Below are 56,724 nucleotides of genomic sequence, written 5' to 3' on the forward strand. Positions count from 1 at the left end.
CTCTCGTCGCCGACGATGATGTCCCCAGGATGGACGACAACGCCACCGCACTGGATGGGGTGGTTGATCTCGCCGGGGCCCCGATGGAGGGGACCGATCGGCGTCGCCCCCCGGGCATAGACCGGGTACCCCAGGGTCAGGACGCCTGCGAGATCGCGGATGTACCCGTCGACGACGAATCCGGCGAGGCCGCGGTGCCTCGCCTTGGTGCAAACCAGGTCGCCCAGGACCGCGTTCATAGAGGAGCCGCCCGCGTCCACGACGACGACGTCGTTCGGGGCCGCAATGTCGAGCGATTTGTGAACCATGAGGTTGTCGCCGGGGAAGACCTTGACCGTACAGGCCGGGCCCAGAATACGCTGGCGCTCCGGGGTGAGGCATCGGATCGCCGGCGACATCGTATAGAGGCGGTTGAGTCCGTCGGATATGACCGCCGTCTGGAACTCGCCGATGGCCGCGACCAATTCGGCGGTCGGTCGGGCGATGGTTTTCCGGATTCGAAAGCCTGGCCCCGGGTGCATTTCGGCAGTCATCGGCTTGCTGGCCATGGGAAGCCTCCGTGGGGGAGGCCCCTGGGATTCGGCTCCCACCTGCGGGCCCTGATCCGCTGAACGCGTGCCGGACCGCGTGGAAGGCTGCGGAGCCGGCGACGCGCGATTTTTGAGGTACCCCCACTACTATTATGCGCCGATTTCGGCTCCGGCTCAACCCGAACCGCGTCTCAGATCCCCAGCCCTCGCGCCGCGAGGGTGGCGGCCTGCGAGCGAAATGCCTTCAGATCCTTGTGGCCGCCCGCGTGGATCGAGTTCGTGAGGAGCACGAAGTAGGCGTCGTTCGTGGGATCGATCCACATCGAGACCCCTGTGAAGCCAGAGTGTCCGAAGGAATCGCTCGAGAAGAGCGAACCCCGCGGCGCCGAGTAGGGGCTCTCGATGTCGAACCCGAACCCGCGGCGCACGCCGAGGGCCGGCCCGCATTGATTGGTGGTCATGAGGCGCACGGTTTCGGAGGCCAGAATTCGGCGGCCGCCGTGCGTCCCGCCGCGGAGGAGCATCTCGCAGAAGCGCGCTACCTCCTCCCCGGTCCCGAACACTCCCGCGTTCCCCGCGACCCCGCCCAAGGCCCGCGATCTCGCCCGCGGATCGTGCACCCGCCCGCGAAGCCACACACCGCGCTCACGCGTCGTGGGCGCCACGCGAAGGCGGTCCTTGGCGCGCGTGCCGAAGCGTGTGTCGCGGAAACGGAGGGGGGTGAAGATTCTCTCCTGCGCCGCCCGGTCGAGCCCTTTCCCGGTCGCCCGCTCGACCACGCCTTGCAAAAGCATGTACCCCACGTCGCTATAGGTGAAACGCTCTCCCGGCCGCGCTTCGAGCGGCTCGCGCGCGATCGCGGCATAGAGCCGGGGCTTTCCTCCTCGGTAGTCTTCGAGCGGATTCATCGCGGGAAAGCCCGCGGTGTGCGTGAGAAGCATCGAGAGCCGGGCCGACCCCGCCTCCGTGCCGCGCGCTTCCTCGAGGTGCCTCTCGAGCGGGTCCTCGAGATGGAGGTCATGCGCCGATGCGCGTTCCACCGCGAGCGCCGCCGTGACCAGCGGTTTGGTCAAGGAAGCGAGATCGAAAATCGTATCTTCGGTCATCGGCTCGATGCGCGGTTGGAGCGCACGCCGTCCGAGCGCCGCTCGGTGGACGGCGCCGCCGCTCCGCCCGGCGACGAAGACGGCGCCGGGCACCAGGCCCGCGTCGATCTGCGACCCGAGAAAGGAATGAAGCGGCGCGAAAAGGGAAGCGGCCTCCGACGCGGCGGCCGCGCGTGTGCGTCCCATGGCCCGGCAGGATAGCGGATTTCACTCGCCAGAGGGCCGGCCTCTCTCTACCCTCTCCCGGGCATGATTCCGCTTCGCGATCGAAATCCTTCCGGGGCCTTCCCGGTGGTCACGCTGACGCTGATCCTCGTCAACACCTTCGTTTTTCTCTATGAAGTGCAGCTCGGGCCCGCCCTCGGAAATTTTCTCAACCGCTACGCGCTGGTGCCTGCCGAGGTGACCGGGAGCCTGCAGTACGGCGCCGTGAGCCTCTCCGACACGGTGGCTCCATTCTTCACCTCCATGTTCCTCCATGGCGGGTGGCTTCACCTGATCATGAACATGTGGTTCCTCTGGATCTTCGGCGACAACGTCGAAGACGCGCTCGGGGCGTTCCGCTATATCCTCTTCTATCTGATATGCGGGCTCGGTGCCGCCTTCACGCACTTTCTGCTGCAGCCCGCCTCTCCCATGCCCGTCCTCGGCGCGAGCGGCGCGATCGCGGGCGTTCTGGGCGCGTACGCGGTGCTCTTTCCCGGGGCACGGGTGATCACGCTGATCCCGGTATTCTTTTTCTTACAGGTGGTCGAGCTTCCCGCGCTGGTGGTCTTGGGATTGTGGTTCGTGCTCCAGATCATGAGCGGATTTTTCGAGGTCATGGCGCCGATGCGGGGAGGCACGGCGTGGTGGGCTCACATCGGCGGTTTTGTCACGGGCCTCTTCCTCATACTCCTGTTCAGACCCAGGAAGGTATCCATCTAGCTTCATACCTTTCGGGGCTTGCGCCTTGACTCCCGGGGGGGCTCTGCCACAATAAACGCGATGCATCTCCCCAATCCCATTTCCAAATAGTAAGGAGCGTGGGTGGGTAACTCGTCTCGCCTCATCGTGATGTCGCTCGTGGTCATCGCCGCCGTGGGGTACTTGATCCTCACCGGCGTGAAGCAGACCGGAATGCGGTACATGACCGTGACGGAGCTTGCGAGGCTCGACCGCGCTCCCCAGGCGGAGGGCTTCCGGCTGGACGGGACGGTGGCCCCGGGAAGCGTCGTCTACGACCAGCGAGCACCCAAGCTTCGGTTTCAGATGACCGACGGCAAGGAAAACATCTCCGTGGTTTACCCGGGTCTCATGCCGGATGCCTTCGCCGACGGACGCGAGGTCGTCGTCGAGGGAGCCTACCGGCACTCCGAGCGCGCGCTCTACGCCTCGAAGCTCGTCACGAAATGTCCTTCCAAGTACGAGGCCGGGGGACTCGGGAAGGACAAATCGTGAAGCGGGGGGGCCGCCCGTGAGCGAGCTCGGACGCCTGGCGCTTCTCCTCGGCTTCATCTGCTCCGTCTTCGCGGTCGGAAGCATCGCCTGGGGACTCCGCACGGGGTACTCGGGTCCGCTCCGCAGCGGCAGGCGCGCGGTGTGGACCGTGTGCGGGCTCGCGCTCCTCGCGGTCATTCTCCTCGAGCGGGCCCTTCTCGCGCGCGACATGAGCTACCGCTACGTCGCGGAGCACACGAGCAAGGATCTCCCGCTCCACTACGCGTTCACATCGCTCTGGGCGGGGCAGGAGGGCTCCCTGCTCCTCTGGCTCTTGATCCTGAGCGCCTACGGCTCGGCATTTCTTTTCGCCTACCGGAAACGCCTCGATCCGTTCTACGACGCGGTGGCCATGGTCATCGCCGCCGTGATGATCTTCTTCACCGGGCTCCTGACCTTCGTTTCCTCGCCCTTCCGGATCCTCGCCACGCCTCCCCCCGACGGAATGGGCCTGAACCCGCTGCTTCAAGACCCGGGGATGATGATTCACCCGCCGGTCCTCTATACCGGGTACGTCGGCTTCGTCGTGCCTTTCGCCTTCGCGATGGCGGTTCTGCTTCTGAACCGCTCGGGCACGCGCTGGATCGAGGAAGTGCGCCGGTGGACGCTTTTCTGTTGGGGATTTCTGGGCGTGGGAATTCTCCTCGGCGCCCGCTGGGCCTACATCGAGCTGGGGTGGGGCGGCTATTGGGGCTGGGATCCGGTCGAGAACGCCTCGCTCATGCCGTGGCTCGTGGGGACCGGGTTCCTTCATTCGGTCATGATCGAGCAGCGCCGTGGGATGCTCAAGACGTGGAACATCGCGCTCATCGCGCTGACCTTCGAGCTCTCCATTTTCGGGACCTTTCTCACCCGCTCGGGGGTGCTCACTTCCGTGCACTCCTTCGCGGAATCGGACATAGGCCCGTGGTTCCTCTCGTTCATCCTGATCAGCGGAACCGCGGCCACCGCGCTCATTCTCTACCGTAAGGCCCTTCTCGAGAGTGAAAATCGGATGGAAGCGATGATCTCGCGCGAGGGCTCCTTCCTCTTCAACAACGTGCTCTTCGTCGCGTTGACCTTCGCGACGTTTCTCGGAACCACGTTTCCCGTGGTGAGCGAGGCGGTCACCGGAACGAAGATCTCGGTCTCGGCTCCCTTCTTCAATCGCGTGAACGTCCCGATCGCGCTTGCGCTCCTGCTTCTGACGGGCGCCGGCCCGGTGCTTTCCTGGAAGCGGGCGACCGCCTCCGTGCTGAAGCGCAATTTCATCCTTCCCATGTTCATGGGCACCGTCGCGGCGGTGGTCGCGCTCCCGTTCGGGGCCGACGGGGTCTACACCCTGGTCTGCATCTTCGGGGCGGCGTTCGTGGTCACGACGATCGTGATGGAGTTCGCGCGCGGCATCCAGGCTCGGAGGAGCGGGGAGACGGCGGCCCTTCCCGCCCAGGTCGTGCACCTCGTGAAGAAGAACAAGCGGCGGTACGGCGGATACATCGTCCACACGGGAATCGTGGTCCTCTTCGTGGGCGTACTCGGCTCCTCGGTGTTTCAGAAGGAGGCCCACGCGCCGTTGAAGACGGGGGATGCGCTCCGCATCGGCCCTTACACGCTCACGCTTCGCGGCGTCACCGAGCGCCAGAAGCAAAACGCGACCCTCACGACCGCGATCCTCGGCGTGGAGCGCGGGAGCAAGTTCGTCGGAACGGAGCACGCGTCCAAGGCGCTTTACTCCAAATCGCAGCAGCCGATGACCGAAGTCGCGCTGCATTCGACGCCGGCCGAGGACCTCTACATGATCCTCGGAGGCGTGAACGAGGACGGCTCCGCGTCGATCCAGGCCTACATCAATCCGCTCGTGAGCCTCGTGTGGGGAGGCGGGCTCATCATGGTGCTGGGAACGCTGATCGCGCTGAGCGACCGCATGAGGATCCGCCGGGAAGAGAGGGCCGGCCTTTGACGCGCATCCCTCCCGGGACCGCGCTCGCGATCCTGCTCCTCGTCGGGGCCGCGCCGCCCTCCGATGCCAAGCCACGCGATGCCGCCCACGCGATCACGAGCCAGCTCATCTGCCCGTGCAGCTGCGGAGAAGTCTTGAGCGGGTGCACCTGCGAGACCGGCAAGACGATGCAGGGCTACGTGGAGAACGCGATCAAGCAGGGGAAGGGCAAGGACCAGATCGTGGGCGCGCTGGTGGCCCGGTACGGAGAGGTGATCCGCGGCGCCCCCAAGCCGGAAGGATTCAACCTCGTCGTCTGGATCGCCCCCTTCGCCGCGACGTTGGCCGGCTTCGCGATCGCCTTCCTGGTTCTACGCCGCTGGGTGAAGCGCCGCGCGGCGCTCCCTTCGTCGCTGGGCACGCTCGCCGCGGATCGCGGCGGGCTCTCCCCCGGCCGCACGCTCGAGGCGGATCTCGACGGGCTTCGCGCGCGCGCCGAGGCGGAGCTCCGCCGGATGAGGGAATGATCGGAACCTGGGTCGTCCTGGGCGCCCAGATCCTCCTGGTCGGGATCGTCGCCTGGTTCGTGATTTCGCCGATCGTGCGGAGGCGCGGGGAGCGCGCGTGGTCCGAATCCCGGGAGGAAGCCCTGCGCCGTTCGATCGCCGAGCGCAAGGGGCGCCTGTACACCAGTATCGTGGAGCTCGATTTCGACCGCGATTCGGGAAAGATCTCGTCCGAAGATCACGGGCGCATGCGGAACGAGGCGATGGACGAGGTCCTGGTGCTCCTCCAAGAAGAGGAAGCGCTCGAGAAAGGGCCGAGGCCGAGGCCCGCCGTCATCGAAGGGGGGGACTCCGTGGAGCGGGCGATCGAGGAGTACAAGCGCTCCCGCCGCAGAGACCCCGGGGCCCGACAGACGTAATGCGTCCGTTCTCGATTCCCACCGCCGTCCTCACAGCGCTCACGATCACCCTCGCGCTCTCCTCGGCGTCGGCCGCGTCCGCCCTGACCATCCGGGGAACGGTGGTCAAAGGCGAAGAACGGCGGCCGGTGACGGGGCAGACCGTCCAGCTCCACGTGCTGCGTGGGAATGAGGAAGAGAAGGGGTCGACGGCCGTGACCGGCCCCGCCGGCGAATACCAGTTCTCGGGTCTCAGGGCGGACCCGGCGCTCTCCTATTACGTTTCTACCGAGTACGAGAACGCGTTCTACACGGAAGGCCCTCTTCCCCAAGACCAGGGTCCGACGGTCACCCAGGGCTTCGTCGTCTACGACGTGGGCCGCGACATCTCGGCCGTCCAGGTGAAGAACCACCACATCATCATCGAGCACCAGCCGGACGCCCTCCATGTCACCGAGATCTTGATCTTCGAGAACAAGGGGCGGACCGCCTTCCTCGGCACGGGGCCCGATCATGCCGAAAACGCCGGCGCCCGGATCGGACTCCCCGCTTCGGTCAAAGGGTTCGAGCAGGGGATGGGCGGGGATCCCCAGACGACCCACGTGCGGGGGCGGGAGCTCTCGAGCGAGAGACCGATTCCGCCGGGCGTGCGTCCGTTCAGCTTCTCCTACCGGATCCCGCTCTCGGGCCGCGTTGATCTGAGCCACCGGCTCTATTTCCCGACCGCTTCCTTCGTCGTGCTCCTCGACGATCCAAAGCTCAAGCTCGAGTCCAAGGCGCTCGAGCACGGGGGCACGCGCGATCAGGGTGGAAAACAATACGTGGTCTACAGCGGCGCCTCGTTCGGCGTGGGCCAGGAGGTCCGGATCCGGATCGGCGGCGCCGGGTTCTGGTCGAATCCCAAGGTCTATCCGTGGCTCATCGCGCCGTTCGCGATCCTGGGCGCGCTCTGGGTCGCGGCCCGGAGCGGGAAGCGCGCGCGGGAGGCGGCCCGGGCCGGGGAGCCGCGCCAAGCAGCCGCGCCGATTGAGCGCAGGGCCGTGCCGACGGCATCGGCGCCGGCGCGTCCCGCGCTCCCGATGACCCAGCCCCCGGGCGGCGCCTCGACCGACGCCGATTTCCGCAAGGCGTACCTCTTCCTGGTCGCCGCGCTCGATGAGGGTCTCGAGCGGGGCGAGTTCTCCCGCGAGACCCACGCGTTGATACGCCAAAACCTCAAGCGGCGCCTCCAGGCCCTGCTCGCGGAGGAATCGGCGAGCGGGGTTCGCTGACGCGCCCGCCGTGACGCTCGGCGCGCGCGACATCGAGAAGCGGTTCACGCACCGGCCGGTGCTTCGCCGGGCTTCGCTCGAGCTCCACCCCGGCGAAATCGTGCTGCTCCGCGGAGTGAACGGCTCGGGCAAGACCACGTTCGCCCGGATCCTCGCCACCACCCTGGCGCCCGATGCCGGCGACGTAACCCTGGACGGCGAGCCCGTCCGGCGGAGGCTCCGCGCCGCGCGCCGCGCGATCGGATTCCTGAGCCACCGTCCCCTTCTTTACGCCGGCTTGACCCCGCTCGAAAACCTCGAGTTCTTCGGCAGGCTTGCCGGCGTGACCGACGCGCGCCTCCGAGCGGAGCGGCTCCTGGAGCGGTTCGGGCTTGCGTCCTTTGCGCGAACCCCCATGGAGCGTTTCTCGCGCGGAATGCTCCAGCGGGTCGCGCTCATCCGGGCGCTGCTTCCCGCGCCCGAGGTTCTCATCCTGGACGAGCCCTACGCAGGTCTCGACGACGAAGGCTCGTCGACCCTGAACGCGCTCCTCGGGGAGGCACGGGGGCGGGGCACGGCGTCGCTCGTCATCTCGCACGACCGCGATCGCATCGCGCCCCTCGCCACGCGCGAGCGCGAGCTCAGGGACGGAAGGATCGAGGCCTCCCCGTGACGGCGCTCCGCGTTCTCGAGAAGGACTTGAAGCTCCACGCCCGCGACGCGCGTTTCCTCGCCACGCTCGCTCTCTTCAGCTTATCGCTCGTCTTGATCCTGAGCGTGGCGTTCGGCCCGTTCTTCCGCGACCCCGCGCGCGAGGCGAGCGCCACGCTCTGGGCGGCGCTCTTTTTCGCCGGCGTCCTGGGGCTCACCCGGACCCTCGACCTCGAGTCCGAGTCGGGCGGCGGGGAAGCGCTCAGGCTCACGGGCGCCGACCCCTTCGCGATCTACGCGGGAAAGACGATCGCGAACTTCCTGCTCCTGGCCGTTCTGTTCTTTCTCCTCTTGCCCTGCGCCGCGGTTTTCTTCGACGTGGGGAATCTGGAGGTCTTCCCAACGGTCGTCGGCGTTGCCGCGCTGACCCTCATCGGCTATGCTGCCTGGGGCACCTTGTTTGCCGCTCTCGCGCGGGGGCTCAGGGCGCGCGAGCTTCTGCTCTCGATCCTTCTCTTTCCCACCTTGATTCCGCTCTGGATCGGCGCCGTCAAGCTGACCCGTTCGCTCTGGGCGGACGGCACGATCGAACCGGTCCGGGATTGGGTGAAGATCATGGTCGTGATCGACGTGCTGGGGGTCGCGCTCGCCGCGTGGCTCTACGAGGTGATTCAGGAGGCGGAAGAGTGAATTCCACGATACCCGGTTGGTGGTCGAAGGGGCGTGTGATCCTCTGGGTCTTGGCGATCGCCTTGGTCGCGGGCTCTCTCTATGCGGCCTTTGCCCGGGCCCCGGTCGAGGCGCAGATGGGCGTCGTGCAGAAGATCGTCTACATCCACGTCCCGAGCGCGATCGTGACGCTTCTCGCGTTCGGGCTCACGTTCGCGGCGAGCATCGCGTTTCTCGCGACCAGGGTCTGGGTCTGGGACGCGGTCGCCGCCTCCTCCTGCGAGGTCGGGATGGTGTTCGCCACGATCGTGCTCGTGAGCGGGCCCTTGTGGGCGCGGTCGGCGTGGAACACCTGGTGGACGTGGGAGCCGAGGCTCACGACGTTTCTCATCCTCTGGCTCCTCTACGGCGGGTACCACGTGGTGCGCGCTTCGATCGCCGGCCGCGCGAAGCGCACGGTCTCGGCGGTGCTCGGGATCATCCTATTCGTCAATCTGCCGATCGTCTGGAAATCCGTCGAGTGGTGGCGCGGGTCGCTCCATCCGCGGGGGGTGACGATGACGGGCGAGATGCGCCAGGTCCTCACCCTGTCGATGCTTGCGTGGATCGTGTTCTTCGTCGCCGCGTTCCAGGAAAGGCTGCGCCTCGAGGCCCTGAGGGAAGCCGCCGAATCGGGCGTGGCGGCGGAGCTCCCGCGATGACGTACGCCGTGGCGGCGTATCTGGCGGCGGCGGTGATTTGGGCCGTATACTTGATGTTGCTTCGCGCCCGGGCAGGTCGGATCGCGCAGCGGGGAAGCGGAATGAAACGATGAGGGACCATTTTCAGGAATTCGAGATCTCCCCCGAGATCGTGAACGAGATGATCGAATCAGGGGAGGAGGTGGTCCTGGTCGATGTGCGCGAGGACTGGGAGTGGGAGAAGGCCCACATCGAGGGCGCGATTCACATTCCGCTCTCGGAATTGAGGGACCGGGTCCAGGAACTGGATCCCGAACAATGGACCGTCGTTTACTGCCACATCGGCGACCGAAGCGTCGACGGTTGCCTCGTCCTCTGGGATTTGGGCTTCCGGAAGGTTCGGAGCCTGTCGGGCGGAATCGATCTCTGGTCTGACGTCATCGATCCCGAGGTGCCCAAGTACTGATCCCTCCCGATTTGCCCCGCCACCCGCTCACAGATCCAAGTAGTTCGGGCCGCCCCCGCCCTCGGGCGGCACCCACGTGATGATCTCGTAGGGGTCGGCGATGTCGCAGGTCTTGCAGTGGACGCAGTTCGACGGGTTGAGCTTCAGCTTCACCCCTCCGCCCGGGCCGTCCGGGACCATCTCGTAGACATTGGCCGGGCAGAAGTGCTGGCAGGGATTGCCGTATTCCTCCTTGCAGCGCGTTGCGCAGAGGTCCGTGTCCGCGACGAGAAGGTGGCTCGGCTGGTCCTCGTCGTGCTTCGTCCCCGAGTGGAAAACGTCGTTCACCTTGGTGAACGTGCGCCCGTTGTCGTATCTCCTCTGCGTCTCTTCCAGCGACCGGGGCTTGACACCCGCGTCAGCGAGCTTCTTCATCCTGGCGTGGCCGGGTTTCCACGTCGGCCGGTTCCCAAAACCCAGCCCCCCCGTCACGAGCTGCAGACCGGCGTCCGCCATTCCCATCCACAGACCGCGCTCGAATCCCTGATGGAAATTGCGGACCTTGTAGAGCTCCGACCAGACCCAGGACTCGCGCACCCGGCGATCGTAGCCGGCCATCGCCTCCGCTCCGAAATCCTGCTTTAGAAGAGCGTCGAACGCAGTCTCCGCCGCAAGCATCCCCGACTTCATCGCCGTGTGGACTCCTTTGAGCCGCTCCGAGTTCAGGAGCGAGGCGTTGTCGCCGCAAAGGAGCCCGCCGGGCCAGGAGAGACGTGGCACCGAGTAGTAGCCCCCCTCGGGTATGGCTTTCGCGCCGTACGAATGGAGCGTCCCCCCCTCGAGCAGCTTCGCGACGAAGGGATGCAGCTTGAACGCCTGCATCAGGCCGTGCGGATCGGTCGTGGGGTCCCAGTAGTCGAGCCCCACGACGAATCCCACGGACCAGCGGTCCTGATCCATCCCGTAGATGAACCCGCCGCCGAAGGTCTTAGAGTCGAGCGGGTGGCCCATCGTGTGAATGACGCGCCCCTTCGGCACGCGGCCCTTGGGCATGCGCCAGACTTCCTTGATCCCGGTCGCGTAGATCTGGGGCGCGCGGCCTTCCTGGAGCTTGAGCTGCGGGGTGAGCCGCTTGGTCAGGGAGCCTCTCACGCCCTCGCAGAGGACGGTGACCTTCGCGCGGATGTCTGCGCCCGGCTCGAAATTGGGCTTCCGGTTACCGTGGCGGTCGATCCCCTTGTCGCCGGTGCGCACCCCGACCATCCGCTCCCCTTCGAAGAGCCCCTCGACGGCGGCCATCCCCGGGAGCACGTAGGCCCCCGTGTCTTCGACGAGCCCTCCCATCCACTTCTCGAAATTGCCCAGCGAGATGACGTAGTTCCCGTGGTTTCGAAGCGGCGGAGGGAGAAGGGGGAACCGGAGTTGCCCGGATCTCGTGAAGAAGAAGAGATCGTCGCTCGTGACCTCGCTCTCGATCGGGGCGCCCTTCTCCTTGAAATCGGGGATCAGCTCGCGCATCGCCCGCGGGTCCAGGATGCAGCCCGAGATCCCGTGCGCGCCGATCGCGGAGGCCTTCTCGAGCACCGCGATCGAGATCTCGCCGAGCGCCTTGGCCTGGTCCTGCGCCGTGGCCTGTTTGTGCTGCTCGAGGAGCTGGGTCAGGCGCAGCGCGCCCGCGAGCCCCGCCGGGCCGCCGCCCACGAAGAGGACGTCGACTTCGAGGACGTCCCGCTGATCGCTCACTTGCGGCGCGCCCCGTCCCGGCCCGCCGCGGCCACGGCGGGAGCCGGCGTGCTCGAGGAGTGTTTCAGCTCTTCCAGATACCGCTCGGCGTCGAGGGCGGCCATGCAGCCGGTCCCCGCGGCGGTGACCGCCTGGCGATAGACCGAATCCTGCACATCCCCGGCCGCGAACACGCCCGGCACGCTCGTCCGCGTTCCGCCGAACGTGCGGATGTATCCGTTCGGCTCGAGCTCGAGCTGTCCTTGGAAGAGCGCGGTGTTCGGCTGGTGTCCGATCCCAATGAAGAGCCCTTCCGCCGGGACGACCGTGGTGTATCCCGTTTTCAGGTTCTGGATCTTCACTCCCGTGACCTTGCCGAGGCCGGAATCCAACACCTCCTGGACAATCGAATCCCACAGGAAGGATATTTTCGGGTTCGCCATGGCTCGGTCCTGCATGATCTTCGAGGCGCGCAGCTCGTCGCGGCGGTGAATCACGGTCACGTGGCTCGCGAACTTGGTGAGAAAGTTCGCCTCTTCCATCGCGGTGTCGCCGCCGCCCACGACCAGGACGCGCTGGTTCTTGAAGAAGTACCCGTCGCACGTGGCGCACGCCGAGACGCCGTGCCCCATGAGCTTCGCCTCGCTCGAGATTCCGAGGAGCTTGGCGACGGCGCCGGTCGCGATGATCAGGGTGCGCGACGTGTACTTTTTTCCGTGCGCGACAACCTCGAAAGGAGCCTTCTTGAGGTTCACCGATTCTACTTCGGCCGTGATCAGCTCCGTGCCGAAGCGAGCCGCCTGGGCGCGCATGCGCTTCATGAGGTCGGGCCCCATGATCGCATCCTCGAACCCGGGATAATTCTCCACGTCGGTCGTGATCGTGAGCTGGCCGCCGGGCTGGGCGCCTTCGAAGAGCAGCGGCGAGAGGTTGGCGCGCGCGGCGTAGATCGCCGCGGTCAAGCCCGCGGCGCCGGAGCCCAGAATGACGACCTGACGAGTCTCGGCCATGGAACCTATGTTCCCCTTCCGGGTTAGGAGTGCTGGTGTCGCGTCCGGCGGGCGCCGGAATCGCCGCAGGGAGCGCCGCATCCAAGTGCAGGCCTCCGAACTATAGAAAATGGACGCGCCACGTTCAACGTACTACTTGGACGCCGCGAGATGCCGGAGGGATCGTGTGATAGAGTCCCCGGCTCACGGGGCGGGCCACGCTCTCCCCGTGCAACCCTGTTTCCGGAGGACACCACGACCATGAAACGGTTACGCTCGCTCCCCTCGGCATTCCTGCTCCTCGCGGCGCTCGTCCTGGCCGCGCCCACCCAAGCGGCTCCACAAACCTATGAGATCGACCCCGTGCACTCGCGCGTGGAGTTCACGATCCGACACATGTTCAGCAAGGTGACGGGCAACTTCGGCAAATTCCAAGGGACGATCCACTACGACCCGGCCGCTCCCCTGGCGTCCTCCGTGAATGCGGAGATCGACGCGAGCAGCATCGATACCAACAACGATCGCCGGGACGGGCACCTCAAGAGCCCCGACTTCTTCGATGCCGCGAAGTATCCCACCCTCACGTTCGCGAGCACCAAAGTCTCGCCTGTAGCGGATGGCAAGCTCAAGGTCGAAGGCACTCTCACCATGCATGGCATCGCGAAACCCGTCGTCCTGGACGCTGCCTTCCTCGGCTCCGGCCCCGGGCTCGACGGCGTGACGCGCGCCGGGTTCGAGGCAACGACGAAGGTGGACCGGAAGGACTACGGGATCGTCTGGAACAAGGCGCTCGACCAGGGGGGCACGCTCCTCGGGGACGAAGTGCAGATCAATCTCGAGATCGAAGCGGTGGCGCCCCAGCCGGACAGCGGGAGCCAGGACCAGAAGACCGAAGTAAAGACGGAGAAGAAGGAGGCGGGCTCGAAGAGCGCGAGGTAGGCCTAAGCCTGGAGCGGGCGCGATAGCCACCGCCGCATCCATGCCGTGACGGCCTCGACCATGTCGAGGAGCTGCGGCGGGGTGCGGCGGATTCTATCTCCGGCCTGGAAGGAGTGCCCCGCGCCTTCGAGGATCAAGAGCTCGGTCATCACGGAGGACGCGTGGGAGGCGATCTCGACGGCGTTCTCGGGGGGGACGACGGCGTCCCGGTCCCCCTGCACGACCAGAAGCGGAGCCCCGAGCGATTCGATGGCGCGCGCCGCGTCGTAGCGATCGCGGTTCCGCGTGAAGTCCTCCCACAGGTCCGGGCCGAGCCGAAGGTGGGTACGCGTGCGGAAATCGTAGATCGGCGCGTCCTCGCCGCGCTCCCACGCCGCGGTCTGCTCCGGTTTCCAAACGCCGATCCTGAACGGCGCGGCCAGGGTCGCCACGCAACCGATTCTCCGGTTGGACGCCGCGTGAAGAAGCGCGAGCGTTCCGCCGCGGCTGTGCCCGATGAGCCCGGCGCGCGCCGCCCCGGGCGCGAGCGCCCATGCCACGACCCGGGCGAGATCCGCGAGCTCCTTGGCGTAGGTATTCCGGCGGAAGCGTTCCGGCTCGGTGAACGCGCCGTCGCGACCCGCGATCCCGGATCCGGAGACGCTGAAGGTCACCGCCGGGAAGCCTGCCTCGGCCATTCTGCCCGCGAGCATCGGGAAAAATCCCCAATCCTTGTAGCCGCGGAATCCGTGGAGGAGGACGATCGGCGGGCGGGGCAGAGTCGCGGATGGCGGATTGTCGGGATGGGCGGCCGGAGGCGCATAGAGATCGAGCCTGAGCGGGCCGCCGTCCGCTCCCTCGATCTCAACCGGCTCTGGCGATGAGATCTCGGGCAAGATCCGGGAGAACCGGAAGATCTCCCTCCACGAACCGGTGATTTCGAAGCTGAGCGGGCGCGATCCAGCGCAGCTCATCGCACTGGATGGGGGTGGGCGTGCCGTAGAGCAGATCGCAGAAATGGAAATACAGGCTGACCCTGCGATCCGGATAGACATGGGTCAGGGCCCGCCACAGAGGTCCCACCTCGATCTCGATCCCGACCTCCTCGAGCATCTCCCTTTTCAAGCAGTCCGGGATGCTCTCCCCTCGTTGGCGCTTCCCGCCGGGAAATTCCCAGCGCCCGCCCTGGTGATCTCCGCTCTGCCTCCGGGCGATCAGCACTTCCGACCCGTTCCAGAGGATTCCGGCCGCGACCTCGTATATGCGCACCGGGCTCAGTTCGCCTTCGTCGGAAGGGAAGCGAGCTTCAGCTCGCGATTCAAGAAGTCGATCGTCCGTCGCCACGCGTCCTTGGCGGCTCCAGCGCGGTATCCCCCCCAGGGATTGTTCACGTTCGCGAAGGCGTGTCCCGCACCGGGGTAGATCTTGAAATCGACCTTCTTCCCGGCCTTCCGCAGGGCGGCTTCGAACTGGCGCACTTGCTCGGGAGTGGGGCCCTGGTCCTCCGCGCCGAAATTACCCAGGACGGCGGCCTGGAGCCCGCGGATCGCCCTCTCGTCGGTGATCGGAGCGCCGTAATACATCACGCACGCCCTGATCCCGGGATCCGCCGCGGCGAGGCGGATCGCGTGCTTCCCACCCATGCACCACCCGATCACGCCGACCGCATGCGCCCGGACGTCCTCACGGCTGCGCAGGAAATCGGCGGCGGCCTGAAGCGTCGTCATCGCGTCCTCATCGGTGAGACCGCTCATGAGCTCGTGTGCCGTGGCTTCGTCGTACGCAACCTTTCCGTGGTAAAGATCGGGGGCGAAGGCCACGTAGCCGTGCGCGGCCAGGCTGTCCGCCTGTTGCTTTACCCAATCGTTGAGCCCCCACCATTCCTGGATCACGATGATGCCCGCATGGGTGCCGGCGCCCTTCGGCAGCGCCAGGTAGCCCGAGAGCCTGGTCTTCCCTTGCGTCGTCTGGATCATGCTTCCCTTGATCACGCCGTGCGGGGGTGCGGCGGCTGGGGCCGCTTTGGGCGCGACCGCCCACAGGCACAGGAGCGCCGCCAGCATTCGCGGCCCGTAGGCCCCGAGGGTTCGCTTCATGCCGTCCTCTCTCCTTCCATGCTGGAGGTGGATGCGGCGGCCGTGCCCTCCGCGAGCGCCGCACGAATTTCAACGAGCACGTCCCGAGACGTCTCCCGCTTCGCCGCATCGCGCAGCGTGGCCCGAGCCGAGCGGCCCCCGATCCTACCCAAAGCCCAGGCCGCATGGCCACGCACCACGGGATCGGGATCCCGCGCCAGCGCGCGCGAGAGCGGCTCGACCGAGCGCCGGTCTCCCAGGTTGCCAAGCGCCACCGCGACGTTGCGCACGAACCCGGATCGCTTGGCTCTCAGAATGGCCGTGCCCTGAAATCGGGCGCGAAACGCGTCGTCGTCGAGGAATAGCAGAGGAATCAGGTGCGGCGTCTGCTGATCCGGGCGTTCGGCGAAGTCGGGGTTCTGGGTCTCCACCGCGAACCGATTCCAAGGACAGACTTCCTGGCAATCATCGCATCCGAAGATCCTCGACCCGATGAGCGGCCTCATGTCCGCCGGAATCGCCCCGCGGTGCTCGATCGTGAGGTAGCTGATGCACCGCCGCGCGTCGAGCTGATAGGGGCCTACGATCGCGCCGGTGGGGCATGCCGTGATGCATCGCGCGCATGTGCCGCAGTAGTTGCGCGCCGGCACGTCCGGCTCGAGGGCGAGATCGGTCAGGATCTCGCCCAGGAAAAACCAGGAGCCGGCGCCCTTCCGGATGAGATTCGTGTTCTTGCCGATCCAACCGATTCCGGCCTCTTCCGCCCATGCCCGGTCGAGCATCGGCCCGGTATCCACGTACGCGAGCCAGCGCGCATCCGGGCACATCGCGCCGATGGCGTGCGCCAGGTGCCGGAGCCGCCGGCGAATCCGTTTGTGGTAGTCGCGGCCCCACGCGTACCGCGCGATACGCCCCCGAGGCGGCGCGCCGGGACCCGTGGTGGGCCAGTCCCCCCGGTAGTACGGCAGCGACACCGAGATTACGGTCCTCGCTCCCTGGAGAACGGCGCGGGGGTCGGAGCGGCGCTCCGGGTTCCGCGCGATCCAGCCCATCGTGCCGTGCCGGCCCGCTCGAAGCCACGCTCGAAGCCTTTGTGCGTGGCGCGACTCGCCGGCCCGGGCGAAGCCGATCGCGTCGAAGCCGAGGGCCCGCGCCTCGTCCCGGATGCGCCCCTTCAGTCCATCCGCCGAATCCGCAGCCGGCCGCGCGGCGCCCGGATCGATCCTGGGGCTGAATTCACCCGCGGCTCCCGCTGTGCTAGCATTCCCATGTGACGGCTTCATCGGATGGTATGCCTCTTTTCCCGTTGCCCGACGTTGTCTTTTTTCCGAAGACACTCTTGCCGCTCCATATCTACGAGCCGCGCTACCGCGCCCTCGCCTCGGAAGCGCTCGAGCACGATCAGGTGATCTGCACGGCGCTTCTCCGGCCGGGCTGGGAGGCCGACTACTACGGCTCGCCGGAAGTGTACTCCGTCGGCTGCATCGGGAGAATCGTCCAGCACCAGAAGCTGTCGGACGGCCGTTACAACATCACGCTCCAGGGCGAGGCGAAGGTTCGTATCCAGGAGCACGTTCGGATGGAGCCCTATCGCCTCGTTCGCGTCGCGCCCATTCAGGACGACGACGGCTGGATGCGGGAGGAGCGGGTAGCCCAAGAAGCCGCGGACTTGGTGCGGCTCTTTCGCCAGGTCCACGAAGGCCAGGGCCCCTCACTCCTCCTGGCCGATACGTTCGGGCAGAACATGAGCCCCGAATCGATTCTGAACACCGTGGCGATGCACCTCAACGTCGAGCCTGACCTGAAAGAAAGGCTTCTCGAGATGGACAGCCTCGACGCCCGGTACCGTTCCGTGCTCGAGATCCTCCGCAACGCGACGACGACCCAGGAGCGGATCGAGCGTGTGCGCCATCTCTACCCGCGCGACAAGCGGATCAACTGACGTGGACATCGGCCGGCTGATCGCGCGCCTGAGAGACGCGCATCCCGACGCGACCTGCGCGCTCCGGCACCAAGATCCCTTCCAGCTCCTCGTCGCGACGATTCTCTCGGCGCAGTGCACCGACGAGCGGGTGAACCAGGTGACCCCCGTGCTCTTCTCGCGGTTCCCGAACGCAGAGTCCATGAAGGACGCCGACCCCAAGGATCTCGAAGAAATCATCCGATCCACCGGTTTCTACCACAACAAGGCGAAGGCCATTCGCGGAGCCGCGGAGCGGATCGTGGCGGCCTACCAGGGGCGGGTGCCCCCGCGCATGGACGACCTCCTCACGCTCCCGGGGGTGGCCCGGAAGACCGCCAACGTCGTCCTGGGCGTGGGCTACGGCGTGGCGGATGGGATCGTGGTCGACACGCACGTCGATCGCGTGTCGCACCGCTTGGGCCTCACGCGCGCGGCGACGCCGGTCCAGGTCGAGCGGGGTCTCATGAAGATCCTGCCGCGGTCGGAGTGGATCCACTTCGCGCATCTGCTCATCTTTCACGGCCGGCGGGTTTGCACCGCCCGGAGCCCCAGATGCGGCGTGTGTTCCGTGCAAGACCTCTGCCCGAGCGCCCCGCTCTTCTTGAGCGGAAAGGCCCCCGCGAGGGAAATCGCCGGGCGTGCTCGGACCGCCGGCGCGGGGCCTGCGCGCCGTCCATCGCCGAAACGCAAGGCGGCGAGGCCTGCCGCCCGGAGGGCAAAGCGGAGGTGACGGCTCATGCGCTACCCGGCACCCGCGCGCCGGACTTCAATCTTCCGCTCGTCGGCGCCGGCTACCGGGGGCTCGCGGATTTGATCCACCCGGGCGGCGGCGTGCTCGTTTTCTTCAAAGAGGACTGCCCCGCGAGCGAGCTCGTGGTTCCGCGCCTCGGTCCGCTCGCGGGTGCGCTCGAGCGAGAGGAGAGGTTCTTCCTCGCGGTCGCGCAGGATTCGGAAGAGACGGCGCGGGCGTTTCGTGATCGGCACCATCTTCGGTTTCAGATCGCGTGGGAAGAGGCGCCCTACGCGGCCTCGAGAGCCTACGGGATCGAGACCGTGCCCGCCCTCTTCATCGTGGATGGCACGGGCGTGATCGCCGAACGCGTGGAAGGATTCATCAAGTCGGAGTACCTGGCGCTCGGCGCCGGGATCGAGCAAGCGCTTGCCTTGGGGGCCGCTCCGCCGGTGTTGGAACGCCCCGAGGAGCTGCCCGCACTGAGACCCGGCTGAATGTCTCGCACGGCCGCCGGGGACGGCTAGGGGGAACCATGAAACCTGCGCTGGGCGTCACGATCACGTGGCTGGGACACGGGACGGTGCTCTATCGGTCCGAGAAAGGGAAGACGGTGCTCGCCGACGCATGGGTGGACGGCAATCCCGCCTGCCCACAGGCCGCCAAGGCGCTTCCTCCGATCGACCTCCTCGTGATCACGCACGGTCATGGCGATCACATGGGAGATTGCCTCGCGATCGCCAAGAAGCACGCCCCGGATATCGTCTGCATCCACGAGATCGCGCAGTATCTGGAGGCGAAGGGGGTGCGGAAGGTTCACGGGATGAATAAGGGCGGGACGCAGGCTCTGCACGGCCTTCGGGTGACCATGGTCCACGCGGTGCACTCGAGCACGATCTCCGAGGGCGACCGCCTCCTGCCCGCCGGGGAAGCGTGCGGGTACGTCATCGAGTTCGAGAACGGCACGCGCGTGTATCATGCGGGGGATACCGCCGCCTTCTCCGACATGAGGCTGATCGGAGAGCTTTACAAACCGACGATCGCCGCGTTGCCGATCGGGGATCTCTATACCATGTCGCCCCTCGAGGCGGCGGCCGCGGCGAAGATGCTCGGCGTGAAGGCCGTGGTGCCGATCCACCACTCGACCTTCCCGGCTCTGACCGGGACGCCCGTCGCGCTGCGCTCGAATCTCAAGGGCTCGGGGATCGACGTCCTAGAGCTGAAACCGGGCGAGTCCGCCTAGCCCTTCAGTCGAAGTAGACCCGCTCCAGGAGCCCTTCGGCCGTGAGGCGGAAGGGCTTTCGTTCGCGAAAGAGCTCGCGCGACGGCGCGCGGACTCCACGCACCGGATGAATCGCGCCCATCCGGATCCAGGGCCGGATCGAGCGAAGCAGCTCGGCGGGCCCGGGATGCGGGTGCGGCGCCAGCGTGAGGTCCAGGACCTCTCCCGAGCCTGCCCGGGTGAGCGTGCACCCGCAGGGAACGCGGATGATGATCCCGCTGAAAGCTCCCAGCGACCGGTGACGGATCGGAAACTCGTGGACGTGGAGGAGCTGCTCCCGCGAGCCCTCGCGCGATCGAAGGGGCGTGGAGTGCCGCGCGAGCTTGGCGGACGCGGGGAGATGGAGCGCGGCTCGGATCGCGGCGAGACCCCCGGGGCGCTCGGGATCGAGCGCGCGAAGCGGGCTCAACCGCCCCGCCCCTTGCTTGCGCCCTCTCTTCCGTCCGGCCTTCTCCCCGGGGAGCGCCGGTAGCTCGATCCCATGTCTCGCGAATCCCGCCTCGATCCCCGCGGTGGCCAGGCCCCCCTCCTCGATCTGGTCGGTCCCTCTCATGAGCGCGCCGATATCGCCGTAGCGCGCCGATCCCGGGGGAAGCTTCTCGATCGCCCGCGCCAGGAGTCTGCCCAGAAGGCGCCGCGCGTGCTCGACGGCTTCATCTCCCTCCATCTTCTTCAAAGCGCTCGCCAGAACCCAGACCAGGGCATCGTAGAAGGCGCCGGTGAACACCCGCGAAAACGAATGCGGCTCGGCCGCGAGCTCCGTGTCGCCGGCGCCCGGGGGGAGCGTATCGGGCAGGGCGTAACGGAAACCGTTCCGCGCATCGCGCAGCCGGGTAGGGTCGCTCACGGCGCCCGGACCGAAGTTGTCGTAGATCGCGCGCCCCAGCGCCTCGGCGAGGCGCGACACCTGGTTGCTCCGATCCCACGCGCCGGCCGCCTCCTCGAGGAGGGCGCGGCGCACGGCGGGATCGGTGAGCGTGACCAGGAGGGCCGAGCAGTCGGCGAACGCCTCGTGGAAGGACGCGGTCTCAAGATCGGCCGTCGACCAGAACCCCGGCTGGTAGACGTCCAGCACCGCGTGCCCGGCCTCGTGCGCCACGATGTCCAGGCTCTCCGCCGCGTAGACCGTGCGGCCGGTCTTCTGGTCAATGTCGTAGAAGAACTGGAGGCTCTTTCGGTCGTAGAAGGCGTTCAGGTCCTTACCGGCGCGCAGCCTCACGCGGAGCGGGCGCCCGTCGTGCCATTGCGTGAAGTCGCGATCGAAGAGGTCCTCCCACACGCGGATCGTCCGGGCAAGCGCGACCTCTCCCTGCCAGTACTGAAACGCGAGGGTTCCCGGAGCGTACGGCGCGGGCGCGTAGCGTGGGCCGTCGATCGTAAAGGAGGGCTCGCTTGCGGAGGGGCTCACGGGCGTTGCCGGCTGGAGACCCACGGGCGCGTCGGGGTCGTTGGGATAGAAGCGGATCTCGGACGTGGAGCGGGCCTTCTTGCGCCTCGTGGGGGTCACGCCCGGCGGCTCCTCATGAGGGCGAGCGCGCGATCGACCGCGAGCGTGTTCACGACGTCTCCTTGGGTGAGCCACGCTTTCCGCGCGACGCCGACGCCGTAACGGAGATCGGCGTATCCGCTCGCGTGGTGCGCGTCGGGATTGATCGCGAAGCGGGCTCCCCGTGCCTTCGCTTTCAGGACCTCGCGCCAGTCCAGATCGAGACGGTGTGGGTTCGAGTTGATCTCCACGAAGACTCCCTCCGCGGCGGCGACCTTGAAGACCTCCTCGAGCGCGATCGGGTACCCGTCCCGTTCCAGGAGGAGGCGGCCCGTCGGGTGCGCCAGGATGGAGACGTAGCGATTCCGGAGCGCGCGCGTCACCCGTTTCGTCATCTCGGCCTCGCTCATGTTGAGATTGGTGTGCACGGACGCCACCACGTAGTCGAGCTTCTGGAGCACGCGGTCGGGGTAGTCGAGGCTTCCGTCCGGCAGGATATCCACTTCGGCGCCTTTCAGGATCCTCAGTTTCTTGGATTTGGCATTCCAGGCGTCGACCTCCTCCCACTGGCGCGCAAGGTCCGCTTCGCTCATGCCCCTCGCGTAGCGCGCCGAGAGGCTGTGGTCCGCGAGGCCGAGGTAGGAGGCGCCCCACGCGACGGCGGCTTCGGCCATCTCGACGAGGGTGGAGCGGCCGTCGCTGTACGTGGTGTGACAGTGCAGGATGCCCCGGATGTCGCGCGTCGTGATGAGCTTCGGGAGCGTCTTCGTCTCGGCGGCCTCGATCTCGCCTCGGTTCTCCCGCAGCTCGGGCTCGATGTAGGCGAGGCCGAGCACCCGAAACAGGTCCCCCTCGTTCGAGACCGGCGCGTGGCGTTTTCCCGAAAGCTCGTACTCGTTCAGGCTCATGCCGCGATCGAGGGCGCGGCTCCGGACCCGGACGTTGTGCGCGACGCTGCCCGTGAAGTAATGGAGCGCGAACGGGAACTGCTTGGGCAGAACGAGCCTCAGATCCACCGCAAGTCCCGAGGGGAGGCGGATCGACGTCTTCGTCTCGCCGCTCGCGATGATCGCCGCGGACTCGACCAGCCTGAGGAAGGCCTTGGTCACCTTGTCCGGCTTCTCGGTCGCGACGAGGAGATCCACATCCTTCACCGTCTCGAGCCACCTCCTCAAGCTTCCCCCGACCTCCGCCTCGAGGACGTCCGCGTGATCCCGGAGCTTTGCGATCAGCTCCTCGGCGATCGGCCGCACCTGGCTCGCGAGGGAGCGGTCCGCGCCCTTCTCCAAGAGAGCGATCCCCTCGAGGATTCGCCTCTCCGACTGCTCCCCGAATCCTTTGAGCGCGCGAATCAGTCCCTTCTCCCCCGCCGCCTTCAGCTCCGCGATCGAGGTGATTTCGAGCTTCTCGCCGAGAACGCGCACGCGCTTGGCGCCCAGCCCCGGCACGCGGACCATGTCCAGGTAGCCGGGAGGGATGGAGTCGACGAGCGCCTCATAGAAGGCCATATGCCCGGTCTTCCACAGCTCGCTGACCCGCTGCGCCGTGCTTTCTCCGATGCCGGGGACTTCGGTCAGGGTGCCCGCCTCGATGATCTCGCCCAGATCCTCGGTCAGCCCGTCGATCGCATGCGCCGCGTTCTGGTAGGCGCGGACCTTGAACGGGTTTTCGCCCTTGAGCTCGAGCAGCGTCGCGATTTCCTCGAGGATGCGCGAGACGTCTCGCTTGTCCACAAGGGCTCCGCTCATAGCCTCAGGCTGACGGTGACTCCGTCCCGGATCGGCAGGAGGGTCGTGAAGAAATCGGGGGCGTGAAACAGCGCGCGGGTCAGCTCGAGAATGCCGCGCGTGCGCCGGTCGGGGCGGGCGCGCATGACCCTGCCGCTCCAGAGCATGTTGTCGGAAATCAAGAGGCCTCCCCGCCGGAGCTTCTTTCGGGCGAGGGGGAGGACGCGGGGGTACTGGTCCTTGTCGATGTCGTTCAGGATCACGTCGAAACGGCCGCGCTCCGACGACAGGAGCTCGAGCCCGTCGCCTACGAGCGGCCTGACCCGGGCGGCGAGCCGCGCGGATTTCAGGTACTTCATGGCGAGGCGCGAATTGGCGGGATTGCCCTCCGTCATGACGACGAGTCCCCTGGGCCCCACCGCCTGGGCGAACCATACCGCTGAATAGCCGTACCCCGAGCCAAGCTCGAAGACCCGCCGCGCGTCGATCATGCGCGCGAGCTGAAACAGCACCGGCCCGACGAGGGGGCCGATGATCGGGAACCCGTTGCGCTCCGCGTAGGCTTCCATCGAGCGCAAGATCGGGTGCCTCCGCGTCTGGATCGAGCGGAGATACCGGTTGATCTTCGGATGGGTGATGGGAAAGGGAACGCTCACCTGGGGTCCTCCTCGAGGGAAGAAACGCCCGGTCGGCCTAGGGAAGCTCGGCCAAAGGTCTCCGGCCCGAGAAACCCTCATCGACCGGGTGCCAATGCATGACCCGCGCCTCGCCGCGCCGCCAGCAAAGGCAAACGACACGGTCCCGGGACATCGTATAGAAGTCGATGAGCCCGAGATCCAAATCGCGGAGAATACAGCCTCGAGACGCCACGCGGAGGAGCGCTTCGCGAAATTGGTCCAGCAGCCGGGCGGACTGGGCTTCCTTCTCCCGGAGGTGGCGTACGTCCTGATTCCTGCTCGTCGCGCCGGAGCCCTCGATGGCGCTCAATACCTGAACCTCGTTCCTCAGGGATGCGATCTCGCGTCCCGTCGCGGAGAGTGAATCCAGCGCTTCTTCCAGGAACGGGATGAGCGCGTTCGCCTCATCCACCGAGAAGATTTTGTTTCGGATCCGTTCCATCGGGTCCCCCGGGATCGAGGGTCGCTTTCGTCCAGCGTGCCACGACGCGCCTTCAAACTTATCAGACCCTCCCGAGCCCTTGCAACCGGCTGGGGAATCTGCAAGGCTGAGGGCGTGTCCAGGGACCCCTCGATGTCCCGTCGCGATTTTCTGCGCCGAGGCGCCTACCTCACGTCCGCGATCGCGGCCGGGCTTCCCGAAGCTGTGTCGCTCCTCCATCCCAAGACGGCCGATGCGGCGATCATGGGGATCGGCCAGGAGCTGCGCGATGTCCTGAACGAGGAGACCGTGAATCGAATCCTCCAGGAGGCGCTCGCGCGAGGGGGGGACTTCGCGGACGTTTTCGCCGAGCAGCGCTTTCGGACCGCGATCGTGCTGGACGCGGGGAAGATCGATTCGGTCACGTACGGGTATCCCCGCGGCGCAGGGGTGCGCGTCGCGCGACGCAACCAGACCGGATACGCCTTCTCGGATGAGATTTCGTATTCCTCGCTGCTAGACGCCGCGCGCGTCGCATCCACGGTCGTGGAAACCCAGAGCCGCACCAATCCGATCGACGTGACCCGGCGGAATCTTCAGCCGCCCTTCACCCTTCAAAATCCCGAGCCGCTCATGCTCGAGACCGCCAAATTCGACGTGCTGCGGCGGATGGATGCTGCGGCGCGCGGGGTGGACCCGCGCATCGTGTCGGTGCGGATCGAGTACGTGGACGAGGTGCGCGACGTCTTGATCGGCACGTCGGATGGCGTCTACGTGCTGGACCGCCAATACCTCCTCAGCGTCTCGTGCGTGCCCGCGGCCCAGGCCGGCGGAAAGCGCGGCAGCGGGCTCGCCACGATGGGCGGGCGCGTGGAAGCGGACTACTTCGTGCGGCGGAGCCCCGAGGACGCCGCGCGGCAGGCCGCGCTCCAGGCGGTCCGGCTGCTCGACGCCGGGCCCGCGCCCGCCGGACCGATGCCGGTGGTCGTCGCGCCGGGGTGGGGCGGCGTGCTCATCCACGAATCGCTCGGCCACGCGCTCGAAGGGGACGGAGTCCGGCGCGGGACCTCGCTCTTGACCGGCCTCGGCGGGACCCGGGTCGCATCGCCGCTCGTGCGCGTGGTGGACGACGGGCGCTGGCCGAACGGTCGCGGCTCCTCCGCCGCGGACGACGAGGGCACTCCGGCTCAGCGCACGGTGGCCGTCGAGGCGGGAGTGCTTCAGTCCTACCTCCTCGACAAGCAGAACGCCGCGCTTCTCGGGCTTCGCTCCACCGGAAACGGACGGCGGATGTCCTACCGGAACTGGCCGATCCCGCGCATGACCAATACCTACATCGATTCCGGTTCCAGCGATCCTGCCTCCCTCCTGAACGGAATCGCCAAGGGCTTTTACGCCGCGGAGCTGGGCGGGGGATCGGTGGATACGACGAGCGGCAATTTCAACTTCGCGGTGCGGGAGGGCTATTGGATCGAAAATGGCCGGCGGACCCGACCGGTCCGGGGAGCGGTCCTCGTCGGCAATTCGCTCGAGACGATGAAGCGGATCGAAGGAATCGGGTCCGATCTCGTGATCGAGCTGTCGCGCGGCACGTGCGGCAAGGACGGCCAGATGGTTCCGGTCGGCGTGGGGCAGCCCACGGTGCGCTTCTCCTCGATTACGGTGGGAGGGCCTTCGATCTAGCATGCCGAGACAGTCCGCGGTCGATCTCGCCGAAAGGATTCGGATCCAAGCCGAGCGCTCCGGCGCGCAGGAAGCGGAGACCTACTTGGAATCCGGCACGACCACCGAGGCGCGCCTGCGCCAGGGACAGGTCGAGCTGTTCCAGCAATCCTCGATCCTGGGCCTCGGGCTCCGGGTCTTTCGCGATCGGCGGATGGGGTTTCTCTACACGACCGATCTTCGCGAGACCGTGCTGAACGAGCTCGTCAACCGGACGCTGGCGCTCACCAACATGGCCACCCCGCGCGACGAGAACAAGATCACGGAGACCCTGGCGGTCACGCAGTCGGATCTGGAATTACGGGATGAGGCGGTCGTTCGGCTCCGCCCCGAGGATCTGATCCGGTTCGCGCGCACCGCGGAGGAGAGCGCGTTCGCACAGGACAAGAGGATCCAGACCACGAAGGACGTGCGCTGCGGCACTGCGGTGGCGGAGGTCTATTTCTCGAACACCTACATCGCGCGCCAGACCTATCGCGGGACGACGGTCTGGCTCTCGGCCACTCCGGTGGCGACCCAGGGGTCGCAGCGCAGGGAGGGCTCCTTCATCGACCGGAAACGCTTCCTGGCGGACCTCGCGAGGCCGGAGCAGATAGGGCAGCGCGCGGTGGAGCGCGCGCTCGCAAAGCTCGGGGGGACGCCTGTCCCTTCGGCCAGGGTGCCGGTCGTCTTCTCCGCGGAGGCCGCGGGGGTCTTCTTGCAGGGGCTCTTCGCGGCGTTCAGCGCGCTCAACGTGCTCGAGCAGCGCTCGTTCCTCACCGGGAAGCTGGGGCAAGCGATCGCTTCGCCCGCCGTCACGATCGTCGACGACGGAACGATGCGGCGCGGTCTCGGGAGCCGCTATTTCGACGGCGAAGGGGGAGAGACCAACCGCACGGTGGCGGTGGATCGGGGCGTCTTGCGCCAATACCTCCACTCGGCCGCAACCGCGCGAAGGATGAACGTTCCTCCCACGGGAAACGGGCTGCGCTCCTACGACACGCTCCCGGCGATAGGGCCGACCAACTTCTACATCGACTACGGCTCCACCGGGACGGACAGGCTCCGGCGGGAAGTGGACCGGGGCCTCTACGTCACCGGGCTCGCCGGGTTCGGCGTGGATACCGTTTCGGGGGAATACTCGCAGCAGGTGGAAGGGCAGTGGATCGAGAAAGGAGAGCTGACCAAGCCGGTCGAGGGCGTGACCGTCGCGGGGCGGCTCGACGAGATGCTGCTCGGGATCGACGGCGTCGGCACGGATCTCGAGTTCCGATCCAACGTGGCCTCGCCCACGATCCGATTCAAGGAGCTGACGGTGGCGGGAGGGGCGTAGGGGGTCGAGGCGGGCGCCGGCGTCAGGCCGGCGACTCCGACGGCTTGGGCTGTGTGTCCCCCTCCTCCTTTGGCGCCGCGTAGAGCTCGCCCACCGTGAATTTCTTCGGCTGCTTCACGTAGATGTAGGCGGTATTCGCCGCGGCTGCCCCCTCGCTGCACGCGGTGATCAGGAGCTTGTACTTGCCGGGGTACGTCGCGATGTCTCCGCACGAGAGCACGCCTTTGATGTTCGTGTTCATGATGTTGTCTACCTTGATCTGATTCCCCTCGAGCTCGAGCCCCCACGAGCGGATCACCTTCGTGTCCATGAGGAATCCGATGTTGATCGAGACCAGATCGATCGGGAGCTCCTGCGTCTCCTCGCTCTTCTTGTTTTTCACGACCACCGTCTCGACCTTGCCGTCATGGTGCGGATCTTGGAGGCCTGGATCTCCTCGACGTAGGTGTCCATGCCCTGCCACTTGTCCAGCATGTGGATCAGCGTCACGTCGGCGACGTCCTTGACCGACAACGCCGATTCCAGCGCGCTGTCGCCGCCGCCGATGATGAGCACGCGTTTCCCCTTGCTCGCCTCCACGTCGGGCATTCCGTAGAAGAGACCCTTGCCCTTGAGCTCGGCCTCGCCGGGCTTGTTGATTTTTCGGGGCTCGAACGCCCCGCCCCCGGTCGCCACGATCACGCTCCTAGCCTCGTGCTCTCCCTTGGTCGAAGTGACGCGGATCAGGTTCTGCTCGTCGTCCCGACGGATCATGGTCACGTGCTCGCGCTCGCGAATCTCCGCGCCCATGTGATTCGCCTGGTCCACGAAGTTCTTCCCCAGGTCCTCGCCCATCACGTAGGTATAGGAAGGGTAGTCGTGGACCGGCTTCTTGGGGTAGAGCGAGGCGAGCTGTCCCCCTGCCACCGCCGTGTCGAGCAGGAGCGTCGACATCCGGCGCATGCGGGTGAAGAGCGCCGCCGAAAGTCCGGCCGGCCCGGCTCCGATGATGAGGATGTCCCAGATCACGATTCGATTATACGTTCCATGGTTGACGCGAGCGGGAGAAGGCATGCGAGCATACCACACGGGGGCCCCGTTGATCCCACGACGGGGGAAGTGATACCCTGCGTGGGTCATGGTCCCCGGCTTTTCCAAAACACCCGTCCACCGGCTCATCGAAACAGGCCCAGGAACGCTCGATCGCTAACGCGCCTTCCCTCCTGATCCGCGAACCCGACCTCGAAGGCCCGATCGCGTTCCTCGGAGGCCTCTACAGCAATCACATCGCGCTCCGCGCCGTCCTCGCCGACGCGCGGCGCCGCGGCGCCAGGCGGATTTTCTGTCTCGGCGATCTCGGCGGGTTCGGTCCCAATCCCGGAAAGATCTACCCGATCCTCGAAGAGTTTCGCGTGACCACGGTCGCGGGAAACTACGATGAATCGCTCGCGATGGGGCTCCCCGACTGCGGCTGCGGCTATACGCACCCCTCCGACAACTTCTTCGCGCAGCTTTCCTACGACTACACGAACCGCCGCACGACCGACGCGGAGCGCGAGCGGCTCGCGGCGCTCCCGAAGTCGATCCGCTTCACCCGCGGCGGGCGGCGCCACCTCCTCTGCCACGGGTCTCCACGCAGGATCAACGAGTTCCTCTGGGATTCGGCGTGCTCGGACGCGTTTCTGATGCGGCTTCTGCGCGAGGCGGGCGCCGAGACGATTCTGTGCGCGCACACGGGGATCCATTGGCAAAGAACCCTGGTCGACGGCGGCCTCTTCGTGAACGCGGGGGCCGTGGGGAGGCCGGCCAACGACGGGCGCACCGAGGTCTGGTACGCGTTTTTTGGGGCGGGGCGCCACGAGGCGGAATTCGTCCCGGTCGCCTACGACTTCGAAGCGCTCGCGCGCGAAATGGAAGAGGAGGGGCTTCCCGCCGAGTTCGTCGAGACGATCCGGACCGGTTGGTGGACGACCTGCCTGGAGATCCTGCCGGCGAGGGAGCGGGCCCGGGGGAAGTTCTGATGGAGGCTCGTTGCCGCGCCGCGTGATCGCGGAGTACCTCCGTCGGGTCCGCGGCGCCGGTAGGAACGCGCGGCTCTACCTCTACGGCCTCTTCCTCTGGGGATTGGGCCAGTCGATCTTCTCGCTTCTCTTCAATCTATACCTGCGCGAGCTGGGGTGGAGCGATTCCGGCATCGGGCAGATCCTCTCCAAGGTCTCGCTCGGCGCCGCGGTCGCGGCCCTGCCCGTCGCGTTTCTCTTCCGCCGCGTCGCCACCCGGCGGCTTCTGGTCGTCGCGGGGGCGCTCGCCGCGCTCACCTATCTACTCCAAGGGACCCTCGCCGCGCCGGAATGGCTGCTCCTCGCGGCATTCGTCTCCGGCATGGTCGTGACGATCTTCCGGCTCTCCATCGCCCCCGTCGTGATGCGCGAGGTGAGCGCCGAATCGCGCCCGTATCTCTTCAGCGGGGCCTTCACCGTGCTTTTCCTGTCGGCGATCGTGGGCTCCATGTTGGGAGGCGCGCTGCCGCACCTCTTTCACCTCCTGACCGGGAGCACCCGGCTGACGCTGAGATGGTCGCTCTGGGCGGCGTGCGCGCTGACGCTCCTCGCGTCGATCCCGTTTCATCGAATGGAAACGGCCGGCCCCTCGCCGGGGAAGGGAATGCCGCCGACCGCCTGGGATCAGATCCGCGAGCTGGCCGAGGTGGACTGGGGGCTCCAGCTCAAGCTCGCGCTGCCGGCCACGCTCATCGGCCTGGGGGCCGGGCTCATTATTCCGTTTCTCAATCTCTACTTCCGCGACCGGTTCGGGCTGACGCCGGCCGGAATCGGGGTGCTCTTCTCGGTGATGCAGGGATTCATGGTGGCGGGGAATCTTTTCGGTCCGGCGGTGTCACGCCGGCTCGGGCTCGTGCGCGGCGTCGTATTGACCCAGCTCGCGTCCGTTCCCTTCATGGTGGCGCTCGCCCTTTCGGGCTCCTTCCCGGTCGTGGTCGCGTCCTTTTTTCTCCGGAGCGGCCTCATGAACATGAACCAGCCGCTCACCACCCACTTCGCGATGGAGGTTGTGCCCGAGCGCGAGCACGCGATCACGAACAGCCTGCTTTCGCTCGCCTGGTTCGTGGCCTGGAGCGTGAGCGCCGATATCGGCGGCACCCTGATCGAACGCCGCGGGTACACCGAGCCTCTCCTCCTGGCAGCTCTTCTCTATGTCCTCGCCTCGGTCCTCTATTGGCTTTTCTTCCATAGGGTTGCGGAGGTGAGGGTCCCCCGGTCCGAGGTCGAGCTACCCGACGCCTGAGCCCCTTTTGGGCGCGCTCAAGGTTCCCGCCGGGGATGCCGATATCTACATCCGTCTAGGTCAAGGGGACCGCGCGGCATCGCCGTCGCGGCGCGGTCGCGGGATGGGCGGAAGGAGTCACTTCGTTCATGTAAGGGGGAACACGCAATGAATCGGACTCGGTTTGCCTTGGCTCCATTCACGTTCGTGTTGGTCACGGCGTTTGCCGCAGCGGCTTGGGCTACGCCCAGCGTAGGCACGCTGGAAATCAGCGGTGGCTACGCGAAGTCCTCGCTGGAAGCGGCCTCTCCTTTCTCCACCGATTCACCCAGCGGCGGGATCTCCTTCGGCGCTGGCTACTTCCGCAGCATCGCCCCCAAGACGTCGTGGGGCATCGAGGCCGCGTACGACAATCTAGGGTCCATAGACTGGACGGACGGCACGGATAACTACACCAGCTCCGTCAGCATGGTGCGCGTGACCCCGGAATTCAGGATGAATTTCGGCGCCCCGGTGGGCCCGAGCTTCTTCGCCCAGGCGGGTGGCGGTTACTACGGCGTGTCGGTCAAGGAAGCGGACAATACGACGTCGACCGAGCTGAGCGCCAGCGATGGGAAATTCGGCTTCAACTTTGGCGCGGGCGTCGGATTCCCGATGGGGCCGAAGACGAAGCTCAACATTCAGGGAAACTACCACTCGGTCTCGACCGAAGGGCAGAGCACGAACTATCTCGGCTTCCGCGCCGGGCTAGCGCTCAATCTGTAATCGCAGACGGTAGTATAGGATTCATGGGGGGACGCCCGACGGCGTCCCCCCGATTTTTTTGCGGAGGAGCTGAGCAGCGGATGGGAGACGGACTACGCCCCGCCGGGGTGGGTCATCCCCTCCGGGGAGAACACCTTCGCGATCTGCTCCTCGGTCATGAGCTTCTTCTCCCGAACCAGATCCACGACCGTCTTCCCCGTCTTCAGCGATTCCTTCGCGATCTCCGCCGCCTTGAGATAGCCGATGTGGGGATTGAGGGCGGTCGCGAGCGCCGTCGAGCGCTCGAAGTAGCGGCGGCAGACCTCCTCGTTCGCCGTGATCCCGTCGATGCACTTCTCGCGCAGTCCCTGGAGCGCCGGGGCAAGGATCGCTAGCGCGCGGGTGAGGTCGTGGGCGATGACCGGCATCATCACGTTCAGCTCGAGCTGGCCCGCCTGGGAAGCGTAGGCGATGGTGGTGTCGTAGCCGATCACCTGGAAGCAGACCATGTTGGTCATCTCGAGCATCACCGGATTCACTTTGCCCGGCATGATCGAGGAGCCCGGTTGGACCGCGGGCAGCAGGATCTCGTAGAGGCCTGTGGTCGGGCCGCTCGCGAGAAGCCTTAGGTCGTTCGCGATCCGCGTGAGATCGAGGCAGAAGCCGCGGAGGTCGGAAGATACCCGGACGAACGGCGCCATGCTCTGCATGGCCTCGAACAGGTTCTTCGCGGGATGGAACGGCGCGCCGGTCAGCGCGGCGATGTGCTTCACAGCGCGCGCGCGATACTCGGGGTGCGCGTTGATGCCGGTTCCCGCCGCGTTTCCCCCGAGCCCCAGCGCGAGCAATCCCTCCCGGCTCCGCCCGAGCGATTCCGCCCATCCCGAAACGGAGGCCTCGTATCCGGAGAACTCCTGCCCCAGGGTGACCGGCACTGCATCTTGTAGATGCGTCCGACCCGCTTTGAGCACGTGCGAGAACGCCTTCGCGCGGGAAGCGAGCGAGCGGGCGAGCGCCGACATCTCCTCGAGTACCGGACCGATCAGGGTGTAGGCCGCGAGGCGAATCGCGGTCGGAACCACGTCGTTCGTGGACTGGGCCATGTTGACGTGGTCGTTCGGGCTCACGAGCGTCGTGTCCCCTCGTGCTCCGCCGAGAATCTCGCACGCGCGGTTCGCGATTACCTCGTTCACGTTCATGTGGAAGGAGGTTCCGGCGCCCGCCTGATAGGCGTCGACCACGAAGTCCCTGTCGAATGTTCCGGCGAGCACCTCCTCGGCGGCCTGGAGGATGGCCTCACCCTTCTTCCGGTCGAGCGCGCCCACTTCCATGTTGGCGCGGGCGGCCGCGATCTTGACGCGCGCCGCGGCCCGCACCATCTCGACATGGAGGCGCTCGCCGCTGATCGGGAAGTTCCGGACCGCGCGGGCGGTCTGGACGCCGTAGTAGGCGTCGGCGGGGACTTCGAGCGTCCCCAGGGAATCGCGCTCGATCCGGGTCTTCGGCCGTGAGGTCACGTCAGGCAAGGAGCGTCTCCTGCACCGGGGAATTCCAGGGAGCCTCGACGACCGGACGATCCCAGACCCCGGCGAACGACTCGCGCAGCCGCGCGAGCACCTCGCGGCGGGGCGGGGCTTCGCCGAGCAGCGTGCGAAGCGAGCCGACCCCCAAATGGCGGATGCCGCACGGGTGGATCCAGTCGAAGTGGCCGAGATCGGGGTCCACGTTGAGCGCGAATCCGTGGAAGGTGATCCAGCGCCGGACCGCGACCCCGATTGCCGCGACCTTCCGGTCGCCGACCCACACCCCGGTGTAGGGAGGGCGGCGCGTGGCGCGCAGACCGTACGCCGCGATCGCGCGGATCAGGACTTCCTCCAGGTCTCGAAGGTACCGGTGCAGGTCGCGTCCCGAGGGAAGGCCCGAAAGGGCGAGGATGGGGTAGGCCACGACCTGGCCGGGGCCGTGATAGGTGACGTCCCCGCCGCGCTCGACCGGGACGATGTCGACCCCGCGCGCGCGAAGCTCACCATCGGACGCCCGGAGGCTCTCCGCGCGGCCCGCGCGCCCGACCGTGAGGACCGGGTCGTGCTCGACGAAGTAGATCGCGTCGCCGCACGCGTCCGAGGCCCGGGCGGTCACGGCGCGGCGCTGAACCTCGAGCGCCTCCCGGTAGGGCACCCGTCCCAAGTCGTACGCCGCGATGGGCGAGGTCATGCGGGCCTCAGATGGAATCGAGCAGCCAGCTCTCGGCGTCTTCGAGCAGCTCCTTCACGCGGTGGAGGAACTGGACCGCGGGGGTCCCGTCCACCAGGCGGTGATCGAAGCTCAGGACGAGGGTCATCATGTTGCGAATCACGATCCGGTGATCGCGGACCACGGGGCGCTCCTGGATCAGGTGAACGCCCAGGACCCCCACCTCGGGGTAGTTGATGATCGGCGTCGACGCGGTCGCGCCGAACATGCCGGCGTTCGTGATCGTGAACGTCCCGCCCTGGATGTCGTTCAGGGTGAGCTTGTCCGCGCGCGCCCGGTGGCCGAGGTCTTCGATCTCCTGCGCGAGCTGGAGCAGGGTCTTTCGGTCCGCATCGTGCACCACGGGGACGATGAGCCCCTGGTCGCGATGCACGGCGACGCCGATGTTGTAGAACTTCTTGTAGTGGACCTCGGTCTCGGTCATCGACGCGTTCAGGATCGGAAACTCCCGCAGCGCCCGCACGACGGCCTTCATGATGAACGGCATGTACGTGAGGTTGACGCCGTAGGTGCTCTTGATCCTTTCCTTGAGACGCGCCCTCATTTCCACGAGCGCGGTCATGTCCACCTCATCCCACGTGGAGCAATGGGCCGCCGAGTGTCTCGAGCGGAGCATGTTCTCCGCGATCTTCTTGCGCACGTTGGTGAGCGGCTGGACCACCTCCTCCCGCGAGCCGGGTGGCGCGAAGGCGGGGGCGGGGATCGGCTTCAGGGGCTTGGGGGGCGCTGCCGCGGGAGCCCGTCCGGGAGCGCTGCCCGGCGCCGCTTGGGGGGCGGGCGCGCCGGCTCCGGCCGACGCGGCGATCCTCCCCGCCTCGATGTGGTTCAAGACGTCCTCGCGCGTCACGCGGCCGCCCATGCCGCTGCCGCGAATGCTCGAGAGATCGAGGCTATTTTCTCGTAGAAGCTTTCGCACCGCGGGCGAAACCCTCTGGTCGTCGCCCGATGGGGCCTCGGCGACCGCGGTTCCCGCCCGCGCGGGGGCGGGCTCACGCGCGGGAGCCGGGGGCTGCCCGGGCGCCGGCGGGCGCGCGCCTGGTTGCGGCCCTCCCGCGGGCGCCGCCTGGGCCCCGGCGGAAAGCGACTCACCAGCCTGGAGGATCACGCCGAGCTGCTGGCCTACCTGGGCGACCGTCCCTTCCGGAACCGTGATCTTGCCGAGGGTGCCCGCGGCGGGGGCGGGGAGCTCGATATTGATCTTGTCGGTGATGATCTCGACGATCGGCTCGTCTTTGGCGATCGGCTCGCCTTCTTTCTTCAGCCACTTGCCGACCGTCCCCTCGACGACGCTCTCGCCCAGCTGCGGCACAACGATCGTGACGGGCATCCCTTCCTCCGGCCCAGGTCCCGCGGGACCCGGTTAGTAAGCGACTGTTTCGCGGATCGCCTGCGCGATCCGGTTTGCGTCGGGAAGATACGTTTCCGCGAGCGTAGGCGCGAACGGCTCCTGCGGCGCGTCGGGCGGCGACACGCGCCGCACCGGTGCATCGAGGAAGGAGAAGCCATCCTCGGCGATCATCGCGCCGATCTCCGCGCCGACCCCCATCGTCTTGGAGCTTTCGTAGACAACGACCACCCGCGCCGTCTTCTCTACCGACGTCAAGATGGTCTCCTTGTCGTAGGGAAGCAGGGTGCGAAGGTCGATCACCTCGACCTCGATCCCTTCCGCCGAGAGCTTCTCGGCGGCTTCGAGGGACCGATGGAGCATGAGCGCGTAGGACACCACCGAAACGTGTTTTCCTTCGCGCACCACGGCCGCCTTGCCGAGCGGCACGGTGTAGTCGTGGGTGGGCACGGGTCCCTTGATCGTGCGGTAGAGGCGCTTGTGCTCGTAGTAGAGCACGGGATTCTGGCCGCGGAACGCCGATTTCAAGAGCCCCTTGGCGTCGTATGGGGTCGCCGGGGTGACCACGACGAGCCCGGGGCAGTGCATGAACCAGGCCTGATTCGCCTGCGAATGGAAGAGCCCGCCGCCAACCGCTCCGCCATAGCAGCAGCGGATGACCATGGGGCAGGTGAACATTCCGCCCGAGCGGTAGCGCATCTTGGCGGCGTGCTCCACGATCCCGTCCATGGCGAGCGTTATGAAATCGTCGAACTGGATCTCTGGAGAAGGGATCAGCCCCGCGATCGACGCGCCGACGGCACCTTCGACCAGGAAGTTCTCCGAGATCGGGCTGTCGATGACCCGCATGGGGCCGAACTTTTCGTAGAGGCCCCTCGTCGCCTTGAACACCCCGCCGTAACCCGCGATGTCTTCGCCGATGAGGAAGATGCGCTCGTCCCGCTGCATTTCCTCCATGAGGCCTTCGGTGATGGCCTCGATGTACGTCATGGTCTTCACGTCGGAGCTGATGGCTCCGGGGCCCGGTTTGGCCGTTTCCGTCATCTTCATCGCTGCTGGATCTCCGTTGGTGTTTCGTCCTGGGGCAGGCCGCGGAGCCGCTCCGCCCTTCTCGCTTCCGCCGCGCGCCCTTCGCGCTTTTCTTCCTCCGTCTCGTAGAGGAGCGGTGGCACCGGTACGGGGCGGCCGGCTTTGTCGACCGCGACGAACGTCAAATACGCCGTGCTCGTCCGCCGGCGCTCTCCGCTCAGCAGATCCTCGCTTTGCACGTCGACCCGGATCTCCATGGAGGTCCGGCCGGCATAGGTCATGCGCGCCGCGATCAGGGCCATCTGGCCGACCCGGATCGGAGCCAGGAACGAGACCTCGTCCATCGACGCGGTCACCGCCTCGGTCCTACAATGGCGATGCGCCACGATGGCTGCCGCCATGTCAATCCAGTGGAGCACCCTGCCGCCGAGGACGTTTCCCATCGTGTTCGCGTCGTTCGGCAGAACGAGCTCGACCATTTCGACCCGCGTCTCCCGCGGGGTCTTGCCCCCCTGCTTAGGCGAGCGGGGCGTACACGTCCTCCAGGATCTCGTGGGGCTCGGGGTGCGGGCTCTTCTCCGCGAACTCGATCGCCTCCTCGATCTCCCTCTCGATCCGCTGGACCGTCGCCTGCTTGTACGACTCGTCGATGATCCCGCGCTCCATCAGAACCTTCTCGAACCGGGGGACCGGATCGCGTTTTTTCCAGTACTCGAGCTCTTCCTGGGTCCGGTAGTTGGCGGGGTCGATTTCCGAATGCCCGTACCACCGGTAGGTCTTCATCTCGATCAGCGTCGGGCCTTCCCCGCGACGGGCGCGACGGATCGCGTCCTGCGAGGTCTCGTAGGTCACGAGGAGATCGTTCCCGTCGATCGTGACGCCGGGGAAGCCGTAGGCCTTCGCGCGTTCCGAAACGTCCTCGACGGGCACGCCGAGCGACGCCGGCACCGACTCGGCCCAGAGATTGTTCTGCACGACGAAGACGCAGTTCAGCTTGTGAATGCCCGCGAAGTTCAGGGCTTCGTGCCATGCCCCGTTCGAGGTGGCTCCCTCCCCGACGAAGCAGACCGCCACGTTGTCCTTCTTCTGGAACTTGTAGGCGAGCGCGCACCCGGTGGCGATCACGGTCTGGGCGGCGATCGTGGATGCGGGGGTGATGATCCCGAGGGGTTTCCATCCATAGTGGCAGGGGTGGGACTTCCCCCGATCCGGGCTGTCCTTACGCGCGAAGAGCTCCGCCATGACGTATTTGAGCGGCATCCCCTTCGTGATGGCGGCGCCCATCTCACGATGTTGAATCCCGATCGTATCTTCCGGCCGAAGGCCGTAGCAGGGACCCACCACGGTGGCTTCCTGCCCCACTGCGCTGAAGTAGGTGCCGTGAAACCGGCCCTGCTTGAAGAGCTTTCGACAGCGCTCGTCGGTTGTGCGGACTAGAGTTAGGTAGTAATAGAGCCCTTTCAGCTCGTCATTGGATACGGGCATGCATCCTCCTCGATCTACCTCGGGCGCTTTGCCGATCGGAGTCGGGAAAGCGCCGGACACCAGCCGGTTACGCTAACACACGCCGGCGGACCTTCCAATGGGCATCGAACCCCGCGATCCACGCATCGTATATAGATGTAACATCCCTATTTTCATTTCGATTCGCCCGCAGCGCTGGTATCATCGTGCGCCCCATAAGGTATGGAGGCGTTCCGTCCCAGGGAGATTAGATGAGCGAAACGGTCATAACGGAGTCCAACGTCTTGGACGCGCTCCGGTCGGTCATGGATCCGGACCTCCGCCGGGATATCGTCTCGCTCAACTTCGTCCGCAACATGAAGATCGAAGGCGGAACGGTGTCCTTCGATGTGAACCTGACCACCCCCGCGTGCCCGGTCAAGGACCGCCTTAGGGAGCAATCGCGTCAGGCGGTGCTGGAACACGTTCCGGGAGTCAAGGATGTGCGCGTGAACATGACCGCCGAAGTGCGCCGGCCGCCCGCCCCCGAGACCAGCCGGATCCGCGGCGTCAAGAACATCGTCGCCGTCGGAAGCGGGAAGGGGGGCGTCGGAAAATCCACCGTGGCCGCGAACGTGGCCGTCTCGCTCGCCCGGAGCGGCGCGAAGGTGGGCCTTCTGGACGCGGACATCTACGGACCCAGCATCCCGATCATGATGCGCTCGCAGGAAGAGCCGGAAATCCGGGAACAAGTGATCCAGCCGGTCGACGCGCACGGTGTCAAGCTCATGTCGATGGGATACCTGAGCGGGGAGATGCCGCTCATCTGGCGCGGACCGATGGCGCACAAGGCGCTTCAACAGAGTCTCCTCGGGGTGAACTGGGGGGACCTCGACTACTTGGTCGTGGACCTGCCGCCCGGAACCGGGGACGTCCACCTCACGCTCGTCCAGACCGTGCCCGTGACCGGTGCCGTGATCGTCTCCACGCCCCAGGACGTGGGGCTCCAAATTTCGATGAAGACGCTCCGGATGTTCCAGCAGACGAAGGTGCCCCTCCTGGGCGTCATCGAGAACATGAGCTACTACATCTGCCCGCACTGCGGTGGGCGGGACGAGATCTTCGGTCACGGCGGCGCGGCGCGCGCCGCGGAGTCGCTGGGCGTGCCGTTCCTCGGCGAGATCCCGCTCGACCCCGCGATACGAAAACACAGCGACACCGGAACGCCGGTCGTGCTCGCGCAGCCCGAGTCCGCCTCGGGGCGCGCATTCGCGGAGGTCACGGGGAAGCTGGCGCAGCAGGTCAGCATCCAGGCGTTCCGAAGCGTTCCTCTCACGATCGTCGAGGAGTAGCGTGCTCACGGCTCCCGAGGAGCGGGCGACGCCCGCCGAGATCAGGAAGAAAAGCGGCGAGTCGATCGCCATTCGGTGGACCGACGGACACGCGAGCACCTTCGGCGCCCGCTATCTGAGGGGCCGCTGCCCCTGCGCGCAATGCGTGAGCGAGACGTCGGGGGAGCGGCTGGTGTCGGAGGAGCACATCCGCCCCGATATCGCGATCGAGGCGGCGCGAACGGTCGGGAACTACGCGCTCCACTTTTCATTCAGCGACGGCCATACCACCGGCATCTACAGCTTCGACTACCTGAGACGGGTCTGCCCGTGCGAGGACTGCGCATGAAGATCGAAACGACGCTGTCCGGGAGCTTCCCGAAGCTCCCGCTGGAACCCGGAGCGCCCAACGTCCGGGTCGTTCGGAACCGGATGGACCAGGGAAAGGCGACCGACCGCGACCTCGTCGAGGCGACCCGAGAGACCACGCGGCGCATCATCGCATTACAGGAATCCGCCGGCGTCGACATCCCGGTGGACGGCCAGGTGGCCTGGGACGACGAGCAGACGTACTTCGCGCGCGGGGTCCAGGGATTCGAGATCGCGGGCTTGATCCGCTACCTGGATAGCAACACGTACTACCGCCAGCCCGAAATCGCCGGCCCGCTCTCCTGGACGCGGCCGGTCACGGTCGAGGATTTCCGGACGGCGCAGGGCATGGCGCACCGGCCGCTCAAGGCCGTGCTGCCCGGCCCCTACTCGCTGTACCGGTTCTCCAAGGACCGCCACTACCGGAGCCCAGAGGAAGCGGCCCGCGCCATCGGAGAGGTCCTCGCCCGCGAGGCGAAGGCGCTCGAGGAGGCCGGGGCCGCGTGGATCCACTTCGAGGAGCCGTGGCTGGGGCGCGCCAGGGCCTCGGACGCATCCCTCGTCCGGGCGGCGCTCGAGCCGCTGTTCCGCGGGCGAAAGGCGAAGACCGTGCTCCACGTTCCTTTCCGCGCCCCGGCGGCCGTGTTCGACGCGGTCCGGGATCTCACGTGGAGCGTGCTGGGGCTCGACCTGGTCGAGGCACCCGATGCGTGGAGTTTGATCTCCAAGGTGCCCGAAGGGCGCACCGTCGCGCTCGGGCTCATCGACGCGCGCAACACGAGGCTCGAAGACCCCTCCGACGTCGCCAAGGCGGTCGGCCGGGCGCGTGCGATGAGGTCCGATCTCGCGTGGCAGCTCTGCCCGACCGCGAGCCTCGAATACCTGCCCGTCGATCGCGCCGCGATGAAAGTCTCGCGCCTCACCGAGGCGGCACGCCTCGCTTCAGGGAACGGAGGATGATCATGCCGCGTGGACTCTGGACGACGACCGTCGGGAGCTTTCCGAAGCCGCCGCACCTCGAGCGCGCGCGGAACCAGTTCGCCCGCGGCGAAATCTCCGCCGAGCGACTGAACGAGCTCGAGCGGGAAGCCACGATCGAGGTGATCCGCTCCCAGGAGGAAATCGGGCTCGATATTCTGGTCGATGGAGAGCTCTATCGCGGCGACATGACCACCTTCTTCGCGGAGCGGATGGACGGGTTTCAGATCTCGAACCCGGTCCGCTCCTACGGAAACCGCTATTACCGAAAGCCCGTCGCCACGGGCCCGGTGCGGCGCACCGACCCCTGGACGGTGGATTGGTGGAAATTCGCCCAGAGCCAGACGTCGAAGCCGGTGAAGGGGATGCTGACGGGCCCGTACACGATGATGGACTGGTCCTTCAACGAGCACTATCCGTCGCGCGAGGCGCTGGCCATGGATCTGGCCGAGGCGATTCGCGAAGAGGCGATCGCGCTCGTGGAGGCGGGAGCGAAGTTCGTCCAGGTGGACGAGCCGGCGATCTCGGTGCGCCCGGAGGAGCTCAAGCTCGCGGTCCGGGCCCTTGGCCGCGCCGTGGAGGGCGTGAAGGCGAAGACCATCACGCATATCTGCTATGGCGATTTCGACGTGATCTACCCCGCGCTCCTCGATCTCCCGGTCGACATGATCGATCTCGAGATGGCGAACAGCCGCTACGACCTCCTGGACCGGTTCCGGCAGCATCGTTTCACGAAGGAGATCGGGTACGGCGTGCTCGACGTGCACTCGCATCGGATCGAGACCAAGGAGGAGGTGAAACAGGGAATCCTCCGCGGCCTCGAGATATTGAAGCCGGAGCAAATGTACATCGATCCCGACTGCGGCCTGAAAACGCGCACCGTGGAGGAAGCGAAGGAAAAGCTCGCCGTGATGGTGGCGGCCGTGCGCGAGGTGCGGAAGGAGCGTGGCATCACGGCGTGACCCCGGATAGCCCGGTCGATCTCTCCGGTCTCAAGATCGACCGCGACGCGCCGGCTCCCGGAACCGGCCGCCCGAGGCGCGCCATCCTCTGGGGCGCGTTCACGGTGGTGGCGCTGGCCGGGGCAGCCTTCGCCTACCGCGCTTTGAATCCCGTCTCCGTTCCGGTCGGGGTGGCCCGCGCGGAGCCCCTGGGAGGGGTTCCCGGCGCGGGAGGCGCGGAGATCCTGACGGCGAACGGCTACGTTGTGGCGCGCCAGCGCGCCTCCGTCTCGACCGAGGTGGCGGGGCGGCTGAACCAGCTTTTCGTCGAGGAAGGGAGCCGGGTCCGGAGGGGGCAGGTCCTCGGGGTGCTCCAAAACGCGGATCAAAAGTCCGCGCTCGCGAGCGCACGGGCGGCGCTCGCCTCGGCGGAGGCCCGCGAAGCGGAGGCCGCGGCCACCGCGCGCGAGACCGCTCTCGCGAGGGGGCGCGCCGTCCAGCTCCACTCGAAGGGGCTCGTGAGCCAGTCCGAGCTCGATCGGGCGGTCGCGAGCGATGACGTGGCGCACGCCCGCGTCCAGAGCGCCGAGGCGGAGACAAGGAACACGTCGGCCCGGGTCCAGTCGGCCCAGGTCGATTACGACAAGACGTTCATCCGCGCGCCCTTCGCGGGAGCGGTGCTCCGGAAGGAAGCGGAAGTCGGCGAAATCGTGAGCCCGATTCCCTCCACCGGCGGGCTCACGCGCGGGGCGATCGTGACGATGGCGAACCTCGCGACGCTGGAAGTCGAAGCGGACGTGAACGAGGGCTATGTCTCCCGGGTGCACGAGGGCATGCGGGCCGAGATCACCCTGGACGCCTATCCCGAGGAGCGCTTCCCCGGCCACGTGAGGCAGATCGTTCCGACCGCGGACCGCCAGAAGGCGACGGTTCTCGTGAAGGTCGCGTTTGATCGGCTGGATCCGCGCGTCCTTCCCGAGATGGGCGTCAAGACCACGTTCCTCGCGGACGCCGGGGCCGTCGCGGGAAAGAGCCCGGCGGCCGCGGCGGTGGTCGCGATCCCGAAACGCGCGGTGCGCGAGGCCGAGGGCCGCGCGGTGGTCTACGTCGTGGAGGGAGGGCGCGCGGTCATGCGGGGCGTGTCGCCGCGCCCCCTCGCCGGCGACCGCGTGGCGGTGAGCGGGGGTTTGGCTCCCGGGGAGCTCGTGATCGTGGAGGCTCCGTCCACGCTGGGTGACAAGAGCCGCGTCCGTGTCAAATAGCGAGCGGAGGAATTTCGTGCCATCCGAGAACGGCGCCCTGGTCCATCTTCACGACGTGCACAAGGTCTATCACCGGGACCGGATCGAGGTCCCTGTGTTGCAGGGAATCAACCTGGACGTGAGGGAAGGGGAATTCCTCGCCCTGATGGGGCCCAGCGGCTCGGGAAAATCGACGCTGCTCAACCTGATCGCGGGAATCGACACCCCGACCCAGGGGGAGGTGCGCGTCGCGGGGGAATCCCTGGGAACCCTGAAGCCCTCGCGCCTCGCCGCGTGGCGCGCCCGGCACATCGGTTTCATCTTTCAGCTCTACAACCTGATTCCCGTGTTGACCGCCTTTCAAAACGTGGAGCTGCCGCTCCTTCTCACGCGGCTCTCCGCGAGGGAAAGGAAGAAGCGCGTGCTCTTCGCCCTCGGGCTGGTCGGGCTCGAGGGCCGCGCCAAGCACTTCCCACGCCAGCTCTCGGGGGGCGAGGAGCAGCGCGTCGCCATCGCGCGCGCGATCGTGGCCGATCCGACTCTTCTGGTCGCGGACGAGCCCACGGGGGACCTCGACGCGAGGAACGCGGCCGAAATCCTCACGCTCTTGAAGCGTCTGAATGAGGAGCTGAAAAAAACCATCCTCATGGTGACCCACGATCCCCACGCGGCGGAGAGCGCGCACGTGATCTTCCATCTGGACAAGGGCGTGCTCCAGCCTTGAAGTACCTCGGGCTCATCTTCGCCAATCTCATGCGCTCGAAGCGGCGGACCTTCCTCACGGTCTTCTCGATCGCGATCGCGCTCTTTCTCTTCTGCACGTTGCGGACGGTGATCACCTCCTTCGAGGCCTCGTTAAGGGCCTCGCAGGCCACGCGGCTCGTGGTGCGCCACGCGGCCTCCCTCGTCTTCCCGCTGCCGCTGGCGTATCGCGAGCGGCTCTCCCGGGTTCCCGGCGTGACCGGCATCTCCTACGGCAACTGGTTCGGCGGCTTTTACCAGGACCCGAAGAATCAATTCGCCCAGTTCGCGATGGACGTCCCCACGCTTCTGGACCTCTTCCCGGAAGTGATTCTCCCCGCCGGACAGGCGGAGGCGTTCCGTTCGGAGCGAACGGCGTGCATCATCGGGGCAGCGCTCGCCCGGAAGTACGGGTGGAAGCTGGGGGACCAGATTCCCATCATGGGGACGATTTTCCCCGGCGAATGGCGCTTCGTGGTGCGCGGGATCTACACCGGGCAGACCAAGGACGTCGACGAGAACACGCTCTTCTTCCACTGGGACTACCTGAACGAATCGCTTCCCGAGGGGAGGAAGAGCCTCGTGGGCATCTACTGGCTTCGAATCGCATCCCCCGATCTCGCGGCTTCCGTGAGCGGTCGCGTGGACGCCCTCTTCGAGAACAGCCCGCAGCCGACCAAGACGGAAACCGAGAAAGCCTTCCAGGCCGGCTTCATTTCCATGATCGGGAACGTCCAGCTCCTGCTCACCATCATCGGCTCGGCGATCGTGTTCGCGATCATGCTCGTCACGATCAACACCATGATGATGGCCGCGCGCGAGCGGACCACCGAGATCGCCGTGCTCAAGACCCTGGGTTTCTCCGACGGCCTCATCCTGCGCCTCGTCGGCGGAGAGGCGCTCTTCCTCTCCCTGTTGGGAGGTGGCCTGGGCTGCGGTCTCGCGGCGCTCGTCTTCCGGGAATCCGATTTCACCGGGGGAGGATTCTTCCCGAATTTCCGCGTCCTGCCGGAAACCGTCCTCCTCGGGCTGGTCTTGGCCGCTCTGATGGGCCTCTTGAGCGGGGTCGCCCCCGCCGTTCAGGCCGCCCGTCTCCAGGTCGCATCCGCGCTGCGCAGGGTCGCCTGAGGGCACGATGGCCGTCCCGCTCGCCTACAACCTCCGCAATCTCTCCGCGCGCAAGGTGAGCACCGTCTTGACCGCGCTCGGGATCGGTCTCGTCTCCTGGGTCTTCATCTTCACGTTGGCCCTGGCGGGGGGATTCCAGTCGGCGCTCCAGGCGACCGGGTCCCACGCGAACGCGATCGTGATCCGGAGCGGCTCGACCGCCGAGCTGACGAGCATCGTGGCGCGCGAAGCGGCCGCGTCGATCGAGAGCCAACCGGAGATCGCCCGGGCATTGGACGGAGCCCCGCTCGCGACGCACGAGCTCGTCGTGCTCTGGAATCTCGAGCGGAAGAACGGAACCCAGGCCAACGTGGTCGTGCGCGGCGTCACAGCCAGGTCGATCGCGCTCCGCCCGAAACTCCACCTCGTCCAGGGTCGCATGTTCCGGCCGGGCCTCGAGGAGGTGGTCGTCGGGAAGCTCGCCGAGGCGAGGATCGCCCACTGCACGATGGGAGATCGCATCAAGCTCGCCGGACGCCAGTGGTCCATCGTGGGCGTGTTCGACGCGCAAGGGACCGCGTTCGATTCGGAGATCTGGGGGGATGTGGAGCTCTTCATGCCGGTCTTCGACAGGCCGGTCTATCAGAGCGTCACGTTTCGCCTGGATGAGCCCTCGCACTTCGGCGCGATCCAGAAGCGCCTGGAAGCCGATCCGAGAATGAGCGTCCAGGTGAAACACGAAGACGAGTTCTATGCGGCGCAGTCCGCCACGCTCGCCACGCTTCTGCGAGGGCTCGGGCTCTTCGTCACGCTGGTGATGGCGCTCGGCGCTGTTTTCGGCGCGCTCAACACGATGTACGCGGCGGTCGGCTCGCGCACGAAGGAGATCGGGACGCTCCTGGCCCTCGGCTTCTCGCGCGGATCGATTCTCACTTCCTTTCTCATCGAATCGGTGCTCCTCGCGACGCTGGGCGGCCTCCTGGGCTCGCTCATGGCGCTTCCCGTGAACGGGATCACGACGAGCACGATGAACTTCGCCTCCTTCAGCGAGATCGCCTTCCGCTTCCAGGTCACGCCCACGATGCTCCTCTCGGGCATGATCTTCGCCGCCATCATGGGCGCGCTCGGCGGATTCTTCCCTTCGCGCAAGGCGGCGCGACGGGTCATCGTCGAAGCGCTCCGCGAGGCCTGATCCCGGGCGGCGTCGCGTTGACCCTCCCCCCGGCGTGTGCTAGCGTCGGCGTCCCATGAGCAAGAACCGAATCAAAATCGGCGTCCGCGACAACCGATTGGGGCGCATCTTGGGCGAGCAGGTCGCCGAGCTCCTGAAGCCGCACGTCGGATCCGCCGCCTGTGTGCTCGTTCCGGTCGGGCATGCCGCCGAGCGGGGACGCGGCAATTCCGCCCGATGGCCCGGACTTCCCCTGGAGGAGGCGCTGGTTCAGGGCGAGATCGACATCGCGGTCCAGAACATGAAGGACGTGCCTCCCGAGCCGGCCCAGGGCATCGTGCTCGCGGCGGTGACCGAACGATTCACGCCCTTTGATGTGCTCATCGCGCGCGATGGGATCATCATGGACGAGCTGCCGGAGGGATCCGCGATCAGCGCCCACACGCCGATCCGGCGCGCGCAGCTTTTGCATTACCGGGATGATTTCTCCATCGTGGATTTCTCGGGAAGCCTCGAGGAGCGGATGCGGAAGCTCGAGATGGGCGAAGTCGACGGGCTCGTGGTCTCGGCTTCGGCGGTCGAGCACCTGGGATACCAGGACCGGGTCACCGAGGTTTTCACGACCGAGGTGGTCGTCCCGGCCCCGGGACAGGGCGCGCTCGGCCTGGAGGTCCTGAAGGGGTCGAAGGAGCTCCTCAAGGCGGCCAAGCATCTCGATGACGCGGTCGCGCGCGCGGAGATCGCGGCGGAGCGCGCCTTCCAGCGCGAGGTGACGGGCGATCCGTCCGTCCCCATCGGCGCCCTCGCGAAGCTCGACGGCAACACGCTCCATCTCGAGGGCGTGATCGCGGACCGGGAAGGGATCAAGATCTACCGCGACGAAGAAGAAGGAAAGGCCGGGGATGAAGAGCAGATCGGGGTGCGGCTCGCGCGCCGTCTCCTGCTCGACGGGGCCCGCGCCCTCCTTTCCCCCGCCGAAAGCTCCCACTAGGGCGTCATGCTCGATCTCAAGCGCATCCGCACCGAGACCGATCGCGTGCGGGAGGCCATCGCATTCAAAAAAACCCAGGCGGACCTGGACCGGTACCTGCTCCTCGACGAACAAAGGCGCGAGCTCCTTGCCGAAGCCGAGCGGCTGAAGCACGAGCGGAACGCCGTCTCGGAGGAAATCGGCCGTCTCAAGCGCGCGGGGAAAGACGCCCCCGACAAGGTCGCGGCGATGAAACGGGTCGGGGAGGAGATCAAGACGCTCGATGCGCGAATCGCCGGCCTGGAATCGGAGCTCGAGAAGATCCTCGTATGGATCCCCAATGTCCCGCACCCTTCGGTCCCGCGAGCCGGGGACGCCGCGGGGAATGTCGTCGTGCGCGAGTCAGGCACGTTCCGCAAGCTCGGATTCAAGCCCAAGCAGCATTGGGAGCTCGCCGAGTCGCTCGGGCTCCTCGACTTCGACCGCGCCGGGAAGATCGCGGGCGCGGGGTTTCTGCTTTTCACCGGACGCGGCGCCCGTCTCGAGCGCGCGCTCATCCAATTCATGATCGATTCGGCGACCCGGCGGGGCTATACGGAGGTGTGGGCGCCGCATCTCGTCAGGCGGGAATGCCTCTTCGGGACCGGGCAGCTCCCCAAGCTCGAGGAGGACATGTACCGGGTGCAGGGCGAGGATCTGTTCCTCAATCCCACGGCCGAAGTGCCGATCACCAACATCTACCGCGAGGAGACCCTGGACGGGGGAAGGCTCCCCATCAATCACGTCGGCTACTGCGCGAGCTATCGTAGGGAAGCGGGCGCCTACGGCCGCGAGACGCGCGGGATGATCCGCGTCCATCAGTTCGACAAGGTGGAGCTGGTCAAGCTCGTGCGCCCCGAGACATCCTACGACGAGCATGAAAAGCTGCTCGCCGACGCGGAGGCGGTGCTCGACGCGCTCGAGCTGCCGCACCGGGTCGTGCTCCTGGCGGCGGGGGACTTGAGCTTCGCCGGAGCCAAGTGCTACGACCTCGAAACGTGGGCGCCCGGGGAGGACCGGTGGCTCGAGGTCTCCTCCTGCAGCAATTTTGAGGATTTCCAGGCCCGCCGCGCGGGAATTCGTTTCCGCCCCGGGCCCGGGGCGAAGGCAGAGTACGTCCACACCCTGAACGCCTCGGGATTGGCGCTCCCGCGCACGTTCGCGACGCTCCTCGAGTACCACCAGACCGAACGCGGATCCGTGCGCCTCCCGGACGCGCTCCTGCCCTACTGGGACGGCGAACGGGAGATCGGGCCCGTCTGAGGCCCGGGACATGCCCGATCTCCGCACCGCCCGGCCGCGGACGGTCCGGCCGCTGCCGTACAAGGTGTTTCTCTTCCTCGCGATCGTTGCCCTCATGGCGGCGCTCGTGCTTCACTCGAACTATCTGATCAGCCGGCTCAACAACGAAACCCAGAACCTCTGCTACGTCCTCGCCCGGTTTTTCGCGGTCTCCACGTTTCCGGTCGCCGAGGACCCGTCGTTGATCCCGATCTTCCGCGAGGTCGTGGGGAACATCAATTTTCCGATCATCCTCACGGACACCGGAGGCATCCCACGCGCGTGGAAGCACATCGGCATCCCTCCGGCGGCCGTTCCCGATTCGGTTCTCCAGCGCGCGGCCGAGACGGGCATCATTCCGCCCGCCGTGAAGAGGATCCAGGACGCCGCCGCGAAGCTCGATCGTAGGCACGCGCCCATCCCGGTCGAGCGGCTTGGAAATCCGGGCGTGCTCGGAATGGTCCACTACGGCGAGCCCTCGCTGGTCGCCAAGCTTCGATGGATCCCCTACGTCGAGTTCGGCGTGGTTTTCGCGCTGCTTGTCTTTGGATTTGTCGGCTTTCGCGCCATCGTGGCCGCGGAGCAGCGATCGCTCTGGGCCGCGCTCGCCAAGGAAACCGCGCACCAGCTCGGAACGCCCCTGTCCTCGCTCCTCGGCTGGTCCGCTCACCTGCGCGAGATGGCCGCGGGCGCGGATCGGACCCCGGAGCGGATCGAGGCGATCGCATCCGAGATCGATCTCGATCTGGATCGGCTCAACAAGGTCGCTTTCCGGTTCAGCCAGGTCGGCTCCGTTCCCGCGCTCAAGGAGGGGGATCTAACGCAGGTCGTGGCAGGGGTGGTGGGCTATTTTCGCCACCGCCTCCCGCACCTGGGACATGAGGTGGAGATCGCGGAGCGCTACGAGGCGATTCCCAGGGTCGCTTTCCACAAAGAGCTGATCGAATGGGTGGTCGAGAACCTGATTCGAAACGCGATCGACGCCGCCGACAAGCCCAGAGGAACGATCGAGGTGGAATTGGGCTGGCGGCGGGAACGGCGCGAAGTGGAGCTCAGGGTCAAGGACAACGGGCGCGGCATGACGCCCGCGGAGCGGCGACGCGCGTTTTCGCCGGGGTTCAGCACGAAGCGGCGAGGGTGGGGGCTGGGTCTCGCGCTTGCGAGGCGCGTCGTTCGCGAGTATCATCGCGGAAAGATCTCGATCGTGGAATCCGTGCCCGGCCAGGGAACGACCGTGGCCGTCGCGCTGCCCGTAGCCCCTTCCCCGAACCCCGGTTCCGCGTAATCCCAGAGCCGAAAGACCCATGGCGTTCCAGAATCGAAAAATTCTTTGGGCCGATGACGAGATCGACCTCCTGAAGCCCCACATCCTGCTCCTGGAATCGAAGGGCTACCAGGTCACCTCCGTCTCCAATGGAAATGACGCCGTCGCGTGTGCCGCGCGCGAGAAGTTCGACGTCGTCCTGCTCGACGAATCGATGCCCGGGCTCGGCGGGCTTGCCACGCTCGAAGCGATCAAGGACCAGGACCCATCCGTCCCGGTCGTGCTGGTGACGAAGAACGAAGCGGAATCGCTCATGGACGAGGCGATCGGGAAGCGCATCGACGACTATCTGATCAAGCCGGTGCGCCCGACGCAGATTTTCCTCGCGCTGAAGCGTCTCCTCGAAGCGGACCGGCTCCAAGAGAGCCAGCGGGCGCGCGATTACGTGGCGGAGCTGTCGCGGCTCCGCGCGGACTCCACGGGGGGTCTCGACTGGCGCGGTTGGGTCGATCTCTACGCCCGGAGCGCCCAATGGGACGTGGAGCTCGATCAGGTCGAAGACGCCGGGCTCAAGCAGGCGCACGCGGACCAGAGACGAGAGCTCAACGTCGAGTTCGGCCAGTACGTCGAGGCGCGGTATCCCTCGTGGCTTGCCGGAAACGATGCGCCCCCGCTCTCCACGGACGTCCTGGAGCGCTGGGTCGCGCCGATCCTGCGCGAAAAACGGCGCGTCTATTTCATCGTCGTCGATTGTATGCGCCTCGACCAATGGCTCACGGTGGACCCCTTGGTCCGGGAATTTTTCGACGTGCAGGTCGACTACCACGTCTCCATCCTGCCGACCGCGACTCCGTATTCGCGGAACGCGATTTTCGCGGGGCTCCTTCCCGACGCGATCCAGCGGAGGCACCCCGAGTTCTGGAACGAGGGTCCGGGGGACGAGCGGAGCAAGAACCGCTACGAGCGCCAGCTCCTGGACGCGCACCTGAAGCGGCTGTCGCTCGAGCTCCTTTCGCCCCCGAAGTACATCAAGATCTACAACGTCGAAGAGGCGAACAACGTCAGGCGCAACGTCGTCACGTTCCAGAATATTCCGCTCGTAGCGCTGGTGTTCAATTTCCTCGATATGCTCACCCACGGGCGCTCCGAATCGGACCTCCTGCGCGAGCTCGCGCCCGACGAGTCCGCGTTCCGGTCGGTGATGCGTTCCTGGTTCCTTCACTCCTCGCTCTTCGAGGCGCTGAAATGGATGTCGAAGCAGGATTGCACGGTGATCTTGACGACCGATCACGGGGCGATCCTGAGCCGGCGCTCCGCCCTCGTCTACGGAAACAGGGAGACGTCGACCAATCTTCGATTCAAATTCGGAACGAATCTGGCCTGCGATCCCAAGCATGCCGTTCACGTGAAGGAGCCGAGCCGGTACCGGCTGCCGGCGGACACGGCGAACAAGAGCTATATCATCGCGAAGGAAGATTTCTATTTCGTCTACCCGACGAATTTCCACGAATACGAGAACAAGTACCGCGGGAGCTTCCAGCACGGCGGCATTTCCCTGGAAGAGATGATCCTGCCCACGGTCACACTCACTCCTCGGGGCTGATTCACGTTGAACATCGAGGTGCGCTCGCTCCTGCGCGGAGCGGGGGATACGCGTTCCTTCGGCAGGCGCCTCGGCGCCCTGGCACTTCCAGGCGACTGGGTCGCCCTCACGGGCGATCTGGGCACCGGCAAGACGACCCTGGTCTCCGGGATTGTCGACGCCGTTCATCCGGGGATGCGGGCACGGAGCCCCACCTACGTGCGCGTGGAGGTTTACGGCGAAGCTCCCGCGATCGTCCACGTGGACCTTTACCGCTTGCAGGCCCCGGGGGAGTGGGACACGCTCGGAATCGAGGATCTGGCGGAACGGGGAGCAATCGTGCTCGTGGAATGGGCCGACCGCGCGCCGGACCGGCTCCCGGAGGGCCGGCTGGACCTGTCGCTTCGCTACTCCGGCGAGGCCGCCCGTGAGATTCGGATCCAGGCGCGTGGGGAACGCTGGCTCACCCTTCTCAAGGAAGGGAAGCTCGACCGGGAATATTGGAGCGATGCGCTATATCCTCGGGATTGATACCGCGAATCGCTTCGGCTCCGTGGCGCTCGCCGAGGACGGCTCGGCGTCCGTGTGGGAGGGCCTCGCTCCGGGGGAGCATTCGAGCGGGCTTTCGCGCGCGGCGGAGAGGCTTCTTCGAGAACGAGGTCGGACGCTTCGCGATCTCTCGGGAATCGCCGTCTCGGGCGGTCCGGGATCGTTCACCGGGCTTCGAATCGGGCTCGCGTGGGCCAAGGGCGTTTGCTTCGGGCTCCCGGTCAAGTTGACGCTCGTCTCGGCGCACGAGGCGAACGCGTACCGGCACCGGCGCGCGCAAGGCTTGATCGCGACCGTGCTCCCGGGGGAGCGGGGCCAGGTCCAGGCTTCGCTTTGGTCGGCGGGCGCGGCCTGCCTCTGGGGGCCCGAGCGCGTTTCCGAGGAGGACCTCGCAGAGGTCCTCCTCGAGGCCGCGGGCCCGGGGAACACCGCAATCGCGGTCGCGGCACCGGACCTGAAACCGGAGCTTCGCGAGCTGCTCGAGGAAGCGGGCTACGTCCTCCTGGACCGCGGTTCTAATGATGAGAGGGGAAGCGGCGCCGATTCCCCCCCGCCTGCCGCGGCCGCCGTGGCCGAGCTGGGCGATCGGAACCTGCTCGCGGGGCAGAACGAGGATCTTGCGGGAGCCGTGCCCTTCTACGGGCGCACGCCCAACGCGAGGAAGCCTTCGTCATGACGGATCAGGATTCGGTCCGGATCGTGCCGCTCACGGCCGAGCATCTGGACCAGATCGTCGCGATCGAGCGCACCTCGTTCAGCGACCCCTGGACGCGCGGCATGTTCGAATCGGAGCTGGACGCAGCCGCGCGGGGCTACGCTCGAGGGGCGATGCGGGGCGAAGATCTCATCGGGTACCTGCTTGCCGTTCTCATTCCGGATGAAGCCCACATCGGTAATCTGGCCGTGCATCCGGCCCGCCGGCGGCAGGGCATCGCCCAAAGGCTCCTGGATGAGCTCGTGCGCGACGCGGCGCGGGCGGGTGTTCGGAGGGTGACCCTCGAGGTCAGGCAATCGAATCAGATGGCGCGTAAGTTCTATTATAAGAACGAGTTCATCGATATCGCGATTCGAAAGAACTACTACCGGAGCCCGGTGGAGGATGCTATCGTGATGTATCGCGTCCTCCCGGAGGATCCGAGCGTATGAGCTGGCTGAAGAAGTCAAAAGAAGGGCTCAAGACGCCGCAGCGGAAACGGGAGCTGCCGGACGGTCTCTGGACCAAGTGCGAGGACTGCGGCGAGATCCTGTACCACAAGGAGCTCGAGCGGAACCTCTGGACGTGCACGAAGTGCTCGTACCATTTCCGCATTTCGGCTCGGACCTACCTCAAGATCCTCCTCGATGAGGGGTCCTTCGTCGAGCGCTTCTCCGAGGTGGTTTCCACCGACCCGCTCAAGTTTCGCGACACGAAACGCTATTCCGACCGGCTGCGGAAGGCCCGCGAGGAAACGTCCCTGAGCGAGGCGATCCTCATGGGTGAGGGGACGATCGAGGGCCGTCCGCTCGTGATCGGCGTGATGGATTTCTCGTTCCTCGGCGGGAGCCTGGCCTCCGCGTCCGGGGAGCGGATCGCGCGTGGAATCCTGCTCGCGCTCGAGACCCGGCGGCCGCTCGTGCTTCTCTCCTCCTCGGGCGGCGCGAGGATGTTCGAAGGCATTCTCTCCCTCATGCAAATGGCGAAGACGAATGCCCTCCTGGCCCGGCTCTCGGATGCGGGGGTCCCATACATTTCGATCATGACCCACCCGACGACGGGGGGTGTGACCGCGAGCTTCGCCTCGGTCGGGGACGTGATCCTGGCCGAGCCACGCGCCCTGATCGGCTTCGCCGGACCCCGCGTGATCAAACAGACCATCAACCAGGAGCTTCCGGAGGGGTTCCAGCGCTCGGAGTTTCTCCTCGCGAAAGGGATGGTCGACCGAATCGTGCACCGAAACGAGCTTCGGAGAACCCTCGCCTGGCTGCTCCATTTCTTCGCGGCGGCCGCTCTCTTGCCTCAAAAGCCGCGCCGGCGCGCGGGGGAAACCCTGGCCCGATTCCGCGCCGTGGGCGGCCCGGTCGCATCCACGCCGCCTCCCCCGCCCGCACCGGAGGTGCAGCTCAAGCCGTTCGAGTCGGAATCAACGCCGAGCGTGAATGGAGCGCCCGGCGTGGAGAGCCCCGAGGGTCCCGCCAGGCCCCCCGCCGAAACGCCCGGTGAAACGTCGGGGACGACGCCCGGCGGTTCCGCGGCGTTTCCCGCCGATCGGGAGATACCGATCCGCGAATGAAGGCGCCCGCGAGCGCCACACTCACCCGGCGCCTTGACGCCATGTATCGCTTCGAGCGCAGCGGAATGCGCCCGGGGCTCGTGGGGATCGAGCGCCTGCTCGAGGCGGCGGGCAGGCCGGACCGCGCGTTCGCGTCGATCCTCGTGGCCGGGACGAACGGCAAGGGCTCCACGGCGGCCCACCTCGATTCCATCCTCCGCGCCGCCGGGCTTCGAACGGGCCTTTACACCTCGCCCCACCTCCTCCGATTCCACGAGCGGATCCGCGTCCAGGGTCGAGAGATCGGGGACGAGACGCTCGAGACCCTGCTCGAGCGCTGGTGGCCCCGGTTCGAAGCCCAGGGTCCCTCCTTCTTCGAGGCGGCGACCGCGCTCTGCTTCGACCATTTCGCGGCCTCGAATCTGGACATCGCGGTCGTGGAGGTTGGCCTCGGTGGCCGGCTGGACGCCACGAACATCTTGAGCCCGCGCGTCTCGGTGATCACCACGATCAGCAGCGATCACCGCGAGATCCTGGGCGACACCTTGAAGCGGATCGCGGCCGAGAAGGCGGGAATCATCAAGCCCGGCGCCACCCTCGTGTGCGGCGTCCGGGGACGGGAGGCCAAAGCGGTGATCGCCGCCGCCGCATCGCAGAAGGGGGCGAACGTGAGCTGGCTCGGAAGCGCGGCCCGCTACACCACGCGCGGCTTGAGCCTCGATGGAACCGAGTTCCAGCTCGAAACATCCTCGTACTCAGGGAGGCTTCGCACGAATCTCTTGGGAAAGCATCAGGCGAGAAACGCGGCGCTCGCGGCGCTCGCGGCCGAAAAAGTGCTCGAAAGCCGCCCGCCGGCGGAGATCGCGTCGGCGATCGCGCGCGGCATTCCTCGCGCGCGATGGCCCGCCCGGGCCGAGCTGGTTCGCGAAGAGCCCCCCGTGTTGGTCGACGTCGCCCACAACGCCGAGGGCGCCCGCGCGCTGGCGGAGACGGTCGGCGCGCTCTTCTCCGAGCGGCGCGTCGCCTTCGTGGTCGCGCTGTCTCAGGACAAGGCCCACGCCGAGTTCTTGAGGCGGCTGGGCTCGGTGGCGAGCCGCTTCTACCTGACCCAGTTCGAAGGCGAGCGCGCCACGCCCGCCTCCGCGCTTCTTCGCGCCGCCCCCTCGCGCCATTTGACCTGCGAGGCGATCCCCTCGATTCCAGACGCGCTCGACCGCGCGGTGGCATGGGCCGCGGAGGCCGGCGGCGTGGTCGTCGTCGCGGGCTCCTTCTTTCTCCTGGCCTCGGCGCTGCCGCATCTCGAGGTCCGCGTACCCGATGCGATTTGAAGGCCGGCCCGCCGGCCCGATCCGCGCCCTGCTCGTGGCGCTCGCCATGGCGGCCTCAGGACCGGGAAGCGGACGAGCCCAGAGCCCCGCGCCGGCCCCCGCGGCCGATGAGACCTATCACCTGAAGGCGGACCGGCTCTCGGGCTCCGCGACGTCGAACGAGGACGTCTACACGGCGATCCACGTCACGGTGGAGCACGGCACCACCACGGTCACGGGCGACTCGGCCCGCGTCTTCCGCCAGCGGGAGCTCGTCGTCCTGATGGGCGATGTGAAGATCATCGACGGCAAGACCAGGATGTGGGGGGACGAAGCATCCTACGATCGGAGGGCGCGTCTCGCCGTCCTCCGAGGCAACGTCCGTATCCAGGAAGGCACCGCGCGCATCACGGGGCGGGAGGCCCGCTTCTACCGCAACGAAAACCGGTCGGTGATCGTGGGGAGCCCTCGAATGGAGGATTCCACGAGGATCTTGACCGCCGACCAGATCGAATACGACCGGGCGAAGGACGTGATCCTCGCCTCGGGAAACGTGGTGGGCGTCGATCGCGCGGAGAGCACGACGGTGCACGCCGGGCGGGTCCGATACGACCGGCGGGGCGACTATGCGTGGGCGACCCAGAGCCCGGTCCTCACGATCGAGGAATCGGGAGGGAAGTCGACCCAGGTGCGCGGGCTCTCCATGGAATTCGACAACGCAAAACGCGCGGTCTTCACGGTCGGCGATGTCCAGGTGGAGCGCGACCAGCTTCGAGCCAAAGGGGATCGCGGGGAGTTCTACCAGTCGGAGAACCGCGCCCTTCTGGTTGGGAATCCGCGCGCGTGGGACGAGGAGGGAGAGGTTCAGGGAGACACGCTCGAGATCCGAATGGCGCAGCGTCGCGTCGAGTCTGTCCAGGTGCGCCCCCACGCCGCCGTGAGCTACGAAGCGAAGGGCGAGCGCGGGCGGGGGGAGCGCAGCCACGCGGCCGGCGACACCGTGACGCTCTTTCTTCCGGACCAGGAATCGCGCAGGGCGGTCATCGTCGGGCACGCGCAGAGCTCCTACTGGCCGGCGAGCGAGGACAGCGCCCAAGGCGGGCGCAACATCTCGAGCGGGGACAGCATCATCGTGGAATTCGCTCACGGACGGGCCCACCGGGCGACGGTGGTGGGTCGGAGCGAGGGGACCTATTTCATGGCGGCGGAAGGGGACACGAGCCGCGCGCAGCAGGAGGAGCGGGTTCGATACCGCGGCGAACGGGTCATCTACGACGTGGACCGGAACGAGGTGAACGTGGTCGGCTCGGCGGACGTGACGTACAAGGAGCTGCGCCTGAACGCGGAGCGCGTCTCGTTCAACACGAAGACCGAGCGGATGCGCGCCGAAGGCGATCCGGTGCTCTACGACGGCAGGGATCGGATCACGGGCCAGACCATGACCTACGACCTGTCGATTCGCCGAGGCACGATTTACGCGGGCAAGACGGCGTATGAGAAGGGCTTCTATTACGGGGAGCAGATCCGGAAGGTCTCCGACGACGTCCTCGACGTGAAGAACGGGAGCTACACCACGTGCGATCTGGACTCGCCCCACTATCACTTCGGAAGCAGCAAGATGAAGATCCTTCTCCACGACAAGGTGATCGCACGGCCCGTCGTGTTCTACATCAAGCACATTCCGGTGCTCGCGCTCCCTTTCTACATCTTTCCCATCAAGCCGGGGCGCCATTCCGGCTTTCAGCTCCCGCAAGTAGAGTTCGGCTCCTCGAGCGCGGGGGGGAAGTTCATACGCAACCTCGGATACTACTGGGCGGTGAACGACTACCTGGACGCGACCGGATGGGGGGACTACTACCAGGAGACGCGGTGGATCGCCCACGCGCAGACGCGGTACAACAAGCGATACCGGTGGTCGGGCGAGATCAACTCCTCGTTCGAGCACACGCTCGTATCGGGCGCCGATCGGTGGGATCTCTTCGGGCGGCACTTCCAGACCCTGGGCCCCAATTTCACGCTCACCGCGCAGGGTAACTTCGCGAACTCGAGCAATTACCTCCGCGACCAGACCATCGGCCGCTCCGTTCTGCTCCGGGTGCAGCGCAATCTCAGATCGAGCCTCTCCCTGAACAAGAGCTGGAGCGGGGCCTCGCTCAACTTCGGGCTCCTTCGGAACCAGGACCTCGATCCGGAACGGGGCGGCCCCCCCGAGATCGAGCAGCGGCTGCCCGCGGTCTCGTTTTCGCTGTCCGCACGGCCGCTGGGGCATCTCGCGCGGGGCAAGGAGCCCGCGCGCCTTCCGTGGCTTTCCTCCACGGTCTTCAGCTTGAGCTCGACCCTTCTGAGCGAGCGGAATCGATTCTTCGAGGCTCGGGCGGAGTCGACGGTCGTGCTCGACACCCTGGGGACGCCGGTCGATACAACGGTTCGATTCGTGGACGTCACGACCGCGCGCACCGCCGTGAGCCACAACATGGGGCTGACGGACGTGAGGACGCTGCTCGGGTTTCTCAAGGTGAGCCCGAACATGAGCTACACCGAGGTCTTCGTCAGCAGGGACGCCGCCGGGAACCGCAATCAGCGGGCGGGAGTCTGGCGCGGGGGGATCGACATGAATACAGCCTTCTTCGGGACGTTCCGGCCCTCGCTGGGACCGCTCCGGGGGATCCGCCACGTCGTCACCCCTTCGGTCGGTCTGGTGTATCAGCCCGCCTACCCGAAGCTCAATTACCGCGACGCCAACGGGAACCTCAAGCCGCGCTTTACCGGCCTCTCCACCTCGCTGGGCGGCCTGGAATCGCGCGCGATGACGTTCTCGATTCGGAACGACATCCACGTCAAATGGGGGAGCGCCGCACAGCCCAAGGTGATCA

58 protein-coding genes (1 of these 58 only partly in view) are annotated in these 56,724 nt (G+C 66.7%); 38 read left to right on the forward strand and 20 right to left on the reverse strand.

The window, feature by feature from the left end; genetic code table 11:
• Positions 1–548 (reverse strand): RraA family protein (locus E6K76_07290; GenBank protein ID TMQ58540.1); only part of this gene is annotated, 548 nt, incomplete at its 3' end.
• A gap of 173 nt (positions 549–721) precedes the next feature.
• Positions 722–1,822: a beta-lactamase family protein gene (locus E6K76_07295; protein TMQ58541.1), complete on the reverse strand. Its 1,101-nt coding sequence runs from the start codon at positions 1,820–1,822 to the stop codon at positions 722–724.
• A gap of 63 nt (positions 1,823–1,885) precedes the next feature.
• Here E6K76_07295 and E6K76_07300 point away from each other — a divergent pair, with 63 nt between their 5' ends.
• The 10 genes from E6K76_07300 (at position 1,886) to E6K76_07345 (ending at position 9,653) form a co-directional block, all read left to right on the forward strand.
• On the forward strand, positions 1,886–2,563 hold the full coding sequence (locus E6K76_07300) for a rhomboid family intramembrane serine protease (protein TMQ58542.1): 678 nt from the start codon (positions 1,886–1,888) through the stop codon (positions 2,561–2,563).
• Positions 2,564–2,665: 102 nt separating this feature from the next.
• Entirely contained in the window at positions 2,666–3,076 is a 411-nt protein-coding gene (locus E6K76_07305) for a cytochrome c maturation protein CcmE (protein TMQ58543.1), read from the forward strand.
• Positions 2,940–5,054 carry a heme lyase CcmF/NrfE family subunit gene (locus E6K76_07310; protein TMQ58544.1) on the forward strand — a complete coding sequence of 705 codons (2,115 nt, stop codon included), beginning with the start codon at positions 2,940–2,942 and terminating at the stop codon, positions 5,052–5,054. The genes E6K76_07305 and E6K76_07310 overlap by 137 nt, the downstream gene beginning before the upstream one ends.
• Positions 4,964–5,560, forward strand: coding sequence for a cytochrome c-type biogenesis protein CcmH (locus tag E6K76_07315; GenBank protein ID TMQ58545.1), 597 nt, complete (start codon positions 4,964–4,966; stop codon positions 5,558–5,560). Before E6K76_07310 ends, E6K76_07315 begins: the two co-directional genes overlap by 91 nt.
• Entirely contained in the window at positions 5,557–5,958 is a 402-nt protein-coding gene (locus E6K76_07320; GenBank protein ID TMQ58546.1) for a hypothetical protein, read from the forward strand. The genes E6K76_07315 and E6K76_07320 overlap by 4 nt, the downstream gene beginning before the upstream one ends.
• Complete coding sequence (locus E6K76_07325; protein ID TMQ58547.1) at positions 5,958–7,208, forward strand: hypothetical protein; 1,251 nt, start codon at positions 5,958–5,960, stop codon at positions 7,206–7,208. The genes E6K76_07320 and E6K76_07325 overlap by 1 nt, the downstream gene beginning before the upstream one ends.
• 10 nt (positions 7,209–7,218) lie before the next feature.
• Entirely contained in the window at positions 7,219–7,860 is a 642-nt protein-coding gene (locus E6K76_07330; protein ID TMQ58548.1) for an ABC transporter ATP-binding protein, read from the forward strand.
• Positions 7,857–8,528, forward strand: coding sequence for a hypothetical protein (locus tag E6K76_07335; GenBank protein ID TMQ58549.1), 672 nt, complete (start codon positions 7,857–7,859; stop codon positions 8,526–8,528). Before E6K76_07330 ends, E6K76_07335 begins: the two co-directional genes overlap by 4 nt.
• Entirely contained in the window at positions 8,375–9,208 is an 834-nt protein-coding gene (locus E6K76_07340; GenBank protein TMQ58550.1) for a cytochrome C assembly protein, read from the forward strand. The genes E6K76_07335 and E6K76_07340 overlap by 154 nt, the downstream gene beginning before the upstream one ends.
• A gap of 109 nt (positions 9,209–9,317) precedes the next feature.
• A complete protein-coding gene (locus E6K76_07345; GenBank protein ID TMQ58551.1) occupies positions 9,318–9,653 on the forward strand; it encodes a rhodanese in 336 nt (111 codons plus the stop codon).
• 27 nt (positions 9,654–9,680) lie between these two features.
• On the opposite strand, the gene E6K76_07350 is transcribed toward E6K76_07345, so the two are convergent.
• Together E6K76_07350 and trxB are read right to left on the reverse strand one after the other, a co-directional pair.
• Complete coding sequence (locus E6K76_07350) at positions 9,681–11,375, reverse strand: electron transfer flavoprotein-ubiquinone oxidoreductase (GenBank protein ID TMQ58552.1); 1,695 nt, start codon at positions 11,373–11,375, stop codon at positions 9,681–9,683.
• A complete protein-coding gene (gene trxB, locus E6K76_07355; GenBank protein ID TMQ58553.1) occupies positions 11,372–12,364 on the reverse strand; it encodes a thioredoxin-disulfide reductase in 993 nt (330 codons plus the stop codon). The genes E6K76_07350 and trxB overlap by 4 nt, the downstream gene beginning before the upstream one ends.
• Positions 12,365–12,604: 240 nt before the next feature.
• Here trxB and E6K76_07360 point away from each other — a divergent pair, with 240 nt between their 5' ends.
• On the forward strand, positions 12,605–13,282 hold the full coding sequence (locus E6K76_07360; GenBank protein TMQ58554.1) for a YceI family protein: 678 nt from the start codon (positions 12,605–12,607) through the stop codon (positions 13,280–13,282).
• A 2-nt stretch (positions 13,283–13,284) separates the two neighbouring features.
• Here E6K76_07360 and E6K76_07365 read toward each other — a convergent pair whose 3' ends face one another.
• The 4 genes from E6K76_07365 to queG are packed head-to-tail and all read right to left on the reverse strand — an operon-like array spanning position 13,285 to position 16,619.
• Complete coding sequence (locus E6K76_07365) at positions 13,285–14,235, reverse strand: alpha/beta fold hydrolase (protein TMQ58555.1); 951 nt, start codon at positions 14,233–14,235, stop codon at positions 13,285–13,287.
• The gene (locus tag E6K76_07370) at positions 14,126–14,641 is read right to left on the reverse strand and encodes a (deoxy)nucleoside triphosphate pyrophosphohydrolase (protein TMQ58556.1); all 516 of its coding nucleotides are present in this window, start codon (positions 14,639–14,641) and stop codon (positions 14,126–14,128) included. Before E6K76_07370 ends, E6K76_07365 begins: the two co-directional genes overlap by 110 nt.
• Positions 14,536–15,357 (reverse strand): dienelactone hydrolase family protein, encoded by an 822-nt coding sequence (locus tag E6K76_07375; GenBank protein TMQ58557.1) that lies wholly within the window; start codon positions 15,355–15,357, stop codon positions 14,536–14,538. The genes E6K76_07370 and E6K76_07375 overlap by 106 nt, the downstream gene beginning before the upstream one ends.
• A complete protein-coding gene (queG, locus tag E6K76_07380) occupies positions 15,354–16,619 on the reverse strand; it encodes a tRNA epoxyqueuosine(34) reductase QueG (GenBank protein TMQ58558.1) in 1,266 nt (421 codons plus the stop codon). The genes E6K76_07375 and queG overlap by 4 nt, the downstream gene beginning before the upstream one ends.
• A gap of 8 nt (positions 16,620–16,627) precedes the next feature.
• Here queG and E6K76_07385 point away from each other — a divergent pair, with 8 nt between their 5' ends.
• The 4 genes from E6K76_07385 to E6K76_07400 are packed head-to-tail and all read left to right on the forward strand — an operon-like array spanning position 16,628 to position 19,272.
• Positions 16,628–17,278, forward strand: a complete 651-nt coding sequence (locus E6K76_07385) for a hypothetical protein (GenBank protein TMQ58559.1) — start codon at positions 16,628–16,630, stop codon at positions 17,276–17,278.
• Complete coding sequence (gene nth / locus E6K76_07390) at positions 17,247–18,029, forward strand: endonuclease III (protein TMQ58614.1); 783 nt, start codon at positions 17,247–17,249, stop codon at positions 18,027–18,029. Before E6K76_07385 ends, nth begins: the two co-directional genes overlap by 32 nt.
• Positions 17,861–18,526: a redoxin domain-containing protein gene (locus E6K76_07395; protein ID TMQ58560.1), complete on the forward strand. Its 666-nt coding sequence runs from the start codon at positions 17,861–17,863 to the stop codon at positions 18,524–18,526. Before nth ends, E6K76_07395 begins: the two co-directional genes overlap by 169 nt.
• Before the next feature lie 38 nt (positions 18,527–18,564).
• Entirely contained in the window at positions 18,565–19,272 is a 708-nt protein-coding gene (locus E6K76_07400; protein ID TMQ58561.1) for a metal-dependent hydrolase, read from the forward strand.
• Positions 19,273–19,276: 4 nt separating this feature from the next.
• Here E6K76_07400 and E6K76_07405 read toward each other — a convergent pair whose 3' ends face one another.
• From E6K76_07405 to E6K76_07420, 4 genes are read right to left on the reverse strand one after another with little or no spacing between them, the layout of a single operon-like run.
• Positions 19,277–20,818: a hypothetical protein gene (locus E6K76_07405; GenBank protein ID TMQ58562.1), complete on the reverse strand. Its 1,542-nt coding sequence runs from the start codon at positions 20,816–20,818 to the stop codon at positions 19,277–19,279.
• Positions 20,815–22,530, reverse strand: a complete 1,716-nt coding sequence (polX, locus tag E6K76_07410; GenBank protein ID TMQ58615.1) for a DNA polymerase/3'-5' exonuclease PolX — start codon at positions 22,528–22,530, stop codon at positions 20,815–20,817. The genes E6K76_07405 and polX overlap by 4 nt, the downstream gene beginning before the upstream one ends.
• A gap of 11 nt (positions 22,531–22,541) precedes the next feature.
• Positions 22,542–23,261: an O-methyltransferase gene (locus E6K76_07415; protein ID TMQ58563.1), complete on the reverse strand. Its 720-nt coding sequence runs from the start codon at positions 23,259–23,261 to the stop codon at positions 22,542–22,544.
• Complete coding sequence (locus tag E6K76_07420; GenBank protein TMQ58564.1) at positions 23,218–23,862, reverse strand: DUF2203 family protein; 645 nt, start codon at positions 23,860–23,862, stop codon at positions 23,218–23,220. Before E6K76_07420 ends, E6K76_07415 begins: the two co-directional genes overlap by 44 nt.
• Between E6K76_07420 and E6K76_07425 the strand changes: the two genes are divergently transcribed.
• Positions 23,776–25,305 carry a TldD/PmbA family protein gene (locus E6K76_07425; GenBank protein ID TMQ58565.1) on the forward strand — a complete coding sequence of 510 codons (1,530 nt, stop codon included), beginning with the start codon at positions 23,776–23,778 and terminating at the stop codon, positions 25,303–25,305. The genes E6K76_07420 and E6K76_07425 overlap by 87 nt on opposite strands.
• A 1-nt stretch (position 25,306) precedes the next feature.
• Positions 25,307–26,656 (forward strand): TldD/PmbA family protein, encoded by a 1,350-nt coding sequence (locus E6K76_07430; protein ID TMQ58566.1) that lies wholly within the window; start codon positions 25,307–25,309, stop codon positions 26,654–26,656.
• A gap of 22 nt (positions 26,657–26,678) precedes the next feature.
• Here the strand turns inward: E6K76_07430 and E6K76_07435 are convergent, their stop codons facing one another.
• Positions 26,679–27,176: an NAD(P)/FAD-dependent oxidoreductase gene (locus E6K76_07435; protein ID TMQ58567.1), complete on the reverse strand. Its 498-nt coding sequence runs from the start codon at positions 27,174–27,176 to the stop codon at positions 26,679–26,681.
• On the reverse strand, positions 27,035–27,814 hold the full coding sequence (locus tag E6K76_07440; GenBank protein TMQ58568.1) for an NAD(P)/FAD-dependent oxidoreductase: 780 nt from the start codon (positions 27,812–27,814) through the stop codon (positions 27,035–27,037). Before E6K76_07440 ends, E6K76_07435 begins: the two co-directional genes overlap by 142 nt.
• Positions 27,815–27,858: 44 nt before the next feature.
• On the opposite strand from E6K76_07440, the gene E6K76_07445 reads away from it, so the two are divergent.
• The 3 genes from E6K76_07445 to E6K76_07455 all read left to right on the forward strand — a co-directional run bounded on the left by E6K76_07445 (position 27,859) and on the right by E6K76_07455 (position 30,682).
• Entirely contained in the window at positions 27,859–28,656 is a 798-nt protein-coding gene (locus E6K76_07445; GenBank protein ID TMQ58569.1) for a metallophosphoesterase family protein, read from the forward strand.
• 10 nt (positions 28,657–28,666) lie between these two features.
• The gene (locus E6K76_07450; GenBank protein TMQ58570.1) at positions 28,667–29,938 is read left to right on the forward strand and encodes an MFS transporter; all 1,272 of its coding nucleotides are present in this window, start codon (positions 28,667–28,669) and stop codon (positions 29,936–29,938) included.
• A gap of 147 nt (positions 29,939–30,085) precedes the next feature.
• Positions 30,086–30,682 carry a porin family protein gene (locus E6K76_07455; GenBank protein ID TMQ58571.1) on the forward strand — a complete coding sequence of 199 codons (597 nt, stop codon included), beginning with the start codon at positions 30,086–30,088 and terminating at the stop codon, positions 30,680–30,682.
• A 92-nt stretch (positions 30,683–30,774) separates the two neighbouring features.
• On the opposite strand, the gene E6K76_07460 is transcribed toward E6K76_07455, so the two are convergent.
• Genes E6K76_07460 through E6K76_07485 form a run of 6 tightly spaced genes read right to left on the reverse strand, consistent with a single transcriptional unit; the run spans position 30,775 to position 36,773 of the window.
• Positions 30,775–32,178 (reverse strand): aspartate ammonia-lyase, encoded by a 1,404-nt coding sequence (locus tag E6K76_07460; GenBank protein ID TMQ58616.1) that lies wholly within the window; start codon positions 32,176–32,178, stop codon positions 30,775–30,777.
• A 1-nt stretch (position 32,179) separates the two neighbouring features.
• Complete coding sequence (lipB, locus tag E6K76_07465; GenBank protein TMQ58572.1) at positions 32,180–32,875, reverse strand: lipoyl(octanoyl) transferase LipB; 696 nt, start codon at positions 32,873–32,875, stop codon at positions 32,180–32,182.
• Positions 32,876–32,882: 7 nt separating this feature from the next.
• Positions 32,883–34,241: a dihydrolipoyllysine-residue succinyltransferase gene (gene sucB / locus E6K76_07470; GenBank protein TMQ58573.1), complete on the reverse strand. Its 1,359-nt coding sequence runs from the start codon at positions 34,239–34,241 to the stop codon at positions 32,883–32,885.
• Between the two features lie 33 nt (positions 34,242–34,274).
• Positions 34,275–35,258 carry an alpha-ketoacid dehydrogenase subunit beta gene (locus E6K76_07475; protein ID TMQ58617.1) on the reverse strand — a complete coding sequence of 328 codons (984 nt, stop codon included), beginning with the start codon at positions 35,256–35,258 and terminating at the stop codon, positions 34,275–34,277.
• 47 nt (positions 35,259–35,305) lie between these two features.
• Positions 35,306–35,767 (reverse strand): acyl-CoA thioesterase, encoded by a 462-nt coding sequence (locus E6K76_07480; protein ID TMQ58574.1) that lies wholly within the window; start codon positions 35,765–35,767, stop codon positions 35,306–35,308.
• Between the two features lie 37 nt (positions 35,768–35,804).
• Positions 35,805–36,773, reverse strand: coding sequence for a thiamine pyrophosphate-dependent dehydrogenase E1 component subunit alpha (locus tag E6K76_07485; protein ID TMQ58575.1), 969 nt, complete (start codon positions 36,771–36,773; stop codon positions 35,805–35,807).
• Positions 36,774–37,003: 230 nt separating this feature from the next.
• Between E6K76_07485 and E6K76_07490 the strand changes: the two genes are divergently transcribed.
• The 18 genes in view from E6K76_07490 to E6K76_07575 are tightly spaced (at most 55 nt apart) and all read left to right on the forward strand, a layout consistent with a single transcriptional unit that may run on beyond the window.
• Positions 37,004–38,083 carry an Mrp/NBP35 family ATP-binding protein gene (locus E6K76_07490; protein ID TMQ58576.1) on the forward strand — a complete coding sequence of 360 codons (1,080 nt, stop codon included), beginning with the start codon at positions 37,004–37,006 and terminating at the stop codon, positions 38,081–38,083.
• A gap of 1 nt (position 38,084) precedes the next feature.
• Entirely contained in the window at positions 38,085–38,411 is a 327-nt protein-coding gene (locus tag E6K76_07495) for a DUF971 domain-containing protein (GenBank protein ID TMQ58577.1), read from the forward strand.
• Positions 38,408–39,391 (forward strand): hypothetical protein, encoded by a 984-nt coding sequence (locus E6K76_07500; GenBank protein TMQ58578.1) that lies wholly within the window; start codon positions 38,408–38,410, stop codon positions 39,389–39,391. Before E6K76_07495 ends, E6K76_07500 begins: the two co-directional genes overlap by 4 nt.
• Positions 39,392–39,393: 2 nt before the next feature.
• Positions 39,394–40,371 (forward strand): methionine synthase, encoded by a 978-nt coding sequence (locus tag E6K76_07505; protein ID TMQ58579.1) that lies wholly within the window; start codon positions 39,394–39,396, stop codon positions 40,369–40,371.
• Positions 39,732–41,612: an efflux RND transporter periplasmic adaptor subunit gene (locus E6K76_07510; GenBank protein TMQ58580.1), complete on the forward strand. Its 1,881-nt coding sequence runs from the start codon at positions 39,732–39,734 to the stop codon at positions 41,610–41,612. The genes E6K76_07505 and E6K76_07510 overlap by 640 nt, the downstream gene beginning before the upstream one ends.
• A 37-nt stretch (positions 41,613–41,649) precedes the next feature.
• Positions 41,650–42,315: an ABC transporter ATP-binding protein gene (locus E6K76_07515; protein TMQ58618.1), complete on the forward strand. Its 666-nt coding sequence runs from the start codon at positions 41,650–41,652 to the stop codon at positions 42,313–42,315.
• On the forward strand, positions 42,312–43,460 hold the full coding sequence (locus E6K76_07520; GenBank protein TMQ58581.1) for an FtsX-like permease family protein: 1,149 nt from the start codon (positions 42,312–42,314) through the stop codon (positions 43,458–43,460). The genes E6K76_07515 and E6K76_07520 overlap by 4 nt, the downstream gene beginning before the upstream one ends.
• A 7-nt stretch (positions 43,461–43,467) precedes the next feature.
• Positions 43,468–44,631 (forward strand): FtsX-like permease family protein, encoded by a 1,164-nt coding sequence (locus tag E6K76_07525; protein ID TMQ58582.1) that lies wholly within the window; start codon positions 43,468–43,470, stop codon positions 44,629–44,631.
• A 55-nt stretch (positions 44,632–44,686) separates the two neighbouring features.
• The gene (gene hemC, locus E6K76_07530) at positions 44,687–45,601 is read left to right on the forward strand and encodes a hydroxymethylbilane synthase (GenBank protein ID TMQ58583.1); all 915 of its coding nucleotides are present in this window, start codon (positions 44,687–44,689) and stop codon (positions 45,599–45,601) included.
• Positions 45,602–45,607: 6 nt separating this feature from the next.
• Positions 45,608–46,882, forward strand: a complete 1,275-nt coding sequence (gene serS / locus E6K76_07535) for a serine--tRNA ligase (GenBank protein TMQ58584.1) — start codon at positions 45,608–45,610, stop codon at positions 46,880–46,882.
• Positions 46,883–46,892: 10 nt separating this feature from the next.
• Positions 46,893–48,185, forward strand: coding sequence for a HAMP domain-containing histidine kinase (locus E6K76_07540; protein TMQ58585.1), 1,293 nt, complete (start codon positions 46,893–46,895; stop codon positions 48,183–48,185).
• Between the two features lie 19 nt (positions 48,186–48,204).
• A complete protein-coding gene (locus E6K76_07545; protein TMQ58586.1) occupies positions 48,205–49,767 on the forward strand; it encodes a bifunctional response regulator/alkaline phosphatase family protein in 1,563 nt (520 codons plus the stop codon).
• 6 nt (positions 49,768–49,773) lie between these two features.
• Positions 49,774–50,277, forward strand: coding sequence for a tRNA (adenosine(37)-N6)-threonylcarbamoyltransferase complex ATPase subunit type 1 TsaE (gene tsaE / locus E6K76_07550; GenBank protein TMQ58587.1), 504 nt, complete (start codon positions 49,774–49,776; stop codon positions 50,275–50,277).
• Positions 50,255–50,971 (forward strand): tRNA (adenosine(37)-N6)-threonylcarbamoyltransferase complex dimerization subunit type 1 TsaB, encoded by a 717-nt coding sequence (gene tsaB / locus E6K76_07555; protein ID TMQ58588.1) that lies wholly within the window; start codon positions 50,255–50,257, stop codon positions 50,969–50,971. The genes tsaE and tsaB overlap by 23 nt, the downstream gene beginning before the upstream one ends.
• Positions 50,968–51,441, forward strand: a complete 474-nt coding sequence (rimI, locus tag E6K76_07560) for a ribosomal-protein-alanine N-acetyltransferase (GenBank protein ID TMQ58589.1) — start codon at positions 50,968–50,970, stop codon at positions 51,439–51,441. Before tsaB ends, rimI begins: the two co-directional genes overlap by 4 nt.
• Positions 51,438–52,565 carry an acetyl-CoA carboxylase carboxyltransferase subunit beta gene (locus tag E6K76_07565; protein TMQ58590.1) on the forward strand — a complete coding sequence of 376 codons (1,128 nt, stop codon included), beginning with the start codon at positions 51,438–51,440 and terminating at the stop codon, positions 52,563–52,565. The genes rimI and E6K76_07565 overlap by 4 nt, the downstream gene beginning before the upstream one ends.
• Complete coding sequence (locus tag E6K76_07570) at positions 52,562–53,872, forward strand: bifunctional folylpolyglutamate synthase/dihydrofolate synthase (GenBank protein TMQ58591.1); 1,311 nt, start codon at positions 52,562–52,564, stop codon at positions 53,870–53,872. The genes E6K76_07565 and E6K76_07570 overlap by 4 nt, the downstream gene beginning before the upstream one ends.
• Positions 53,862–56,724 carry the 5' portion of a hypothetical protein gene (locus E6K76_07575; GenBank protein ID TMQ58592.1) on the forward strand. The gene runs 668 nt beyond the window's last position, so the window shows 2,863 of its 3,531 coding nt (coding positions 1–2,863); the start codon lies at positions 53,862–53,864; its stop codon lies beyond the right edge, outside the window. Before E6K76_07570 ends, E6K76_07575 begins: the two co-directional genes overlap by 11 nt.

The sequence above is a fragment of the Candidatus Eisenbacteria bacterium genome (assembly GCA_005893275.1).
GTDB lineage: Bacteria > Eisenbacteria > RBG-16-71-46 > SZUA-252 > SZUA-252 > WS-7.

Coding starts and splice junctions, on each gene's coding strand:
- E6K76_07440 (TMQ58568.1), bottom strand. CDS start 27,814: ATGAGCCGGTGGACGGGTGTTTTGGAAAAGCCGGGGACCATGACCCAC.
- E6K76_07565 (TMQ58590.1), top strand. CDS start 51,438: ATGAGCTGGCTGAAGAAGTCAAAAGAAGGGCTCAAGACGCCGCAGCGG.
- E6K76_07500 (TMQ58578.1), top strand. CDS start 38,408: ATGAAGATCGAAACGACGCTGTCCGGGAGCTTCCCGAAGCTCCCGCTG.
- E6K76_07480 (TMQ58574.1), bottom strand. CDS start 35,767: ATGGTCGAGCTCGTTCTGCCGAACGACGCGAACACGATGGGAAACGTC.
- hemC (TMQ58583.1), top strand. CDS start 44,687: ATGAGCAAGAACCGAATCAAAATCGGCGTCCGCGACAACCGATTGGGG.
- E6K76_07540 (TMQ58585.1), top strand. CDS start 46,893: ATGCCCGATCTCCGCACCGCCCGGCCGCGGACGGTCCGGCCGCTGCCG.
- E6K76_07485 (TMQ58575.1), bottom strand. CDS start 36,773: ATGCCCGTATCCAATGACGAGCTGAAAGGGCTCTATTACTACCTAACT.
- serS (TMQ58584.1), top strand. CDS start 45,608: ATGCTCGATCTCAAGCGCATCCGCACCGAGACCGATCGCGTGCGGGAG.
- E6K76_07420 (TMQ58564.1), bottom strand. CDS start 23,862: ATGGAGGAGCGACACAGCTTCGGGAAGCCCGGCCGCGATCGCGGACGT.
- E6K76_07570 (TMQ58591.1), top strand. CDS start 52,562: ATGAAGGCGCCCGCGAGCGCCACACTCACCCGGCGCCTTGACGCCATG.
- E6K76_07360 (TMQ58554.1), top strand. CDS start 12,605: ATGAAACGGTTACGCTCGCTCCCCTCGGCATTCCTGCTCCTCGCGGCG.
- E6K76_07345 (TMQ58551.1), top strand. CDS start 9,318: ATGAGGGACCATTTTCAGGAATTCGAGATCTCCCCCGAGATCGTGAAC.
- queG (TMQ58558.1), bottom strand. CDS start 16,619: ATGAAGCCGTCACATGGGAATGCTAGCACAGCGGGAGCCGCGGGTGAA.
- tsaB (TMQ58588.1), top strand. CDS start 50,255: ATGCGCTATATCCTCGGGATTGATACCGCGAATCGCTTCGGCTCCGTG.
- trxB (TMQ58553.1), bottom strand. CDS start 12,364: ATGGCCGAGACTCGTCAGGTCGTCATTCTGGGCTCCGGCGCCGCGGGC.
- E6K76_07385 (TMQ58559.1), top strand. CDS start 16,628: ATGCCTCTTTTCCCGTTGCCCGACGTTGTCTTTTTTCCGAAGACACTC.
- E6K76_07320 (TMQ58546.1), top strand. CDS start 5,557: ATGATCGGAACCTGGGTCGTCCTGGGCGCCCAGATCCTCCTGGTCGGG.
- E6K76_07425 (TMQ58565.1), top strand. CDS start 23,776: ATGTCCCGTCGCGATTTTCTGCGCCGAGGCGCCTACCTCACGTCCGCG.
- E6K76_07295 (TMQ58541.1), bottom strand. CDS start 1,822: ATGGGACGCACACGCGCGGCCGCCGCGTCGGAGGCCGCTTCCCTTTTC.
- E6K76_07365 (TMQ58555.1), bottom strand. CDS start 14,235: ATGAGCTGCGCTGGATCGCGCCCGCTCAGCTTCGAAATCACCGGTTCG.
- E6K76_07525 (TMQ58582.1), top strand. CDS start 43,468: ATGGCCGTCCCGCTCGCCTACAACCTCCGCAATCTCTCCGCGCGCAAG.
- E6K76_07375 (TMQ58557.1), bottom strand. CDS start 15,357: ATGAAGCGAACCCTCGGGGCCTACGGGCCGCGAATGCTGGCGGCGCTC.
- E6K76_07400 (TMQ58561.1), top strand. CDS start 18,565: ATGAAACCTGCGCTGGGCGTCACGATCACGTGGCTGGGACACGGGACG.
- E6K76_07505 (TMQ58579.1), top strand. CDS start 39,394: ATGCCGCGTGGACTCTGGACGACGACCGTCGGGAGCTTTCCGAAGCCG.
- rimI (TMQ58589.1), top strand. CDS start 50,968: ATGACGGATCAGGATTCGGTCCGGATCGTGCCGCTCACGGCCGAGCAT.
- sucB (TMQ58573.1), bottom strand. CDS start 34,241: ATGCCCGTCACGATCGTTGTGCCGCAGCTGGGCGAGAGCGTCGTCGAG.
- E6K76_07430 (TMQ58566.1), top strand. CDS start 25,307: ATGCCGAGACAGTCCGCGGTCGATCTCGCCGAAAGGATTCGGATCCAA.
- E6K76_07325 (TMQ58547.1), top strand. CDS start 5,958: ATGCGTCCGTTCTCGATTCCCACCGCCGTCCTCACAGCGCTCACGATC.
- E6K76_07310 (TMQ58544.1), top strand. CDS start 2,940: ATGCCTTCGCCGACGGACGCGAGGTCGTCGTCGAGGGAGCCTACCGGC.
- E6K76_07455 (TMQ58571.1), top strand. CDS start 30,086: ATGAATCGGACTCGGTTTGCCTTGGCTCCATTCACGTTCGTGTTGGTC.
- E6K76_07415 (TMQ58563.1), bottom strand. CDS start 23,261: ATGAGGGTTTCTCGGGCCGGAGACCTTTGGCCGAGCTTCCCTAGGCCG.
- E6K76_07490 (TMQ58576.1), top strand. CDS start 37,004: ATGAGCGAAACGGTCATAACGGAGTCCAACGTCTTGGACGCGCTCCGG.
- E6K76_07300 (TMQ58542.1), top strand. CDS start 1,886: ATGATTCCGCTTCGCGATCGAAATCCTTCCGGGGCCTTCCCGGTGGTC.
- lipB (TMQ58572.1), bottom strand. CDS start 32,875: ATGACCTCGCCCATCGCGGCGTACGACTTGGGACGGGTGCCCTACCGG.
- E6K76_07545 (TMQ58586.1), top strand. CDS start 48,205: ATGGCGTTCCAGAATCGAAAAATTCTTTGGGCCGATGACGAGATCGAC.